Origin of the sequence: Micromonospora psammae (assembly GCF_036902725.1) — a bacterium.
Taxonomy (GTDB): domain Bacteria; phylum Actinomycetota; class Actinomycetes; order Mycobacteriales; family Micromonosporaceae; genus Micromonospora.
Genome location: NZ_JBAKHM010000003.1, coordinates 225,917 through 282,752, shown reverse-complemented (window position 1 = coordinate 282,752; position 56,836 = coordinate 225,917). Strand labels below are relative to the sequence as shown.

Here is a 56,836-nt window from a genome sequence, read left to right as displayed (position 1 = left end):
CACCGGGCCCTGCTGGCCGGCCGGGTCGCCGTCGGGGCGACCGTGGTGGCCGCCCTGCTGCACCTCGCGGCGCTGGTCACGCACGGCATCGCCGCCGACCGGATGCCCTGGGGCAACATGTACGAGTTCGTGCTGACGGTCTCGTTCATCGGCGTCGCCGCCTGGCTGGTGGTGCTGGTGAAGCGGCCGTCGCTGCGCCGCCTCGGGCTCTTCCTGACCCTGGTGATGGTGCTGCTGGTGGCGACCGCCGAGCTGGTGCTCTACGTGCCGATCGTGCCCCTGGTCCCCGCGCTCAACTCGTACTGGTTCATCGTCCACGTCTCGACGATCGTCTTCTCCTCGGGCATCTTCCTGCTCGGCGTGGTGCCGGCGGTGGCGTTCCTGATGCGGGCCGGCTACGAGCAGGGCAAGCGGAGCTTCCCGTACATCCTTGCGAAGCGGATGCCGGCGGCGGCGGCCCTGGAGCGGCTGACCTTCGTGCTGCACGCCTTCTCCTTCCCGATCTTCACCTTCGCGGTGATCGCCGGGGCGATCTGGGCAGAGGCGGCCTGGGGCCGGCCGTGGGGCTGGGACCCGAAGGAGACCTGGGCGTTCATCTCCTGGGTGGTCTACGCCGGCTACCTGCACGCGCGGGCCACGCCGAGCGTGAAGCGGAACGTGGCGACCTGGCTCGCCGTGCTCGGCTTCCTCACCGTGCTGATGAACCTGTTCGGCGTGAACATCTTCTTCGAGGGCCTGCACTCGTACGGCGGCCTCTGACGGAGCTGCTTCCGCCTGCGGGCGGCCAGCCGTCGGCGGTCCGGACGTGATCCTCGTCGATCTGACGCGCCTCCACGCCAGCTCGGCCGGTAGCGGCGACAGCCCGTCCGTGTCGCCGACAACGTACGCGTCCGACATGCGGCAACCCTCGCGCAGCTCGCGGCCCACAACCAGCACCCGAGCCTGCCGCTCATCACAAGATCTTGGACAGTTTCCGTTAGCACCTGACAGGAAGTGTCCAAGATCTAGAAGTTGGGCCGGTCGCGCGTTTGGCGATCAAGGCGGGAGCTGCGGCAGTCGGGGTGCGCGGGGTGCGGTCCGGCCGCGCGTAGCGGGAGAGATTGGTCCGGTCCTGGTCCTGCCCGGTCAGCCCCCGAACCAGCCGGGTACGTCGAGCCGCAACGGGTTGGCCGGCGTTACGGCCCGCAGGTCGTCCTCCATCGCCGCGACCCGGTCCGGGCCGAGGGTGGCGGCCCACCGCTGCCGCAGCCGGTCGAAGACGACCGCCGAACGGCGCAGCCCGTCGAGGCCGCGCGGGGTCATCCGGACCAGCTTCCGCCGCGCGTCGCGCGGGTCGTTGGCGCGTTCCAGGTAGCCGAGGGCGACCAGTCGATCCACCGTCTTGCCGGCGGCCTGCTTGGAGATGCCGAGGTGCTGGCCCAGCTCGGTGGCGGTGGTGCCGTCGGCGCCGACGGCCTGGAGCACGAAGCCGTGCAGCGGCCGCAGCTCCGGGTGCCCCTGCCGGGCCAGCTCCGCGTGCAGGTCGTCGATGAGCGTACGGAAGCCGGCCAGCAGCAGCAGGGGCAGTAGGTAGCCGGGCCGCTCGGGCTCAGTCGTTGCCATGTTCGACAACCGGGTTTACGATTTGGACAACCACGTTGACGACCTTACGTCACGCAGGATGCAGTCGCGTCCCCGCCGTCGCCCGCACCAATCCCGAGAGCAGGCCCACGTGTCCGTCTTCACCACGCACACCCCCGAGACCGCGCCCGCCGCCGCCCGCCCGGCCATCGAGGGGGTACGGCGGAAGTTCGGCTGGCTGCCCGCCCCGGTGGGGCTGATGGCCGAATCCCCGGAGCTGCTCGCCGGCTTCCTCACCGCCAACCGGCACTTCGAGTCCAGCGGGCTCGCCCCGCTGGAGCGCGAAGTGGTGGTGCTGGCCGTCGCCGGTCGCAACGAATGTCACGTCTGCGTCGCGCTGCACACCGCCACCCTGACCCGGCTCGGCGCCGACCCCGAGCTGATCGACGCGCTACGGGCCGGCACGCCGCTGCCCGACGCGCGGCTGGAGGCGCTGCGCCGGTTCACCCTCGCCGTGCTCGACCACCGGGGCGCGGTGCCCGACGACGGGGTGCACGCCTTCCTGGCCGCCGGCTTCGAGCGGCGGCACGCGCTGGACGTGGTGCTCGGCGTCGGCACGTACACCATCTCCACCTTCGCCAACCGGCTCACCGCCGCGCCGCTCGACCCGCCGCTGGCCGCGTACGCCTGGGAGCCGGCCGCCGCCTGAGAGGTCGCGGCGTCCCGGCGGGCTGGGATGCCGTCACGTGCGGGTGTCGGGTGGCGAACGGTTGCGTCGCGTCCGTCGATCCGGATCGAGGCGGCAGAAAGTGGCGTCCCGGATGCGGTCAGCGGGTGGGTGCCGGACCGTCGTGGACGGCCGCGAGGACCGCGTCAGGCGCCGATGCCCCGGCTCACGCCACCCGGAGTCGTCGTCGCCGCACCCGGTGCGGGAGACTGGGCGGCATGGCGGCTCGTGGCTTCCCGTACACCGATCTGAAGGACTTCCTCGCGGCGCTGGAGCGCGCGGGTGAGCTGCGGCGGGTGAGCGTCCCCGTCGACCCCACCCTGGAGATCAGCGAGATCGTCACCCGGACGGTCCGCGCGGGTGGCCCGGCGCTGCTCTTCGAGCATCCCACCCGCGGCGAGATGCCGGTGGCGATCAACCTGTTCGGCACCGAGAAGCGGATGGCGATGGCGCTCGGCGTCGACTCGCTCGACGAGATCGGCGACCGGATCGGCGCGCTGGTCAAGCCCGAGCTGCCGGTCGGCTGGTCCGGCATCCGGGAGGGGCTGGGCAAGGTCATGCAGCTCAAGTCGGTGCCGCCGCGCAAGGTGAAGACCGCCCCCTGCCAGCAGGTGGTCTACCGCGGCGACGACGTCGACCTCAACAAGCTGCCCGGCCTCCAGGTCTGGCCCGGCGACGGCGGGATCTTCCACAACTACGGGCTGACCCACACCAAGCACCCGGAGACCGGCAAGCGGAACCTGGGCCTCTACCGGCTCCAGCAGCACGGCCGCAACACCCTCGGCATGCACTGGCAGATCCACAAGGACTCCACCGCCCACCACGCGGTCGCCGAGCGGCTCGGCCAGCGGCTGCCGGTCGCGGTCGCGATCGGCTGCGACCCCGTCGTCTCGTACGCCGCCTCCGCGCCGCTGCCCGGCGACATCGACGAGTACCTGTTCGCCGGTTTCCTGCGCGGCGAGCGGGTCGAGATGGTCGACTGCCTGACCGTGCCGCTCCAGGTGCCGGCGCACGCCCAGATCGTGCTGGAGGGCTACCTGGAGCCCGGCGAGCGGCTGCCCGAGGGCCCGTTCGGCGACCACACCGGCTACTACACCCCGGTCGAGCCGTTCCCGGTGCTGCACATCGAGGCGATGACCATGCAGCGTGAGCCGGTCTACCACTCGATCGTCACCTCCAAGCCGCCGCAGGAGGACCACGGTCTCGGCAAGGCCACCGAGCGGATCTTCCAGCCGCTGCTCAAGCTGCTGATCCCGGACATCGTCGACTACGACCTGCCGGCCGCCGGGGTGTTCCACAACTGCGCGATCGTGTCGATCCGCAAGCGCTACCCGAAGCACGCGCAGAAGGTGATGAACGCGATCTGGGGCGCGCACCTGATGTCGCTGACCAAGCTGATCGTGATCGTCGACGAGGACTGCGACGTGCACGACTACAACGAGGTGGCCTTCCGCGCCTTCGGCAACGTCGACTACGCCCGGGACCTGCTGCTCACCGAGGGCCCGGTGGACCACCTGGACCACTCGTCGTACCAGCAGTTCTGGGGCGGCAAGGCCGGCGTCGACGCGACCCGCAAGCTGCCCGCCGAGGGCTACACGCGGGGCTGGCCGGAGGAGATGACCATGTCCCCCGAGGTCACCTCCCTGGTCGACAAGCGCTGGAAGGAGTACGGGATCTGATGACCGCCGTGCTGGAGCCCGTCGAACGCCCGGGCCGGGTGAAGTCCTTCCTCAAGCTGGTCGCGATCGAGCACTCGGTGTTCGCGCTGCCCTTCGCGTACCTGTCGGCGCTGACCGCCATGCAGGTCGACGGGGGGCGGGTGCGCTGGCTCGACCTGCTGCTGATCACCGTGGCGATGGTCGGGGCGCGGACGTTCGCGATGGCCGCCAACCGGATCCTGGACCGGCGGATCGACGCGCGGAACCCGCGTACCGCGAACCGGGAACTGGTCACCGGGGCGGTGAGCGTGCGGACGGCCTGGACCGGCGCGGCGGTCGCCCTGGTCGTCTTCCTCGCCGCCGCCGCCCTGCTCAACCCGCTCTGCCTGGTGCTCGCCCCGCTGGCCGTGATCCCGCTGGTCGTCTACCCCTACGGCAAGCGGTTCACCAACTGGCCGCACGCCATCCTGGCCATCGCCCAGGCGGTCGGCCCGGTCGGCGCCTGGCTCGCCGTCACCGGCACCCTCGACGGCTCCTGGCCGGCCTGGCTGCTCGGCGCCGCGGTGGGGCTCTGGATCGGCGGTTTCGACCTGATCTACGCCTGCCAGGACGCCGACGTCGACCGAAAGATCGGCGTGCACAGCGTCCCGGCCCGCTACGGGCTGCGCTTCGCGCTGCACGCCTCCACCGTCGCGCACGTGGTCACCTTCGCGCTCTTCGTCTGGTTCGGCGCGCTGCTCGGCTTCGGCTGGCTCTGGTGGATCGGGCTGGCGCTCACCGCGGTCGCCTTCGGCTACCAGCACCTGGTGGTCAGCCCCACCGACCTGAGCAAGGTCAATCGGGCGTTCTTCACCGCCAACGGGTTCGTCGGCATCGCGCTCTTCGCCTTCGCCCTGCTCGACCTGGTGATCCGGCTCGGCCTGCGCCCCTAACCGGCGGGGTAGCGGGCGGACTCCAGGGTCCAGTCGACGGTGCCGCGGACGGCGTTCGCGACCCCGTCGAGGTGGGTGGCGACCGACTCGTCCAGCGCCGGACCGAACGACGGCACGGTCGCGCGCAGCGCCACGAACCGCGCCATCGACTCCCGCCACCGCTCGGCCACCACCGCCACGGCGGCCTCCACGGGTACGCCCCGCTCGGCGGCGACCGCCAGCACCAGGTTGTGCCCGCCGGAGGTGGACCGGTCCCGGTCCAGCGAGGCCAGGTCGTTGTACCAGGAGAGCAGGTCGTTGCCGAGATCGCCGAGCCGGCGCAGCAGCGGGTGGTGGTAGACCGGGTCCGGGAGCGGCCGGCCGGTGGCGAACTCGATCAGCGGGTACGAGACGTACGCCGCCGAGGTGGCCCGGCGCAGCTCGACGTACTCGGCCACCCCGGGCACCCGACCGGCCCTCCGGGCCACCGACTCCCGCCACGCCCCGTCCAGGTGGTGGGCGACCGCGTCGGCGAACCGCACCCGCCAGCGCGCCGGCATCCGGCGGCGCGGCGCCCGCCACGCCTCCACCAGCAACCGGCGCAGCGGTCCGTCGAGGCCCGGATGCCGCCGGCGCGGGCCCTCGTGCAGCAGGCTCAGCGTCCCGCTCCGCAACGCACGTAACTGCGCCGGGCCGAGCGCGCCGTCGCAGGCGTCGTCGACCAGGAAGAACCAGGTGAACAGGGCGGTCAGGGTCCGCAGGTCCGGCTCGGTGGCGTCCGGGTAGAGCCGGCCCGCGTACCGGGCGAAACCGGCCCGGCGCACGGCGTCGACGTCCACCGGCAGACCCCACCGGGGCAGCCGGTCCATCAGCCACTCCTGCACCGCGTCCGCGTGCGGGGAGAGCCGGGGCGGGATCGGACAGGCGGACCGGAGCGACCAGAGGACGCCTTCGACCATGCCCGATCCTTCCCGTGCCGGCGCGGGTCGCCGACGGCAGCATGTCAGGTCCGTACCGGCGGCGCCGCCCCGGCCGGCGTCCCGGCGGTCACGGTACGGCGGCGACCCGGCGGCACGGGCCGCCCGCCGCCCGGGGGGCCGGCGGGCGGGGCCGGGCGGCCACCAGGCAGGCTGGACGGCATGCGCGAACCATGGGTGGTCGGAGTCTCCGGGGCGTCCGGCACGCCGTACGCGGCGGCCGTCGTCCGTGGGCTGCTCGACGCGAATGAACCGGTGGACCTGATCGTCTCCCGGGCGGCCCGGCTGACCGTCCTCGACGAGACCGGCCGGCCGTTCCGGGACGGCCACTGGGCCGAGGACCTGGCCGCCTGGCTGGGCCGGGACCTCACCGGCGCCGACGTGCGGCACTGGCCGGCCGGCGACCTGGCCGCCGGGCCGAGCAGCGGCTCCTACCGGGTACGGGGGATGGCGGTGGTGCCGGCGAGCACGGCCGCCTGCGCCGGGATCGCGATCGGCCTCTCCAAGGACCTGTTGCAGCGGGCCGCCGAGGTCAACCTGAAGGAGCGGCGGCCGGTGGTGCTGGTGCCCCGGGAGACCCCGGTGACCCGCAGCCACCTGGAACACCTGATCGCGCTGCACGACGCCGGGGCGGTGGTGCTGCCGGCGAGCCCGGGCTTCTACGGCGCCGGGGCGAACGCCACCGCCGGGCAGTTGGTCGACTTCGTGGCCGGCAAGGTGCTCGACGCCCTGGGCGTGCCGCACACGTTGTTCCGGCGCTGGTCGGGGCAGCTCGCCGCCGACCGTTCCTGAGCCCGCTCGCTCCGCTCAGACGGAGGCGGACCGGTCCTGACGGCCGGTCCGCGTACCCGTTCGCACCATTCAGTACATCCCGGCGTTGGCCGGACCCGGCCCGGTCGAGGCGGCCGGGCCCACGTTGCGTGGCTTGCCCATGTCCTCCGCCTCGTCCAGCATGCCCTCCCCTTCCAGCAGGGCCCGCACCTCGGATTCCCGAAACCGGCGATGCCCGCCTGGAGTCCGGATGCTGCCTATCCGGCCAGCCGCCGCCCAGCGCGTCACAGTCTTCGGGTCAACCCGAAACAGCGCGGCGACCTCACCCGGTGTCAGCAGGCGATCTCCAGTGTCCACAGCCCCCTCCTCGCGTCGACGAAGCCCCCGGCTGAACACACTGCCCCCGGCCGGTGCGAGCCCAGAGCCGTCATGAGGGACGTATGGCAATTACAGCACCAGCGACCTGGCCTGTCCGCCAAACGCGAAAAACGCACTGAGTGGGAAGTTAGTAAATGGTACCGGCGCCGGACCCCTTTCACCATCAGTCTGGGAACTGTGACACTGCGTGATGTTCAACGGGTGCCGAGCGTCGGACGTTACGCCCGGCCAGCTAAGGTCACACTCCGTGGACGCCATCGACCTGAGCCTCGTCGAGCTGCTGCGCGGCAACGCCCGCCTGTCGTACGCCGAACTCGCCCGGCAGGTCGGCCTCTCCGCGCCGGCCGTGCACGAGCGGGTCGGCAAGCTCGAATCCAGCGGCGTCATCCGGGCGTACCGGGCGGACGTGGAGCCCGAGGCGATCGGGCTGGGCGTGACCGCGCTGATCGGCATCGTCGAGGACTCCGGCGGGGACACCGACGACGTGCTGGAGGCTTTCCGGGTGATGCCCGAGATCGAGTCCTGCTACTTCATGGCCGGCGTCGAGTCGTTCATGCTCAAGGCGCGGGTCGGCACCATCGCCGAGCTGGAGCAGCTGATCGTCCGCCTCAACCGGACCCCGGGCGTCGCCTCCACCCGCACCGGCATCGCCCTGTCGACCAAGTGGGAGAACCGCCCCCAACCCGCCGAACCACCCGCCTGACCGCAGGCGGGTCACGAGCCCTTCCGCAGCGGCGGGTCGAGGGGCTACCTTGCGGCGGTGACGACGCCAGCGAGCGGGACCGCCGTGGTGACCGGCGCGGGCGGCGGCCTCGGTCGGGCGATCGCCGCCGCGCTGCACGCCGACGGCTGGCCCGTACTCCTGACCGACCTCGACGCCGACGCTGCCGCTGCCGCCGCCGCGCCGCTCGGTGGCTGGTCGCGGGGCCTGGACGTGCGCGACGAGGCGGCCTGCGCCGAGGTGGCCGCCGAGGCGGCCGGCCGGGGTGGCCTCGGGCTCTGGGTGAACAACGCCGGCATCCTGGTCACCGGCCCGTCCTGGACGCACGACGCGGCGACCCGGCGGCGGGTGGTCGAGGTGAACGCCCTCGGCGCGATGACCGGCACCCTGGCCGCCCTGGCGGTGATGCGCGGCCAGGGGCACGGCCACGTGCTCAACGTCGTCTCCCTCGCCGGCCTGATCGCCGCCCCGGGCGAGACCGTCTACTCGGCCAGCAAGCACGCGCTGCTCGCGTTCAGCCTCGGCACCCTCGCCGACCTGCGGATGGCCGGCCTGGCGGACGTACACGTGTCGTGCCTGTGCCCGGACGGGATCTGGACGCCGATGCTGCACGACCGGCTCGACGACCCCGGCGCCCTGGCCTCCTTCACCGGGACGATGCTGACGCCGGAGCGGGTCGCCGCGCGCGCCGCCCGACTGGCCCGCCGGCCCCGGCCGGTGGTCAGCCTGCCGCGCTGGCGCGGCGCCCAGGTACGGCTGCTCGACGCGCTGCCCCGGCTGGCGCTCGCGCTCACCCCGGTGGTCCGGGCCGCCGGCCGGTCCGGGCAGCGCCGCCAGCGCCGCCGGGCCGGCCCGGACCCGAGCTGACCTCGCTTGTAACGTTGCCGGCGTGACTCATCTCGACCGGTGCGACGAGGCCAGCCGGACGTGGGTGACCGAGGCGATCGCCACGGTCGAGGCGGACGCCAACCGCTCCGCCGACACCCACCTGCTGCCCTTCCCGCTGCCCCGGACCTGGGGGATCGACCTCTACCTCAAGGACGAGTCGGTGCACCCCACCGGCTCGCTCAAGCACCGGCTGGCCCGCTCGCTCTTCCTCTACGGGCTCTGCAACGGATGGATCGGCCCGGACACCACGGTGATCGAGGCCTCGTCCGGCTCCACCGCGGTCTCCGAGGCGTACTTCGCGCGGATGCTGGGGCTGCCGTTCATCGCGGTGATGCCCGCGTCGACCTCGCCAGAGAAGATCGCCCAGATCGAGTTCCACGGCGGGCGCTGCCACCTGGTCGACGACCCGGCCAAGGTGGTCATCGAGGCGCGCTGGCTCGCCGAGGACAGCGGCGGGCACTTCATGGACCAGTTCACCTACGCCGAACGGGCCACCGACTGGCGGGGCAACAACAACATCGCCGAGTCGATCTACGCGCAGCTCTCCCTGGAGCGGCACCCGATCCCCGCCTGGGTCGTGGTCGGCGCCGGCACCGGCGGCACCAGCGCCACCATCGGCCGGTACGCCCGCTACCGGCGGCTGCCCACCAAGCTCTGCGTGGTGGACCCGGAGAACTCCGCGTTCTATGCGGCCTGGCTGACCGCCGACTGGACCGCCCGCACCGGCCGGGGCTCCCGGATCGAGGGGATCGGCCGGCCCACCGTCGAGCCGTCCTTCCTGCCCTCGGTGGTGGACCGGATGACGCAGGTCCCCGACGCGGCCTCGCTGGCCGCCATGCGCGCCGGCTCGGCCGTGCTGGGCCGCCGGGTCGGGGGTTCCACCGGCACCAACCTCTGGGGCGCGTTCGGGTTGATCGCCGAGATGCTCGCCGAGGGGCGGACCGGCTCGGTGGTCACCCTGATCTGCGACGCCGGCGACCGGTACGCCGACACCTACTACGACGACGAGTGGGTGGCCCGGCAGGACATGGACCTGGCGCCGCACCTGGACACCGTCGAGCGCTTCCTCGCCACCGGGGCCTGGCCGGCCTGACCACCCGCCGTCGTGGTCGCGCGCCCGGGGATCTCAGCGGGCGTCGACCCGCTCGGCCAGACCCGGGTAGCGCAGCACCAGACCGTCGTCGTCCAGCTCCAACTCGGCGCGGAAGCTGTCGCTGGCGTAGCGGACCCGGTGCGGCCCGAGGGGCGTGTAGACCTGCCGGGCGGGCACGACCTCCAGGCTCGGCACCAGCACCCAGGCCACGGTGACCGTGCGGGGCAGGTCGGCCGGCGCGGCGGCCAGCCCGAGCCGGCGCACCGGCAGGCTGTTGAAGAGCGGGGAACCGCCCAGGTCGACGTCGAGGGCGTCGTGCAACCGGTCCGGGTCCTCGACGCCCGGCAGGCCGGCCGGCGGCTGGCCGGCGGCCCGCAGCGCCGCGTCCAGGTCACCCTGCTCGCCGGTGGTCACCCGCCAGCGGCCCGCGCCGTGCTCCAGGCGGACGCGGCGCGACCAGCCCGCCCCCTCGGCCTCCACCTCCAGCGACGTGACGGCCCCGTCCGGCCCGGTGGCCAACCGGTAGCGGCAGGTGTAGGCAATCGGGTCCACGGCGAGTTGGGTGCCGCGAGCGGCGAATCCGGGGCCGTCGTCGAGGACGGCGTGCTCGGCGCCGGCGGTGTCCGTCCGACTCCAGAAGAGTGACCTCGGCATGGGTCGGACGTTACGCGACCCGACCGACACCGGCAGCGCATGCGGAAACGCCGCCGCGGAGCGTGGGCTCCGCGGCGGCGTTCCGGGTGTCGCGTGGATCAGTGGGTACGCGCCGGCGGCCGGCCGCCGAAGCCACGCCGGTCGTCGCGCGGCCGGTCGTCGCGGACCCGCCCCTCGGGACGGAACCCGCCCCGGCGGTCGGCGCCGCGCTGGTCACCGGCGGCCGCGCCGAAGCGCCGCTCGCCCCGGTCACCGAACGGGCGCTCGCCCTGCGGGCGGTCGCCGAAGGACTGCCCGCCCCGGGCGTCCCGGTCACCGAAGCGGCGCTCGCCGCCCCGGGACGTGTCCCGGTCGCCGAACCGCTCGCCACCCGGACGCTCGGCCCGGTCGGCGAAGCCCCGGTGGCCCCGGTCGCCGAAGCCCCGGTCACCGGTCGGGCGGTCGGCCCGGCCGTCGAAGCGCCGCTCGCCCCGGTCGCCGTAGGTCCGCTCGCCGGTCGGCCGGTCGCCGTAGCGCCGCTCGCCGGTCGGCCGGTCGCCGTAGCGCCGCTCGCCGGTCGGCCGGTCCCCGTAGGTTCGCTCGCCGGTCGGCCGGTCGCCACGGCCGTCGAAGCGCCGCTCGCCGGAACGCCCGTCGCGGGAGTCGCCCTGCGACCGGTCGCCGAAGCTCCGGTCGCCGGTCGGCCGGCTGTCGAAGCGCCGCTCGGGCCGGTCGAAGGACCGCTCGCCGCGCGCGTCACGGTCACCGAAACGACGGTCGCCGTACGACTGCTGGCGGTCGCCGTAGCGGCGCTCGCCGGTGGGCCGGTCGCCGAAGCGACGACCGTCCCGGTCACCGGAGCGGCGCTGGCGCGGCTCCGGCTCCTCCCGCACCGGGACGCCGCTGGGCTCGCGGGCGCCGGTCAGTTCGGTGAGCGCGGCGTCGCCGGCCCGGACCCGGCTCTCGGCCGGCGCGACGCCGGCCTTCTCCAGCATGGCCAGGGTGGTGCGGCGCTGCTTGGGCAGGACCAGCGTGGCCACCGCGCCCGACTCGCCCGCCCGGGCGGTACGACCCGCGCGGTGCAGGTAGTCCTTCGGGTCCTTCGGCGGGTCCACGTGCAGCACCAGGGTGACCCCGTCGACGTGGATGCCCCGGGCGGCCACGTCGGTGGCGACCAGCACGTTCATCCGGCCCTCGCGGAACTCGGCCAGGGTCTTGGTACGCATCCGCTGGGTCTTGCCCCCGTGCAGGCCACCGGCCCGTACGCCGACCGCGGCCAGCTGCTCGACCAGCCGGTCCACGCCGAGCTGGGTGCGGGCGAAGACCATGGTCCGACCGTCCCGCGCCGCGATCGAGGCCGCCACGGCGAACTTCTCGTGCGGCGGGATCAGCAGCATGTGGTGGTCCATGGTGGACACCGAGGCGGTGGAGGGTGCGGTCGAGTGGGTGACCGGGTCGGTCATGAACCGCTTGACCAGCGCGTCCACGTCACCGTCCAGGGTGGCCGAGAAGAGCAGCCGCTGCGAGCCGGCCGGCGTCTTCGCCAGCAGCTCGGTGACCTCGGGCAGGAAGCCCATGTCGGCCATCTGGTCGGCCTCGTCGAGGACGGTCACCTCGACGTCGTCGAGGTTGCACACCCCCCGGGAGATGAGGTCGCCGAGCCGCCCCGGGGTGGCCACGACGATCTCCACGCCGCGGCGCAGCGCGTCGACCTGCCGGTCGTACGGCACGCCGCCGACGGCCGTCTTGAGGAAGATCCCGACGGCCTTGCCGAGCGGCATGAGCGCGTCGTTGACCTGCATGGCGAGTTCCCGGGTGGGGACCAGGACCAGGGCCCGCGGGTGCAGCGGCCGGGCCCGGTTGCGCTCGGCGAGCCGGCCGATCAGCGGCAGGCCGAAGGCGAGGGTCTTGCCGGAGCCGGTCTGGCCCCGGCCGAGCACGTCCCGGCCCGCCAGGGCGTCCGGCACGGTGGCCCGCTGGATCTCGAACGGGGCGGTGATGCCCTGCCGGGCGAGCGCCGCGACCAGCGGCTGGGGCAGACCCAGGTCGGCGAAGCTGACGTCGGCGGTGGGAGCGTCCTCGACCGGCAGGTCGAGGGCGGACGGAATGGTGCCGGGAGCAGTGGAGGTGGTCAAGAAATGCCTTTCGAGCGGGGCGCATCTTCGCGATGGCCCGCCGCAGCTGTACGCCGCCGAATCGCCCGCAAGATCGCCCATGGGCGCGCGCCACGCGCGCCAGGTCAGTGATCAGACCCAGTGTACGGCGCTCCGGCGACGTCGCCAGTCGACCGCGACGGGGTAGTGGGCGGGCTCACCCCGACCCGACGCCGCCCGGTGGCGGCCGCCGGAGGCCGGACCGGCCCCGGCTCAGCTGCTGAGGACGTTGCCCACCAGCCCGTCCATGGCGTCGTTGGCGACCAGCACGACCAGCACGCTGATCGCCACGAGCAGCCCGAGGGACGCGGCCAGCACCAGCACCACCCGGGTGGTGTTGGAGCGCTGGGTGGGCGTGTCGGCCCAGCCCTGGGCGAGGATGTGCCCGGTCAGCGAGCCGGAGTTCTCCAGCGGGTTGCCGGCCGGGAAGGAGACGGTCGAGTAGCCCGGGCCGTCGGTGCCGCCGTACGCGGTGCTGGCCAGGTCCTGGCCACCCCGGTACGGGGTGCCCCGCGGCGGGGCGGGTGCCGCGCCGGCCGTACCGGGAGCGGAGTGGTCGGCCGTGCTGGACGGCGGCCGGGCCGGCAGGGCCGGTGCCGGCACGACCGGCGGGGCGGAGACCGTCGCGGCGGGCCCGACGGGCGGCGGCGGGGTGACGGCCGGGGGCGCCGAGGCTGGTGGGGCCGGTGGGGCCGGTGGGGCGGCGGGCGGGGCGCTCACCGGAGCCGAGGCGCGGAACGGCGGCGTGGCGGCCGGCGGAGCGCTGACCTGGGCCGAGGCCCGGTACGGCGGCGCGGAGGTGGGTGCGGTGCCGGCCGGCGGCGCGGAGGTGGGTGCGGAGAGCTTGGTCCCGGCGGGCATGGCCGGCGGCGGTGGGAATGGCGGCGCCGGCATCGGACCGGGCGGTGGCGGAGGCGGTGGCACCGGCGGGCCGGGCGGTGGCACCGGAGGTCCGGGGACCGGTGGGACCGGGCCGGGCGGCGGGGTGGGTCGGGGACCGGGTGGCGGGCCGGGCAGCGGCGGCACCGGCGCGGGGAACGGGCCGGGTGCCGGGGGTTCCGGCACCGGCGCGGGCGGGACCGGGTGCGGGGCCGGCTCGGGTGCCGGTTCGGGTTCGGGGGTGGGCGGGGTCGGCGGCTTGGCCGGCTCCGGGGGCTGGGCCGGCTCGGGCGGCTCGGGGTTGACCGGCGTCGACCGGTAGACGGTGGCCGCGCCGGCGCCGGCCCGTGCCACCGCGCCCGCCGCGGCTCCGGCGGCCTCCTCGGCGGAGATCCGGCTCAGCCCCGGCACGACGGCGCTGGCCCGGGCCGACGACCGCTGCCCGGGCACGGCCTGGGCGCGCGCCGGGTCGGACTGGGGAACCGGGCCGCCCGGGTCGTCCGTGCCGCCCGCGTCGGCACCGGGGGTGTCGGTGGACGAGGCGCCCGCGCGGTAGGTGGTGGCGGTGGCGGGGATCGCCGGCCGGGCGTCGCCCTCGGGCGGCGCGGTGACCGTGGCGACGCTCGCGCGGGCCCGGGCGAGCAGACCGGCCGACGGCGCGTCGACGGCGGAGGGCGCCGGGTCGGAGGCGGGCGGCGTCTCGGCGGACGACCTGTCGGTGGGCCGGCCCGGGGAGGACCCACCCACGGCGGAGTCGGGCACGGATCCGCCGTCGACCGTCTCCGCCGGAACCTTGTGCTCGGTCATGCTCGCCTCCGCGCCCCCACTCGCCTCCGGGAACCCGTGACGCGGGACCGGAAGTGTCTCGATGTCACGGTGCCACATTCCACCCCGGTGGCACAGCCGGAGCGGGTACGGGCCCCCGGTGCGGACCGCCCGGCTCAGCCGGCGGTGCTCGCCGAGGCCGAGGCCGAGCTGCTCTCCTGCGGGGTCGCGCTGCTGGCCGCGGTGCTCGGCGAGGCGCTGGTGACCACCGGGCTCGGGGTCGCGGAGCTCGACGTGCTCGCAGTCGGCGTCGGGGTGACCGACGGGGTCGGCGAGGGCGGCGTCGGCGTCGGCGTCGGGCTCGCGGGCGGGGTCGTCGGCGGGGTCGTCGGCGGCGTGCTCGGCGGCGGGAGCGTCGGCCGGGTGGGCCTCGGGGTGGGCTTCACCGGCGGCTTCGTGGGCGGCTTCGAGGGGGAGGGCGTGGGCTTGGGAGCCGGCGTGGTCGGGGCCGGTGCCGGGGTGGTGGGCGCGGGGACCGCTCCGACCACCCGGGTGGCGGCGTAGAGCCCGGACCAGCGGACCGTGGAGATCTTGACCACGTCGCCGCTCCGCGGCGCCTGGACCATCTTGCCGCCGCCGAGGTACATCCCGACGTGGTGGATCGTCGTCCAGCTGCTGCCCGAGGCGAAGAAGAGCAGGTCGCCGGGGAGCAGCGCGGCGCGGTCGACGGTCCGTCCCCGGGTGGCGAAGTACTGGTCCCGGGAGACGCGGGGCAGGTCGTAGTAGCCGGCGGACCGGTAGGCCGCCCACATCAGCCCGGAGCAGTCGAACCGGTCCGGGCCCTCGGCGGACCAGAGGTAGGGGTCGCCGAGCTGCGCCAGCGCGTACTTGACGGCGGCCAGGGCCTGCGGGCTGGCGATCAGCCCGGTGCTGCTCTGCCCCTCGACGTAGCCGGCGCCCAGCCGCTGCTCGGCGGCGTCCCGCTGCCGCTCCAGCTCGATCAGGCGGGCCTTGTTCTCCGCGCGGAGACCGATCAGCTTCGTCTCGTTGTCCCGCAGCGACCGCTGCGCCGTGGCGACGGTGGTGTCGAGCCGGCCGACCCGCTCCTCGACGGCGGTCAGCGTCCGGGCGGCCAGCTCCCGGGCCGTCTTCGCCCGGGACAGCTCGCCGGTGGCGGCGGTGGTCGCGGCCTCGGCCTGCTCGCCGCGGGAGAGTCGCTGGAGGACGCTGAGCCCCTGGAGGTCGCGGGCGAGTTCGCCCGGCGGCAGGGCGGCGCCGGCCTTGAAGGCGTCCGTGGCCGTGGCCTCGGCGCGCGCCTGGGCGGTGACCAGCGCCGTCTCGGCGGCGGCCAGCTCACGCTGCGCGGTGGCCAGCTCGGTGCGGGCGTCGGTGAGCTGCTGGTTCAACTCGATCAGCTCGGTGCCGAGCCGACCGTTCTCCGCCTCCAGGGCGTCGATCCGGGCCACCAGCGGGTCGGCGGCGAGCCCGCCCACCGGCAGGGTGGTGGCGCCGGGCAGCACGCCCGGGAAGCCGCCCGCGGCGCCGGTCGGCGGGGCGCCCGGCAGGCCGGAGCCGGCCCCGGGCAGCCGCAGGCCGCCGGCCGCGACGGGCCGCGAGCCGGTGTCCGGCACGACGTTCGGCAGGGCCGGATCGGCGTACGCGGGGGTGGCCATGGCCATCGCCGCGACCGCGCCGAGCAGGGCCGACCAGAGCGCCGGCCGCAGCACCGGCGAGATCACCGGACCGCCGTGTCGTCGCCGCCGCCCGTGCCCGCTGTCGACCATTTGGCTCCCCGTCCGGCGTCGTACCCGTCGCGCGTTGGTGGGCGCGGCGAGCGGGACGCTACCAGTGTGTGTCGTGCCCCACCCTGTCTTACCTCACCGAGGCAGCGATGTCGATGCGTGGCCCGGTCACGGATACCTGAGAGTCCGGTGAGGTAGGTCGCGGCGGGTCCCCGTCCTGCCGACCGGTCGGTGGGCCGACGTAGGCTCGACCGGGACCGCAGGCGGAAGGGACGTGGCTTTCGATGGACGCCGGACTCAAGCGTGAGCTCGAAGCGAAGGTGTACGCCGGGGAGCGGCTGACCCGTGAGGACGGGATCGCCCTCTACGACAGCGACGACCTGTCGTGGCTGGGCCGGCTGGCCCACCACCGGCGCACCGAGCTCAACGGCGACCGGGTCATGTTCAACGTCAACCGGCACCTCAACCTGACCAACGTCTGCTCCGCCTCCTGCGCCTACTGCTCCTTCCAGCGCAAGCCGGGGGAGAAGGACGCGTACACGATGCGCATCGACGAGGCCGTGCGCAAGGCCAAGGAGATGGAGGACGAGCAGCTCACCGAGCTGCACATCGTCAACGGCCTGCACCCGACGCTGCCCTGGCGCTACTACCCGAAGGTGCTGCGCGAGCTGAAGGCGGCGCTGCCGAACGTCAAGCTCAAGTGCTTCACCGCCACCGAGGTGCAGTGGTTCGAGAAGATCAGCGGCCTGAGCGCCGACGAGATCCTCGACGAGCTGATGGACGCCGGCCTGGAGTCGCTCACCGGCGGCGGCGCGGAGATCTTCGACTGGGAGGTCCGGCAGCACATCGTCGACCACGCCTGCCACTGGGAGGACTGGTCGCGGATCCACCGGCTGGCGCACTCCAAGGGCATGAAGACCCCGTCGACGATGCTCTACGGCCACATCGAGGAGCCCCGGCACCGGGTCGACCACGTGCTGCGGCTGCGCGAGCTCCAGGACGAGACCGGCGGCTTCGCGGTCTTCATCCCGCTGCGTTACCAGCACGACTTCGTCGACTCGGCGGACGGCAAGATCCGCAACCGGATTCAGGCCCGGACCACGATGGCCTCGCCGGCCGAGTCGCTGAAGACCTTCGCGGTCTCCCGGCTGCTCTTCGACAACGTTCCGCACGTGAAGTGCTTCTGGGTGATGCACGGCCTCTCGGTCGCCCAGCTGTCGCTCAACTTCGGCGTGGACGACCTGGACGGCTCGGTCGTCGAATACAAGATCACCCACGACGCCGACTCGTACGGCACGCCGAACACGATGCACCGGGACGACCTGCTGCACCTGATCTGGGACGCCGGTTTCCAGCCGGTCGAGCGGGACACCCGCTACAACGTGGTCCGCGAGTACGACAAGGCCCCGTCGCTGGCCGAGCGTCGGGCCGAGCCGCAGCAGGTCTGGGCCTGACCGGCCGTATCCTCGAATGACGATGACCGAGCAGCGGAGCGGGTTTCCCCGACGGGACGCCGAGGGGCGCATCCTCACCCTGGGCGACCTGCTCGGCATCGGTCTGGCCGGGTGGGTCGTCGGCGTGCTCGCGTTGGCGTTGTTCGACTGGGCCTTCGCCCTGATCGGCACGGCCGAGTTCGGGCGTACCAACGGGTGGCTCGCGATGATCCTGCCGGCCTGGCTCTTCTGGGACGACTTCCGCGCCTGGGACTTCGGCGCGGCGCGGGTGGTCGGGGCGCTGCTGGCGGCCGCGCTCGGGGTGGTCGCCGGCCTGGTGGTCGCCGGGCTGGCCGGCGGTCTCGCGCCGCTGTTCACCGGCGGCCTGGCCGCGCTCGCGTTCACCCTGGTGTACGCGGTGGTCTGGTTCCCGAGCGTGCACTGGCTGGCCCGACGGACGGGCTGAACACGGCCCCGGGGTCACCCGGTGCGTGGAGAGGGAGTGGGAACGTGAGCGCGGCGGTCAAGTACACGCTGGGCCGGATCGGGCTGTTCGTCGTGGTGGTGGCGGCGCTCTGGCCGACCGGGATGAACGTCTTCCTGAAGCTGATGCTGGCGTTGGTGTTCTCCGCGGCGGCCTCGTTCTTCCTGCTGCGTACCTGGCGGGACGAGATGGCCGAGGAGATGGCCGCCGCCGCCGAGCGCCGGCGGGCCGACAAGGAGCGGCTCCGGTCCGCGCTCGCCGGCGACGACCAGCCGGACGGAGAGGCGCCCGGCGAGCGCCGTTGACCGGGCCCGACACGCTGCGCACGACCGGCGGATCTTCGCTGGACACGGGGCTGCGGGATGGTCCCTGTTGCCGCTAGGGTCCTCGCTCGTGGGATTCCTTGACAAGATCAACGGGTGGCAGACGAAGGTGTTCGTCTGGATCGGTCTACCCGTCATCGTCGCGATCGGCGTGATGCTCGGCGCCTTCGACCTCGTACCGGCCTGGGAGGCCAAGTCCGGCGGTGGCACGCCGGGCACCTTCACCGCGGTGGAGGAGGACTGCGGCCGGCGTAGCTGCACCTGGCACGGGGACTTCGTGGCCACCGAGGGGGGTGCCCGCCGCGCCGACGTCATCCTCTACGACGCCCCCGACGGGCTCGCCGACGGCGACACCGCTCCGGCTCTCGACAGCGGCGCCCGCAAGGGCGTCTTCTCCACCACCGGCGGCTCCACCTGGCTGCTCGTCACGGGGCTGACCCTGGCCGGCGCGGCAGCCGCGGTGGCCCTGGTGCTGATCATCGTGCGTAAGCTGCGGCGCCGCCGCGAGGCCGACCTGCCCGACCCATTCCCGGTCACCCCGGCGCGGGGCTGAACCGACCGGCGGGCCCGGCACCGAGGTGCCGGGCCCGCCGCCTGTCGGTCACCAGTTGGTGGAGCCGGCGACCACAGGCCAGGGCACCTCGACCGGCTTGATCAGGTAGGCGATGCCGCCCGATCCGCTGCCGACGCCGCCGGAGGCGGTGGTCCGCTTCGTCCGCAGCCAGATCTGCTCGAACTGGGTGCGCGGGTAGACGTGCCGCACCGCGTCGTTGCTCGGCGAGGCGGGGTCGTTGGCGATCACGTCGCCGTCGGCGGTGAAGCCGACCACCACCATCAGGTGTCCCGAGGTGCCGTAGCCGGCCCCGTCCAGCTCGCTGGCGAGGAAGGACTGGCTGGTCACCACCGGGATGCCGGCGGCGATGAAGTGTTCCAGCTCGTCCAGTGAGTGCAGCCGGGTGACCCGCCCCTCCAGCCCGGCGAAGCCGGCCGCGTACGCCGTGTTGAACGGCCAGTTGCCGGCGCCGTCGTACTGGTGGTCGTAGGTGGACCGGGCGGCGTGGTTGACCGTCGGGTCCGGGTAGGACGGGTCCACCCACGACACGTCGGCGGCGGACGGCTTCCGGCCCCAGTATTCGACCACCATCTCGGTCGAGGTGGGCGAGCACCAGGCCTCGCCGCCGCCGTCGTACTCCGGGTAGTGGCCGGTGTGGACGTTCTGCGAGTAGCGGGGGACGGCCAGCTCGGTGCCCCAGGCGATCCCGCCGGCGCTGGGCGGCACGGTGAACCGGTCCGGCACCGTCGAGCCCATCGCACCGACCATCCGCACCGTCGGCGAGGCGCTGCCGGCCGGGTCGCGGTAGAGGGTCAGCCGCAGCTCGTACGCCCGCAGCAGCACCCCGGCGGTGGCGTCGTCGACGGCCAGGGTGTCGGTCCAGACGGTGGTGGTGCCGTCGCCCTGCCGGTCGACGCTGGTCCGCTTGATGTCGGCGTCGCCGGAGGCCCAGCGGCCCAGCACGTACCAGGGGGAGCGGTCGCCGGTGGTGTAGGTGCCGCGCGCCTCGACCTGGATCCAGGTGCCGGCCGGGGTGTCGGCGTTCCAGGACGCGACGAGTTCGGTGGCGGCGAAGCCGAGATCGGTGACCGGGGAGGTCCACGTCCCGTACGCCCAGCTCCGCTTGCTCTTGCCGTGCGGGTCCTTGTAGAGGGTGGTGCCGACGGGCGTGCCGAGGGTCAGCCCGGCGGGGGTGACCCGGGTGCCGGCGGCGGTCCCGGACCGCCAGTCGGTGTCGCCGGCCCAGTCCTGCCAGGTGATCTGCTCGTCGTGGGCCGGGGGGGCCACCGGGTCGGCGGTGGCGGGGACGCCGGCGCCGAGGAGGGTGAGGGCGGTGACGCCGGTGAGGGCCACCGTGCGTAGGGGTGTGCTGGCCATGGCAACTCCGCGAGGTGAGGGCATCGTTGCCGTTCACTGTCGCGCCTGGCGGGAAGTTGCGCCAGAGGTCTACGCGGAGAAAATTTTTGCCGAGATGAGGATCCGGCTGACATGGAGCACGACAACGACAGATGTTGATATGACCATGTGACTGCTGGTGAAGTGTGCGGACAACGGGGATCCCCGTCCTCCGAGGAGGTTGTCCATGGCCTTCCGCACCTCAACCCTCCGACGCCGCCTGGCGCTGGCCGTCGCGGCCGGGCTCGGCGTCGTCGCCGTCGCCACCGGGCCGGTCTCCGCGCGGCCCGCCCCCGACCCCGAGCCAACCGCCACCGGCTACCGGGTGCTCGGCCCGCGCACCTTCGCCGACCGGGACGCCGTCGCCCGCACCGGCGCCGCGATCGACTACTCCGAGCACGGCGTGCTGCACGTCTCCGCCACCCGCGCCGAGGCCGCGGCGATCAGCCGGCTCGGTTTCCGGCTCGAGCGCGAGGCCGTCCCCGACCGGCACGACCACGGCGAGGCCGGCACCCTGGCCTTCCCGCCCGCCGACTCGGCCTACCACGACTACGCCGAACTGACCGCCGTGGTGAACCAGGCCGTCGCGGACCATCCGGCCATCGCCCGCAAGATCAGCATCGGTACGTCGTACGAGGGCCGCGACCTGATGGCGGTGAAGATCTCCGACAACGTCGGCACCGACGAGAACGAGCCGGAGATCCTCTTCAACGCCCAGCAGCACGCGCGCGAGCACCTGACCGTCGAGATGGCGATCTACCTGCTCAACCTCTTCACCGACAGCTACGGCAGCGACTCCCGGATCACCAACGTCGTCAACTCTCGGGAGATCTGGATCGTGCCGACGGTCAACCCCGACGGCAGCGAGTACGACATCGCCACCGGGTCGTACCGGTCCTGGCGGAAGAACCGGCAACCCAACAGCGGCTCCACCGCCGTGGGTACCGACCTGAACCGCAACTGGTCCTACCAGTGGGGCTGCTGCGGCGGCTCGTCCGGCACCCCCTCGTCGGACACCTACCGCGGCCCGTCCGCCTTCTCCGCCCCGGAGACCCAGGCCCTGCGCAACTTCGTCAACAGCCGGGTGGTCGGCGGAAGTCAGCAGATCAAGGCCAACATCGACTTCCACACCTACTCGCAGCTGGTGCTCTGGCCGTTCGGCTACACCACCGCGAACACCCCCACCGGGATGAGCGCCGACCAGTACAACACCTTCGCCACCATCGGCCAGCAGATGGCGAACACCAACGGGTACACCCCGGAACAGTCCAGTGACCTGTACGTCGCCGACGGCACCAGCATCGACTGGATGTGGGGCACGCACGGCATCTGGGCGTACACCTTCGAGATGTACCCGGGCTCGGCCACCGGCGGCGGCTTCTACCCGCCGGACGAGGTGATTCCCGCCCAGACCTCCCGCAACCGGGACGCGGTGCTGCTGCTCTCCGAGTACGCCGACTGCCCGTACCGGGCGATCGGCAAGCAGGCCCAGTACTGCGGCGGCGGGGGCGGCACCACCGTCTGGTCGGACACCTTCGAGACCGCCACCGGCTGGACCGTCAACCCGGCCGGCACCGACACCGCCACCACCGGGGCGTGGGAGCGGGGCGCCGCCCAGGCCACCAACTCCTCCGGGGCCAAGCAACTGGTCCCGTACGCCGGGAGCAACGACCTGGTCACCGGCCGGCTGGCCGGCGCCGCGGCGGGTGACTACGACGTCGACGGCGGGGTGACCAGCGCCCGGTCCCCGGCGGTGACCCTCCCGTCGACCGGCACGCTGACCCTCTCGCTGGCCTGGTACCTGGCCCACGGCTCGAACGCCTCGTCGGCGGACTACCTGAGAGTCAGCGTGGTCCACAACGGCGGCACCACCACCCTGCTCAACCAGGCAGGAGCCGCCACCGACCGGGACGCCGCCTGGGCGGTGGCGAACCTGAACCTCAGCCCGTACGCCGGACAGTCCGTGCGGATCGTGGTGGAGGCCGCCGACGCCCCCGGCGCCAGCCTCGTCGAGGCGGCTGTGGACAACGTCACCATCACCGCCTCGTGAAACCGGGTGGGGCCCCGTTCCGCCCCCGTCGGGGCCCCACCCACCCCCCTCCCGTCGGGACGATCTCCGCTGGTCGTGCGCTACCGTGGCACCGACCACCCCGCAGCGAAGCCGGTGCGAAACCGGCGCTGTCCCGCAACTGTGATGCCCCACCACGGTCCCCGGCCCCGCCGGAGCCACCCCGGCGCCCGGCCCGACAGGCCGGCGCCGTCGTGTGTGGGGACGAGCCAGGTCGCCTGCGGCTGGTCGCGACACGCGCTCTCGAGGAAGGGCGCCTCGCGGACGGGTACGCAAGCGTTCCCTGTCGGCGAAGCACCAGGCTCCTCGACCGACAGGAGGACCGATGTCCCGACGTACCCCCCGGCTCTTCGCCGCGACCCTCGCGGTCGCCGCGCTGGCCCTCGGCGCCTGCGCCGAGAAGACCGCCGACGACACCCCCGCCGCCGGCAGCGGCTCCGCGACCGCCACCTTCCCCGCCACCGTCGGCAAGCTGACGCTGGAGAAGCGCCCCGAAAAGATCGTCTCGCTCTCGCCGAGCGCGACCGAGATGCTCTTCGCCATCGGCGCCGGCAAGCAGGTCACCGCCGTCGACGACAACTCCAACTTCCCGGCGGACGTGCCGAAGAGCGACCTCTCCGGCTTCCAGCCCAACGCGGAGGCGATCGCCGGCAAGAACCCCGACCTGGTGGTGCTCTCCAACGACACCAACAAGATCGTCGACCAGCTCACCACGCTGAAGATCCCGGTGCTGCTCACCCCGGCGGCGGCCACGCTCGACGACACCTACCGGCAGATCACCGACCTGGGCACGCTGACCGGCCACCCCACCGAGGCCGCCGACGTCACCCGGCGGATGAAGGACGACATCGCCAAGCTCACCAAGGACCTGCCGCAGCGGTCGAAGAAGCTGACCTACTACCACGAGCTGGGCCCGGAGCTGTACAGCGCGACCAGCAGGACCTTCATCGGCTCGATCTACACCCTGGCCGGCCTGGAGAACATCGCCGACCCGGCCGACGCCGACGGCGGCAGCGGCGGCTACCCGCAGCTCTCCCAGGAGGTCATCGTCAAGTCGAACCCCGACTTCGTCTTCCTCGCCGACACCAAGTGCTGCCAGCAGAGCCCGGAGACGGTCAAGGCGCGCAGCGGCTGGGCCGGGGTCACCGCGGTGAAGAACAACCAGATCGTGCCGCTCGACGACGACATCGCCTCCCGCTGGGGCCCGCGCGTGGTCGACCTGCTCCGGTCGATCGTCGACGCCACCGCCAAGGTGCCGGCGTGACCCTCACCGACGGGCGTTGACCGAGGCCCACCTGATGCAGAAGGCGTTGACGGACGCCCCCACGCCCACCGGCCGGCCGGCCCGGCTCCGACCCGGTTGGCTGGCCGCGGGCGTCGGCGCGGTGCTGGTCGCGCTGGTCGCCGGGGTCTCCCTCGGGCCGGTCAGCCTCCCCCCGGGCAGCGTCGCCGTGGAGCTGCTCAACCTGCTGCCCGGGGTGCACCTGACCAGCGGGCTCACCGAGCGCGAGATCGCCATCGTCACCGAGCTGCGGCTGCCCCGGGTGGTGCTCGGCCTGCTGGTCGGCGCGCTGCTCGCGCTGGCCGGCGGGGCGTACCAGGGGGTGTTCCGCAACCCGCTGGCCGACCCGTACCTGCTCGGGGCGGCGGCCGGCGCCGGCCTCGCGGTCACCGCGGCGATCGCGCTCGGTATGGGGGCGGGAGGATTCGCCGGGCTGTCGGCCGTTCTGCCGCTGGCCGCGTTCGTCGGCTCGCTCGGCGCGGTGGTGATGACCTACCTGCTCGGGGTCGCCGGGGGGCGGGGACGCTCCCCGGCCACCCTGATCCTGGCCGGGGTGGCGGTGTCCGCGTTCCTCTCCGCCGGGCAGACCTACCTGCTGCAACGCCACTCCGAGAGCATCCAGCAGGTCTACTCCTGGCTGCTCGGCCGGCTCGGCACCGCCGGCTGGCACGACGTGCTGCTGGTCCTGCCGTACTTCCTGCTCACCGCCGTCGTGGTGCTGCTGCACCGGCGCGAGCTGGACGTGCTCTCCGTCGGCGACGACGAGGCCACCAGCCTCGGCCTGCACCCGCAGCGCTCGCGCTACCTGCTGATCGCCGCCGCCTCGCTCGGCACCGCCGCCGCGGTCTCCGCCTCCGGGCTGATCGGGTTCGTCGGCATCATCGTCCCGCACACCGTCCGGCTGCTGGCCGGGTCGAGCTACCGGGTGATCCTGCCGCTCTCCATGCTCTTCGGCGGGGCGTTCCTGGCGCTGACCGACGTGGTGGCCCGCACCGCCGCCGCCCCCGCCGAGATCCCGATCGGGGTGGTCACCGCGCTGCTCGGCGGCCCGTTCTTCGTCCTGGTGCTGCGCACCTCCCGCCGGGTGTTCGCATGACCGCCCCCGCGGTCGAGGTGCGCGACCTGCACGTGCGGCTGGACGGCGTGCCGATCCTGGCCGGGATCGACCTGGCCGTCGCCGCCGGGGAGTGGGTCACCGTGATCGGCCCGAACGGCGCGGGCAAGTCGACCCTGCTGCGCGCCGTCGGCGGCCTGCTCCCCGCGCCGCACGCCGTCTCCCTCTTCGGTACGCCGTACGAGTCGCTGCGCCGTCGCGACCGGGCCCGGGTGGTGGCCACGGTGGCGCAGTCCCCGGTGGTGCCGGCCGGCATGTCGGTGCTCGACTACGTCCTGCTCGGGCGCACCCCGTACATCCCGCCGCTGGGCCGGGAGTCGGCCGCCGACCTGGCCGCCGTGCACGACGTGCTGGACCGGCTGGACCTGGCCGGGTTCCACCGCCGGGAGCTGGCCACCCTCTCCGGTGGGGAGCGGCAGCGGGTCTTCCTGGCCCGGGCGCTCGCCCAGGGCGCCACCCTGCTGCTGCTCGACGAGCCGACCAGCGCGCTCGACATCGGCCACCAGCAGGAGGTGCTGGAGCTGGTCGACCAGCTGCGCCGGACGCACGGCCTCACCGTGCTCGCCACGATGCACGACCTCTCGATCGCCGGCGAGTACGCCGACCGGATGGTGCTGCTCGCCGAGGGGCGGGTGGTCGCCGCGGGCCCACCCCGCGACGTCCTGACCGAGGAGCTCCTGGCCACCCACTACCGTGCCCACGTCCGGATCATCCCCGGCGACCACGGCCCCCTGGTCGTCCCCATCCGCCCCACCGACCAAGGCGTCAGGGCGTGAGGGCGGTGATGGAGAAGAGGGCGCCGTGGGGGTCGCGCAGGGCGGCGGTCCGGCCCGTGGGGATGTCCCGGGGCGGTACGAGGATGGTGCCGCCGAGCTCCGCGGCGCGCGCGGCGGTGGCGTCGGCGTCCGCCACCGCGAAATAGACCGACCAGTACGCCGGCAGGTCCGCCGGATAGCCGTCGCCCAGCGGCGGCATCATGCCGGCCACGATCCGCGCCCCGCACCGCCAACCCGTGTACGTGATGTCGCCCATCGGCTGATCCTCCGGATGCCAGCCGAAGACCAGCTCGTAGAAGACCTTCGCGCCCTCCGGGTCCGGGGAGACCAACTCGTTCCAGGTCATCGCGCCGGGGACGTTGAACAGCTCGGCCCCGGCCATCGCCATCGGCTGCCAGACGCTGAACACGGCGCCGGCCGGGTCCGCCAAGACGGCCATCCGCCCCTGGTCGAAGACGTCGAACGGGGCGACCAGCACGGTCCCGCCCGCCGCCTCGACCCGGGTGGCGGCCAGGTCCGCGTCGTCCGTCGCCACGTACGTGGACCAGATCGGGACCTGGTCCGGCGTGGCGGGCGGGCCCGCGCCGGCCACGGACCGGCCGTCCTTGAGGAAGATGGTGTAGCCACCCGCCTCCGGTTGCGGGGAGACCTGCCCGGTCCAGCCGAACAGCTCCGGATAGAACCGCTTCGCGGCCTCCAGTTCCGGCGTGGCCAGGTCGGTCCAACAGGGTGTGCCCGGCACGGCGGTGCTCACGGTGGCCCCTCTCGACCGGGGCGGCTCCGGTGGCACGCCCTGCCCCGCATCGTGGCCGGTCCCGCAGCCCGCCGGGCCGGAACGGACGAAGGTCAGCCGAACCGGCGACCCCCGACGACCGCCCGTTCCGCCGCCCCCGCGTTGGCTCGGGGGCGGCGGGGCGCGGCGGCGATCGCCTACTGTGTAGCCTCGGCGACCGCTCCGCCCGGCGGAGGGTGCCGAGTGGACACAGGGGAGGTGCCGGTGACCGGTCCGGGCAGGAATCTCGATGTTCAAGCCGAAGCGCTGACCGCGTTCGCCGCCGCCTCCTGGGACCGGGCCGAACACTTCCGCGCGCTGCGCCGGGCGTTCCACGACGGGCAGGTGCCCCGGCACGCGTTCGGTGTCATGCCCGCGTCCTTCGGCCTCGCCACGGCGTACGAGGAGCAGTGTCGGGCCTGGTCCGGGTCACCGCGGCGGCGGACGGGAAGATCCTCTCCTCGGAGGTCAACGCGCGGGCGATGCGGCTCGACTCGTACACGCTGGCGGAGGAGTTCACCGCCGCCGCGAACCGGGCCCAGGAGGCCGCCGCCGCCCGGGTCCGCGAGCTGGTCGGCGAGGTGATCGGGGACGGCGCCGGCGGCGCGCACCGCCCCGGCGGCCACGACGGGTACTGAGCCGGTGGTCGACAAGCGTGAGCGGTACGCGGAAGGCGTCACCCGGCTGCTGCCGGCGGGTGAGCGGCTGCGGGTGGTCGCGGAGGCCAACGTCGGGTTGGGGCTGACCCCGCAGGACCCGCCGCAGCCGGACCGGCCCGAGCCCGGCGGTGGCGGGCCGGGCCTCCTCGGCGGCCTGCTCAACCTGCTCTCCCCCAACATCACTCTCGGCCGCGCGGACGCCTTCGCCCAGTGGCTCTTCTTCGGCGTCGGCGGCCGGGGAGCGCCCGGCACGGAGGCGTCCCTGCTCCACCACGCCCTCGTGACCGGGGTGAAGGGCCCGGGCCTGCGGCGAGCCGTACTGGCGGTCACCGATCAGCGGCTGCTGCTCGGGGCCACCGCCCGGACGGGCCTGACCTCCAGCCTGGCGGAGGACGAGCGGGCCATGGCCGACATCGAGCTGCTCCGCGCGGTGCCGCGCAGCGCGGTCGCCCGAGCCCGGGTCGGGTGGTACCGGCTCAACCCGAAACGGCTGCGGATCGACTTCACCGACGGGTCGTGGCTGGCCCTGACCGTGCCGCTCGCCGAGCCGGGTCGGCCGCTGCGTGAGGTCGCGTCGGCCCTGTCAGGCTGAACCGCCGGCCAGCGGGTCGGGCAGCGGCGCGGTGTGCAGCACCGACAGCCGGGACACCGCCCGGGTCAGCACCACGTAGAGGCGGTGCAGCCCGCGCGGCTCGGCGGCCACGATCGCGGCCGGCTCGACGACCACGACGTGGTCGTACTCCAGGCCCTTGACCAGCGTCGCGGGGACCACGGTGACCCGCGCCGCGGTCTCGACGTCGTCGGCGGTCGCGGTGTCGACGCCGGCGGCGGCCAGCGCCGCGCGGAGCCGGTCGACCGCGTCGTCGGCGGCGATCACCCCGACCGAGCCGTCGTGCGCGAGCGCCGCCCGCACCTCGGCCACGGTCGCCCCGTCCAGGTCGGTCACGGTACGCACGTCCAGCGCGCCGTCGCGGCGCAGCGACTCCGCCGGGGGTACGTCGACGGCGAGCGCCGGCAGCAGCCGGTTGGCGAACGCGACCACCGCGGCGGGCACCCGGAACCCGACGCTCAACGGCACCACCACCGCGTCCGGCTTGCCCAGGTGCGCCAGGGACTCCCGCCAGTCGGTGGCGGCCCACGGGGCGGTGCCCTGGGCCAGGTCGCCGAGGAGGGTGATCGAGCCGTGTTCGCTGCGCCGGGCGATGGCCCGGCACTGCATCGGGGAGAGGTCCTGCGCCTCGTCGACCACGACGTGGCCGAAGCCGCCGGGCCGCTCGATCAGCCCGGCCACCTCGTCGATCAGCACGGCGTCCGCGGCGGTCCACCTCGTCGCCTTGGGGGTACGCCCCAGCTTCGTGCCCGTCGCCGCCCGGTCACCGCTCCGCCGGGCCGGCGTCGTGTCGTCGGTGCCGGCCCGGTCAGGGCCCGCCGGTCCGCCGGGTGCCGCAGCGCCGAGCAGCAACGCCTGCTCCTCGGGGCTGAGCAGGCCGTCGGCCGCCGCGGCGAGGGTGTCCGGTTCGCCGAGCAGCCGGTGCAGCAGCCCTTCCGGGGTGAGTGCCGGCCAGACCGCGTCGAGGAAGGCGGTGACCGGCTTGGCCTTGCCCATCCGGCGCAGCCAGGCGTCGCTCGGCGACTCGGCCCGGCGCGACTCGGACTGGCGTTGCAGCAGCCCCACCACGCGTGCCCGGACACGTTCCCGGCCCGTCGCGTACGGCAGGCCCTCACGGCGGGTCTCCTCGACCACCCGGTGCAGTGGGTCGAGGCCGATCCGCCACCGGAACGAGCCGTCCGAGATCATGATCGGCTCGGTCGGCGCCGCGATGTGCCCGTCGACCGCCCGGCGCAGCACCTCGGCCATCCGGGCGTCGTGCTTGAGGGTGGCGACGGCGGGGTCCTCGACCGCGCGTACCGGCACCCGGGTGACCAGGTCCTCGACGGTGGCCTGCGCGACCTCGACCTCGCCGAGCGCCGGCAGCACCGCCGCGATGTACGACAGGAACGCGCGGTTCGGCCCGACGATCAGCACACCCGCCCGGCGCAGCCGCTCCCGGTGCAGGTAGAGCAGGTACGCGGCCCGGTGCAGCCCGACGGCGGTCTTGCCGGTGCCCGGCGCGCCCTGCACGCAGATCGAGTCGGCCAGGTCGGCCCGGACCAGTTCGTCCTGCTCGGGTTGGATGGTGGCGACGATGTCCCGCATCGGCCCGACGCGGGGCCGTTCGATCTCGGCGGTGAGGATGCGGCTGGCCGTGCCCAGCTCCTCACCCCGGTCCAGGCGTTCGTCCTCGAAGCTGGTCAGCGCGCCGCCGTTGAACCCGAACCGCCGCCGCACCGCGACGCCCTGAGGGTCGCGGGCGCTGGCCCGGTAGAACGAGCGGGAGACCGGCGCCCGCCAGTCCAGCACCAGCGGCTCGCCCTGCTCGTCGGTGACGTGCCGCCGGCCGACGTGGTAGCACCGGTCGGCGTGGTCGGCGTCCTGCGACCCGAAGTCGAGCCGGCCGAAGAAGAGCGGGGTGGTGGGATCGTCGGCCAGTTCGACGACCCGGCGGGCCATGTGCCGCCCGAGCTGCTCGGCGGTGTACGCGTCACCGGCGACCTTGTCGCCGGTCGCGAAGAGCGCCTCGGCGCGTTCCCGCATCCGCCGCAGCGCGGCACGCGAAGCGGCCAGGTGCGCCCGCTCCCCGGCGAGCTCCCCGTCGAGCACCCGCCCGGCGCCCTCCCCGGCGGGCGCGGTGCCGCCGGCGGCTGTGGTGTCGGCGGTGGCTGTGGTGTCGGCGGTGGCTGTGGTGTCGGCGGTGGCTGTGCCGGCGGTGGGGGCGGGGTCGACGGCGGCGGGCGCTGCGTCCATGGCGGGTGCGGTGCCGGTGGTGGGGGCGGCGGCAGGGGTCATCCGAGGCGGCCTTTCGGTGGCGTTCGTATGATCGGTTGGCCCTGGGCCGCCCGGCGCTCCGTCAGACGCGGTGCCGGCTGTGCCCGGTGAGAAGGCGCGGATCCCGCGCGGCGCTCCACGTTACGCCCCGCTGACGCCGCCGGCCACGCATTTGCGCCCCCGGCGCCGGTGCCGTGCCGTGCCGTTGCCATCCCGGCCTGCCCCCTCATGCGCCGCTGCTGTAGGCAGCCCGCCCCGCCCCGCCCCGACGCACTGCTGCTGGAGCGTTTGAGGCTGCGTTCGGAGGCGCCGCTGCCGCGCGCATCCCCACCCGTCCCCCGACGCACAGCTTCCGAGCGCATCCCGACCCGCGCCCTGCACTGGCGGGCATATGCCTTGCCCGTTGCTTTAGAGCTGATGTCGCAAACGATTCACCGCGCCCCGGTCGGGCCTACCCTGCCGGGTCCGGCTCCCCTCGGGTCCGGCTTGCCTCGGGTCCGGCTTGCCCCGGGTCGCCTCCGGTCCGGCTCGGCCCGGTTCGGGGTGACATCGGTCGTGAAGATCGTGCTGCTTCCTGGAAGTAGTGGCCTCCTCGTCGCGCTGACGCCACTACTTCCATGAAGCAGCACGATCTTGGAGACGCGTGGGTGACTGACACCCCAGCGCCCCGGCAAGGTGTGAGTCGTTGGCGTCATCAGCTCTAAAGTGCGAAGTGAGGGGTCCTGTCACCTAGCCGATTCTGAGGCGGTGCGAGGCGGGGCGGTGCGAGGGGAGCGATCCGCAGGTGATGCGGGCGCTGGCCCATCCGGCCCGAATCGCGATCATGGAGCATCTGAGCACCCGGGAGGGCGGCGCCACCGCGTGCGCCGAGATCGTCGGGCTGTCGCCGAGTGCGACCAGCTACCACCTGCGGGCGTCGGTGAAGTTCGGCCTGGTCGAGCAGGCACCCAGCCGGGGCGGACGCGCGGGAGCGTTTGTGGCGCACGTTCCGCCAGAGCTGGATGGCCGACGCGGGGCGCGGTGCGGGGTCGGAGGCGCCCGCGGCCGAGCAGGCGCTGGAGGAGGCGGCTCCGTTCGGGACACCGCGTGGCCGGCCTGCCGGTGGTGCTGGCGTTCGTCCCGGTTGTGGCGCGGGCGGTTCGCCGCGCCGGTGCGGCCCGCCCGACGGCGGACGCGGAGGTCCACGGCGGCGCCGCGCCGAAGGGCGTCCCCGAGGGCCGGGCGCCCCCGGCCCACCCGCTGCCCGACCCGGCGGCGCCCGGTCCGCCACGGCGGCCGCTGCGGAGTTGGCCACTCCCGCGCCGGCCCGCTGAGCCCGGACTGGCCCACGGGGATACCGTCAGGTCATGGCTGAGCGCGTCGAACGCCCCCGGGTCGGGCACATCCAGTTCCTGAACTGTCTGCCGATCTACTGGGGGCTGATGCGTTCCGGCGCGCTGATCGACGTCGACCTGCACAAGGACTCGCCGGACCGGCTCAGCGCCGCCCTGGTCGCCGGCGACCTGGACATCGGGCCGATCTCACACGTCGAGTACCTGCGGCACGCCGACGAGCTGCTGCTCCTGCCGGACCTGGCGGTGGGCAGCGACGGGCCGGTGCTCTCGGTCAACGTGGTCTCCACCAAGCCGCTGGGCGAGCTGGACGGCGGCCGGGTCGCCCTCGGCTCGACCTCGCGGACCGGTGTGCTCCTCGCGCAACTGCTCCTCGGCGAGCGGTACGGGGTCCGCCCCGAATACTTCCGCTGCCCGCCGGACCTGACCCAGATGCTGCTGGAGGCCGACGCCGGGGTGCTCATCGGGGACGTGGCGCTGCGCGCGCTCTACGAGGCGCCCCGCCGCGGGCTGGAGGTCACCGACCTCGGGCAGGCCTGGCGGGAGTGGACCGACCTGCCGATGGTCTTCGCCGTCTGGGCGGTACGCCGTGACTTCGCGGCCGCCCACCCGGGCATGGTCAAGGAAGTGCACGAGGCGTTCCTGCGCTCCCGCGATTTGTGCCTGGCCGAGCTGGACCAGGTGGCGGAGTCGGCCGCCCGCTGGGAGCCGTTCGACGCGGACACCCTCGCCACCTACTTCCGCGCCCTCGACTTCTCCCTCGGTGAGCGGCAGGTCGCCGGCCTGCGGGAGTTCGCCCGGCGGGCCGCGGCGATCGGCGAGGCCCCGCCGCTCCCCGCCGGCGGCCCGGAGTTCTTCACCGGCTGAGCCCGGTCGGGCCGCCCATCGAGCCCGGTCGAACCCAGCTCGGCCGGGCTCAGAGGTCGTCGCGGAGCACCGCCTCGGTGATCTTCTGGCAGTTCTTCATGCCGTACTCGACGCCCAGGCCGATCGGGTAGCGGACCATCACGCCCATCGTCCAGTTGTCGCCGATGGCCAGGCAGTTGATGTGGAACTCCTGCTCCCGGGTCCGGTCCACCCAGCCGTTCTTGATCGCGATGTCCTTCCGCTCGGCGGCCGGGAACGCCTTGCGGATGCCGAAGTCGCCGGCGCCGCGGACCTGCCGCATCTCGCCGAGCAGCCACTTGGTCCACTTCGGTCCGGCCGCGCGACCGTCGGCGATGCAGGCGCCGAGCCGGGCGGTGTCGCGGGGGGAGAGGTTGGTCCGGCTCCAGCCGCCGTCGGCGGCCGGGCTGCTGTCGGTGGTCTTGCAGAGGGAGACCATCCGCTTGATCGAGGCGGACCGGCCGAGGGAGTTGTAGAACTGTTCGGCCCGGATGTTGTCGCTGTCCCGGATGATCCGGGTGGCGTCGGCGAGCTTGGCGTCGCTCGGCGTCTGGCCGGCGTCGTCCGCGCGGCGGAGGTAGTCGGCGACGATCCAGGATTTGATCAGCGACGCGGTGGTGCTGGTCTCGGCCATGTTCTCGGAGCCGATGATCTCGCCGGTCCGGGTGTCCAGGACGCTCCAGGCGTACCAGCCCTTGAGGTCGAGGTCGACCTGCTTCTGCTCGAACGGCAGCGGCTCCAGCGACGGCGACGGGCTGGGCCGGGGCCGGTCGCTGCGGTCGCCGGGCTCACCCGTGGACCGTTTCGGCCCGGCCGGCTCCCCCCACTGCGAGGCGGCGGCGGACTCCAGCGGCGAGCCGGGCAGCAGCCGCAGCGACACCAGCACCAGTCCGATCAGGATCGCGGCGACGGCGCCCAGCTTGAGCATCTGGTTGTCCCGCCGGTCGCCCCGGCGGTCGCCCGCCATCAGAGCTTCCCGGCCGGCTGCTGCGGCACCTTGAGCGCCGCGCCCGGCTGCGGCGCGACCAGCTGGGTGGCGACGCCGGCGCAGACCTTCGCGCCGTACGGCAGGCGGCTGCTGGCGGGGTAGCGCAGCATCACCGCGAGGCTCCACTTGTCGGTGACGGCGAGGCAGCTGACGTGCCAGTTGCCGTCGTAGCCGAGCAGCGTCCAGCCGTTCTTCATGCTCACCGGGCCCTGCGCCTTGATCTCGGCGGGGAGGCCGTCGACGATGCCCCACTTGCCGCCGCCGGACCTGGCCTGCTGCTGGCTCACGCTCCCCCGGACCTTGCTCATCTCGTCGAGCACCCATCCGGTCCACTTCCGGCCGGCCGCCCTGCCGTCGGCGATGCAGTCGCCGAGCCGGGCCGCGTCCCGGGGGGACATCCGGGTGAAGCTCCACCAGCCCTCGTACGGGCGAACGTTGCCGCGCCTGGTGTCGGTGAGGCCGCAGATGCTGATCGCCCGCTTGACCACCGGACCGGGCTGGCCGCCCGCGGGCACCTTGTAGGAGCCACCCGCCGCCGCGTAGACCTTGTTGGCCGCGTCGTCGTTGCTGTCCCGGATGGCCAGGCTGGCGGCCTTCTTCAGCGCCGCAGGCGGCTCCTTGTCGCCGAGCTGGCGCAGGTAGTCGGCGACGATCCAGGCCTTGAGCATCGACTCGGTCGAGCTGGTCGAGGCCATGTTCTTCGACCCCGAGACCGTGCCGGTCTTCCGGTCCAGCAGAGCCCAGCCGAAGAACTCGCCCTTGAAGTCAACCGACACCGGGGCGGCGGTCAGGGTGGGCGGCGGGGGTGCGGTCGGTGCCGGGACGGGGACCTGTTCGGCCGCGCCGCCACCGATGCCGCCGAGGCCCGCGCCGTCGCCGGCGAGCCGCGCGTACGCGGTGGGCACCAGCAGGCCGGCGCCGAGCAGGACCGCCAGGACGGCGAGCACCATGATCACGCGAGATCGCATGAGTGGGTGAGCTCCAGATGTCAGGGCCGGGGGGACCGGCTGTTATCCGATTGGGTCGCCTGACCGCCGAGGCCGGGGGACTGGCCTCTGCTTCGCGGTGATCGTCGGCAGCCGATCGGTGTGACCGGGAAAGTCTACGTCCGGTCCGGCGACGCGCCAGAACCCGACGCTCGCCAACTTGCCGCGAACCCGGGACTAAGGGCCGCTATGCCTCCCTTGGGGGGATTCATCTTTCTTTGGTGAGGCAAGTCACAGCCGCATCGGTGGCCTGGTGGTGACCCAGCGCGGCCGGCCGGTGACGTAGGGGCGCTCGCAAATCCTGTTACACCCTCTGGTGTCACGAGAGGCGAGCTGTAACACTTGGGCCATGTATGGCAACGACTTCGCCGCCGAGGGGGACGCTCCCGGCGGTGGCCTGCTCGATCAGGTCGAGGCGGCCGAGGCGGCGCTGCGCGAGGCGGCCGCCCGGGGCCGGCGCGAGGCGCCCGACCCCGGCGCGGACCTGGCGGCCTACTTCGCCGACGTGATCGACGCCGACCAGAAGATCGAGCCGCGCGACTGGATGCCGGAGGCGTACCGCAGGACGCTGATCCGGCAGATCGCCCAGCACGCGCACTCCGAGATCATCGGCATGCAGCCCGAGGGGAACTGGATCAGCCGGGCCCCCTCGCTCAAGCGCAAGGCGATCCTGCTGGCCAAGGTGCAGGACGAGGCCGGCCACGGGCTCTACCTCTACGCCGCCGCCGAGACCCTGGGCGTCAGCCGGGACGAGCTGGTCCAGCTCCTGCTCGACGGCCGGCAGAAGTACAGCTCGATCTTCAACTACCCGACGCTGACCTGGGCCGACGTCGGCGCGATCGGTTGGCTGGTGGACGGCGCGGCGATCGTCAACCAGGTCCCGCTCTGCCGCTGCTCGTACGGGCCGTACGCGCGGGCGATGATCCGGGTCTGCAAGGAGGAGTCGTTCCACCAGCGGCAGGGCTACGAGATCCTGCACACCCTCGCCCACGGCACCCCCGCCCAGAAGGCGATGGCCCAGGACGCCGTGGACCGCTGGTGGTACCCGTCGCTGGCGATGTTCGGCCCGCCGGACGGCGACTCCACCCACTCCGCCCAGTCGATGGCCTGGAAGATCAAGCGCTTCTCCAACGACGAACTGCGCCAGCGCTTCGTGGACATGTGCGTGCAGCAGGCCGAGATCCTCGGCCTCACCCTGCCCGACCCCGACCTGCGCTGGAACGACGAGCGGCAGGCGCACGACTACACCCAGCCCGACTACGACGAGCTGATGCAGGTGATCAAGGGCAACGGCCCGTGCAACCGGCAGCGGATGGAACACCGGCGGCGCGCGCACACCGAGGGCGCCTGGGTACGCGAGGCCGCCGCGGCGTACGCCGCCAAGCGGGTGGAGCAGCAGAAGGAGAGGGTCGCGGCATGACCGGCCAGGAGCACTCGCCGCTGTGGGAGGTCTTCGTCCGGGCCCGGCGCGGCCTGTCGCACACCCACGTCGGCAGCCTGCACGCCCCTGACGCCGAGCTGGCCCTGCGCCACGCCCGGGACCTCTACACCCGCCGCCAGGAGGGGGTCTCCATCTGGGTGGTGCCGGCGGGCGCGATCACCGCGTCCAGCCCGGACGAGAAGGACGCCTTCTTCGACCCGGCCGCCGACAAGGTCTACCGCCACCCCACCTTCTACGAGGTGCCGGACGGGGTGGCGCACCTGTGAACGACCTCTTCGAGTTCAGCCTCCGGCTCGGCGACGACGCGCTCGTCGCGGCGCAGCGGCTCGGCGAGTGGGCCACCCGCGCGCCGGAGATGGAGGAGGACATCGCGCTGGCCAACATCGCGCTCGACCAGCTCGGCGCGGCCCGCCTGCTGCTGTCGTACGCGGGGGAGGTGGAGGGCGCCGGCCGGGACGAGGACGCGCTGGCGTACCTGCGTGACGACCGGGAGTTCCGCAACTGCCTGCTGGTCGAGCTGCCCAACGGCGACTTCGCGGTGACCATGGCGAAGCTGCTCTTCCTCTCGGCGTACCAGCGGTCGCACTACGACCGGCTGGTCGCCTCCAGCGACGAGCGGATCGCCGCGATCGCGGCGAAGGCCCGCAAGGAGTCCGCCTACCACCTCGACCACTCCTCGCTCTGGGTGCGTCGGCTCGGTGACGGGACCGAGGAGTCGCACCGCCGGATGCAGGACGCGGTGGACGCGGTCTGGCCGTACGCGTACGAGCTCTTCGCCACGGACGGGCTGATCGACCGGCTGGTCGAGCGCGGCGTGGCCCCGGCCCCGGCGACCCTGCGGGACGAGTGGCTCAGCATCGTCACCGCCGTGCTCGACGAGGCCACCCTGACCCGGCCCGACCTTTCCTGGGCGCCGACCGGGGGGCGGGACGGGGTGCACACCGAGCACCTGTCGTACCTGCTGGCGGAGATGCAGGTGCTGCACCGCGCCCATCCCGGGGCGAAGTGGTGAGCGCGAGGAGTGCAGCGGAGCGGAGCCCCGCAGTCGCGAACGGAAGGCGACTCCGGTGACCGACCCCAGGGCGGCCGTGGCGGCGGTGGTGGACCCGGAGATCCGGGTGATCACCATCGACGAGCTCGGCATCCTGCGGGCGGTCGACCAGGATCCGGCCACCGGCCGGGTGGTCGTCACCATCACCCCCACCTACACCGGCTGCCCGGCGATGGACGTGATCCGCGCCGACATCCGCCGCGCGCTGACCGCCGCCGGCCACCCCGACGCCGAGGTCCGCACGGTCTACCGCCCGGCCTGGAGCACCGACTGGATCTCCGACCGGGGGCGGGAGAAGCTGGCCGCCGCCGGCATCGCCCCGCCCGCGCCCGTCCGCGCCGGCGGCGTCGTCCCGCTGACCCTCGCGGTCCGCTGCCCGCGCTGCGGCTCCCCGGAGACCGAACAGATCAGCCGCTTCGGCTCCACCGCCTGCAAGGCGCTCTGGCGTTGCCGCTCCTGCTCCGAACCCTTCGACCACCTGAAGGCGCTGTGACTGTCACCATCACCCGCCCGGTCCGCCGTCGGCCGGCCTTCCACCCGCTGACCGTCGCCGCCGTCGACCGGCTCACCGACGACGCCGTGGCGGTCACCTTCGCCGTGCCCGAGGAGCTGCGGGAGACCTTTGCGTTCTCCGCCGGCCAGCACCTCACGGTACGTCGTCCCGGCGGAGCCGGGCCCACCGGCTCTGCCGGTGCGGACGGGACGGACGTGCGGCGGTCGTACTCCATCTGCTCGACCCCGGACGAGCTGGCCCGGCACGGCCGGCTGCGGATCGGGGTGCGGGAGATTCCCGGCGGCGCGTTCTCCGCGTTCGCCTGTGGCGCGCTGCGCGGCGGCGACACCGTCGAGGTGCTGCCTCCGCTCGGGCACTTCACCACGGCGTTCGCGCCGGACCGGGTCCGCCACTACGGCGCGGTGGTCGCCGGTTCCGGCGTCACCCCGGTGCTCGCGCTGGTCGCGACCGCCCTGGCCGTCGAGCCGGCCAGCACCTTCACCCTGGTGTACGGCAACCGCACGGCCAACACGGTGATGTTCGCCGAGGAGCTGGCCGACCTGAAGGACCGCTACCCGACCCGGCTGCACCTGGTGCACGTGCTCTCCCGGGAGCAGGGCGAGTCGCCGCTGCTGTCCGGGCGGATCGACGCCGACCGGCTGGCCCGGCTGCTGGAGACCATCGTGCCGGGCGACACGATCGAGGAGTGGTTCCTCTGCGGCCCGTACGGGATGGTGGTGGACGCCAAGGCGCTGCTGACCGGGCGGGGCCTGCCCGAGTCGGCGGTGCACACCGAGCTGTTCCACGTCGATGCGCCGCCGGAGCCGGTGCGCCGCCCGGGTGACGAACCCGGCGCCGGCGCCGAGGTGACGATCGTGCTGGACGGTCGCTCGTCGCGCTTCACCATGGGCCGGGACGAGCGGGTGCTGGACGCCGCGCTGAAGGTCCGGGGCGAGCTGCCGTACGCCTGCAAGGGCGGGGTCTGTTCGACCTGCAAGGCGAAGGTGGTCTCCGGCGAGGTGACGATGGCCCGCAACTACGCCCTGGAGCCGGACGAGCTCGCCCGGGGCTACGTCCTCACCTGCCAGTCCAGCCCGGTGACCGACACCCTCACGGTCGACTACGACGCCTGACCGGCACCCGGCCGGACCGACGTCGGTCCCGCCGGCGCGTCACATCGCGGAGCACCCCGAACGGGCCCGGGGCCGCACCGGCGTACCCTCGGAGGCGTGACGGTGAGCCGGGAGATCGACGACATCCTGCAGCGCGGCGCGGACGGCGGGCGGATCACGCCCGAGGAGGCCCTGCTGCTCTACACCGAGGCGCCCTTCCACGCGCTGGGCGAGGCGGCCGACGCGGTGCGGCGGCGGCGCTACCCGGACAACATCGTCACCTACCTGATCGACCGCAACATCAACTACACGAACGTCTGCGTGACGGCGTGCAAGTTCTGCGCGTTCTACCGGGCCCCCAAGCACAAGGAGGGCTGGACCCACCCGACCGAGGAGATCCTGCGCCGCTGCGGCGAGGCGGTCGAGCTGGGCGCCACCCAGGTGATGCTCCAGGGGGGCCACCACCCGGACTACGGCGTGGAGTACTACGAGGAGCTCTTCTCCTCGGTCAAGAAGGCCTACCCGCAGCTCGCGATCCACTCGATCGGCCCGAGCGAGATCCTGCACATGGCGAAGGTCTCCGGGGTGAGCCTGGACGAGGCCATCTCGCGGATCAAGGCAGCTGGGCTGGACTCCATCGCCGGCGCCGGCGCGGAGATGCTGCCCGAGCGGCCGCGCCGGGCGATCGCGCCGCTGAAGGAGTCGGGTGAGCGCTGGCTGGAGGTCATGGAGCTGGCCCACCGGCAGGGCGTCGAGTCGACCGCGACCATGATGATGGGCACCGGCGAGACGCACGCGGAGCGGATCGAGCACCTGCGGATGATCCGCGACGTGCAGGACCGCACCGGCGGCTTCCGGGCGTTCATCCCGTGGACGTACCAGCCGGAGAACAACCACCTCAAGGGGCGGACCCAGGCCACCACGCTGGAGTACCTGCGCCTGGTCGCGGTCGCCCGGCTCTTCTTCGAGACCGTGCCGCACCTGCAGGCGTCCTGGCTGACCACCGGCAAGGACGTCGGCCAGCTCGCGCTGCACATGGGCGTGGACGACCTGGGCTCGATCATGCTGGAGGAGAACGTCATCTCCTCGGCCGGTGCCCGGCACCGCTCCAACCTGCACGAGCTGATCGGGATGATCCGCTCGGCGGACCGGATCCCCGCGCAGCGGGACACCCTCTACCGCCGGCTCGCGGTGCACCACACCCCGGCGGACGACCCGACCGACGAGCGGGTGGTCTCGCACTTCTCCTCGATCGCCATGCCCGGCGGTGGCGCGGGCCGGCAACTGCCCCTGGTCGACGCCCGCTGAGGCGGGCGCGCAAGCGCGGAACGTGGGGTGGGACGGGCGACCGTCCCACCCCACGCCGTTTCCCGGCCGGAGATCGGCGGTGAGCCACCGTACGTGACGGCGGCCGTTCGCCCGGTGACCGGCCGGATCGTCGGGTGCGCATCGACCGGGTCGGTATTCGTCTCGGCCGTTCGGAGGAGCGGCGCGACATTCCGCCCCCACAATGCCCGTCAATTCGGGCGATCCTTAAGTGACACTTAGGTGCGCAGGTCGGAAACGCGGGTGGAGGGGGTGGCGAAGGTGATCGTGGGCCGCTAACGTGCGGCCGGCGTACCTTCCACACTTCCTCGGGGGAACCTTCTGATGATCTTCCGTAACCGACCGCTGGCGCGGCTCGGCGCTGCCGCGCTGCTCGCCTCCGGCGCGTTCACCGCCCTCGGCACCCCGGCCCACGCCGCGGAGACCTCCACCGACCTGGCGCTCGACGTGGTCGGCACCCGGGTCGCCGCCGGCACCCCGGGCAAGCTGGCCTTCGCCAAGATCACCAACACCGGCAAGAACACCCCGAGCGAGCTGGCCGTTCGGATCGACGTCTCCAAGGTGGACTTCACCAAGGTCAGGGTCGTGCCGTTCACGGACGGCTGCGAGCTGGAGGGCACCGAGGAGAAGCCGACGGCGTTCACCTGCTACGCCACCGAGAAGGGCCTGCCGGGGGCCGGCGAGACCACCGACCTGCCGCTGGTGGTGTTCAAGTTCGACGATGAAAACACCTACAAGGCGCCGCTCTCCTTCAAGCTGATCTCCAAGGACGACACCAACCCGGAGAACAACGCGAAGTCCGCCACCCTGGAGTTCTCCGAGCAGAGCGGGCCGGACCTGAACGTGCTCGCCGAGGACGTCAAGCAGGCTGTCAAGATCGTCGATGGCAACCCGTCCTACTCCGGTGACCTGCACCCGGGAGGCCGGTCGGCGCTGACCTACTTCGTCGCCAACCAGGGTGACGTCGCGTCCGCCGGCCTGAAGATCTCGGTCAAGCTGCCCAAGGGCGTGACCCCGGCCGAGACCGAGCAGGGCTGCGAGTACTCGGCGGACAAGCTCACCTTCACCTGCACCTACGAGGACTTCCGCCTCATCCCGGCGATCCAGGACGACAGCAACGACGACAAGCTCTACTCGGCGTACGGCTTCTACCACCTGTTCGACGTGGCGAAGGACGTGAAGCCGGGCGCCCTGAAGGGTGGCATGGTCAGCGTCGAGCCGATCGGCGACCTGCCGACCGCCGCCGAGGCGCGCAAGCCCGTCGCGCTGCCGGCCAACGTCGAGGGCCTCCAGGCCGCCGACGTGGACACCAGCGACAACAGCGACGGCTACGCCGTCATCGTGGCCAAGAAGACCGACGGCGGTGGCGGTGGCGGCGGTCTGCCGGTCACCGGCCCGCAGGCCGGTCTGATCGGTGGCGTCGGCATCGCCGCGGCCGCCGCGGGTGGCGCGCTCTTCCTGATGGCGCGTCGTCGCCGGGTCGTCCTGGTGACCCCGGGCGACGAGAAGCCCACCGCCTGACGATGTCCTCCATCGGCCCATGAGGGCCGTTCACATAACGCACCGCACCGAGGGCGGGATGGGCGACCATCCCGCCCTCGGCGTTCCTCCCCGGGTCCGCCCGCCGAATGGTGGGCCGTTACCGCCCCGCCGGCAGTCCTGGTGACCTTTTGGTGGACGGTCACCTCGCAGCGGCCGTGACATGAGCGTCCAACCCGGGCAATCCGCAACCCTCCCGCAGGGATGCCGCCCGGCCCGGTTCCGCGCGGGGTGGCAGCGGCCATCGACGGCCGCTAACCTGCGGCGGCGTACTTTCCGATCTTCCGCCGGGGGCAGCTACTCATGATCTTTTGTAATCGACCGCTGGCGCGGCTGGGTGCCGCCGCGCTGCTGGCTTCCGGTGTGTTCGCCGGGCTGGGCGCCCCGGCGTACGCCGAGGCCGTCGAGACCGACCTCTCGCTCGACGTCGTCGGCACCAAGGTCGCCGCGGACGCCCAGGGCAAGGTCGCCTTCGCCCGGATCACCAACCGTGGCGAGCACGCCCCGAGCAAGGTCACCGTGACCATCGACGTGTCGAAGGTGGACTTCGACGAGGTCGCCGTGCTGCCGATCGAGGAGGACTGTGACCTCGAGGGCGAGCTGAAGCCGACGCGCTGGACCTGCGTACTGCCGCCGGAGGCGCTGCCCGGCCCGGGCGTGACCGTGGACGTCCCGGTCGTACTCTTCAAGGCGCCCGACCTCGAAGGCCGCTACGCCGCCCCGGTGACCCTCACGATCGTCGCGCCGGAGGATGTCAACACCAACAACGACTCCAGGGCGGCGACCGTCGAGTTCAGCGAGGAGCACGGCCCGGACCTGGTCACCCAGGCCGACGACGTGACCCGCGGCTTCAAGGTCACCGAGGACGAGGCGATCCCGCTCGAGGACCTCCGCGCCGGCGACCAGGCCGAACTGCACTACCTGGTGGCCAACCAGGGCGACCAGATCGCGCTCGGCCTCAAGAGCACCATCAAGCTGCCCGAGGGTGTCACCTTCGGCGCCAAGTACGAGCACTGCGACTACGACGCCGCGATGCGCTCGGTCAGCTGCGTCTGGGAAGACGTCCTGCTGTACGCGGTGCAGGACGACCGCGACGATCGGGATGACCGGTACTCCGTCATCGACGTCCACTTCCCGATCAAGGTGGGCAAGGACGTCAAGCCGGGCACCCTGACCGGCGGCGTCGTCACGACCGCCGCGATCGCCACCGAACACACCACCCCGTACACGGCGAAGGCCGGCCTGCCCTCGTTCATCAAGGGTCTGCCCGCCAATGCGACCGACGTCGATGCCAGTGACAACACCGACCCCTATGCCGTGATCGTGGCAGAGGGCAACCGGGGCGGCTCCGGCGGTGGCGGTGGCGGCGGCGGTCTGCCGGTGACCGGTCCGCAGGCCGGCCTGGTCGGTGGCGTCGGTGCCGCGGTGCTGGCCGCCGGTGGCGCGATGTTCGTGCTGGCGCGGCGGCGGCGGGTGGTCCTGGTGACCCCCGGCGACGAGAAGCCGACCGCCTGACCGGCGGGTCTGGATCGACCGGCCGTGACGAGGCCGGTGGACGCGGGGTGGGACGGGCGGCCGTCCCACCCCGCGCCGCGTCCCGGCTCCGTCCCGCCGCGACCGACCGGAAGTCGTGCCCGCGGCGGCCGGAACGGCATTCATGGCGGCCGTTCGGGCGGCGGTCGGCGGGTGAGATCCGGTGCAAGGCCGGTGATCCGGACAATCGCCTGGTAGCGGCCGGGGCACAGCTCGGAAACGATCGGCGCGCAGGGATGGCGCGGCCCGGCCGGCGATGGCTAACGTGCGGCCGGCACCTGCTCTCGCCGGGAATTCCGGCGGCGGGAAGCGGGCAGCCCGGGGGCACGTCCTCCATCGGTCCATGAGGGCCGTTCACATAACGCACCGCACCGAGGGCGGGATGGGTGACCATCCCGCCCTCGGTGTTCATCCGTTCGGACGCCGACGCCCGGCATCCGTCGTCGACGCTGGCGCACGGCCGTCGATCTCCGATACCTTCCGCTCGGTTCGCAACGACCATCCACCTTCCCTAACCCCCGGGGGATCGATGATTCCGTTCCACCGCTCGGCCCTGGCCCGTGCCGGTGCCGTGGCCCTGCTCGCCGCCGGCGGCCTGGCCACCGTGGCCGCTCCGGCGCACGCCGCCGACCAGGCCGACCTCCAGCTCGTCCCGCTCAGCTACGAGCTGGCCAAGGGCGTCAAGGAGGCCAGGGCCAAGCCGTTCAAGTTCCAGATCGACAACACCCGCGGCGCCGTCGCCGCCAAGGACGTCCGGGTGACCGTGGAGACCAAGGGCCTCAAGGACCGCAAGGTCGGCGTGGTGGTGCCGGACGGGTGCGAGGCCGACGGCACCGTCTTCACCTGCCAGTTCGGTGACGTGCCGGGCGGCACCACCGAGGACTTCGGCATCCCGCTCTTCTCCACCGGCGGTCGCGGCGACGCGGGCACCCTCGTCGTCACCATCACCTCCGCCACCCCCGACCCGAATTCCGACGACAACACCGTCGAGCACGAGATCACCGTCGCCAAGCCCGGCTACGACCTGACCAGCTGGGTGCAGGACGTGTACGCGGACGTCGCCGTCGACGGCGACGAGGCCGGCGAGTCGGACCTCAAGGGCGTCAAGCCGGGCGAGAGCGCCCCGCTGGACTGGGCCATCTACAACGACGGCAGCCGCCGGGCCACCGGCGTGGCGTACGGGATCACGCTGCCGGCCGGCGTCACCTTCGTGGAGGTGCCGGAGGGCTGCGTCGAACAGGAGCTGGGCGGGCTCGCCCAGGCGTACTGCGAGGACTCGGGCGCGGTGCTGCGGCCCGGCCAGTTCTACACCTCGGAGGTGCGGGTGAAGGTCGGCGCGGAGGTCACCACGCCGCTGCTCCGCCCGGGCTTCCTCTTCGCCGCCGGTCTCGACGCCGCCGAGGGTGAGCCGGAGGAGGCCCCCCGGGTCGCCACCGGCACCCAGCGGCGGACCTTCACCGAGACCGACGAGGTCGACAACACCGCGCAGTTCGACGTCTTCGTCGCCCTGACGACCGACCCGACGCCGACTCCGACGGCCACCCCGACCGGGCAGCCCACCCCGACCGGCCAGCCGACCGCGACCCCGTCCAACGGCGGTGGTGGTGGCGGCGACGGCGGGCTTCCGGTCACCGGTGTCCAGGTCGGCCTGATCGGCGGCATCGGCGCCGCCATCCTGCTCGCGGGCGGGGCGCTGCTGGTGCTCTCCCGCCGGCGCAAGGTCGTCCTGGTGGCCCCGACCGACGAGAAGTCCGGGGACTGACCGGTACGGACGCACGACGGGCGGGGTGGGCGACCACCCCGCCCGTTTCGCGTCCGCGCGACAGCGGGCCGGTGCCGGCCGGTCGGGAGCCGGCTGGCAGAGTGGAGGGGTGAGCCGTACCCCGCAGGGCCAGCGCGCCAACCTGGACAAGCAGCCGCACGAGGTCGCCGCGATGTTCGACGGCGTGGCCGCCCGCTACGACCTGACGAACACCGTTCTCTCCTTCGGCCAGGACCGGTTCTGGCGGCGGGCGACCCGGACCGCGCTCGACCTGCGCCCCGGCGACCGGGTGCTGGACGTGGGCGCGGGCACCGGCGTCTCGACCGAGGAGCTGGCCCACTCCGGGGCGTACGCGGTCGGCGCGGACCTGTCGCTGGGGATGCTGCACGCCGGCAAGCGCAGCCGACCGGCGGTGCCGCTGCTGGCCGGGGACGCGCTGCGGCTGCCCTTCGCCGACGGCGCCTTCGACGCGGTGACGATCTCCTTCGCGCTGCGCAACGTCAACGACACCGACGCCGCCCTGCGTGAGCTGGCCCGGGTCACCCGGCCCGGCGGCCGGCTGGTGGTCTGCGAGTTCAGCACCCCGGTGAATCCGGCCTTCCGCACCGTCTACCTGTCGTACCTGATGCGGTCGCTGCCGGCCGTGGCGCGGACGGTGTCCAGCAACCCCGACGCCTACGTCTACCTGGCCGAGTCGATCCGGGCCTGGCCGGACCAGGCGGCGCTGGCCGCGCGGATCGGTGCGGCCGGTTGGTCTCGGGTGGCGTGGCGCAACCTGAGCGGTGGGGTGGTCGCCCTGCACCGCGCGACCCGCGACTGAGCCCCCGGGCTGCCGGTGACCGGCAGCACTGCTCTTTTGTGAATGTCCGCAATTAGTCTACTTTGCCCCGTAGGCTCGGTCCCATGAAGGGACCAGACCGGGCGGACGCCACCCTCGACGACGACGCGGCCGAACTCATCGCGCAGCTCCGGGAGCTGGCCGGCGCGGACCCCGCCGACGTCCGACAGGTGGTCGCCGAGGTGCTGGCCGCCCTGGACCGCGCCGCCGGTGGGGCGCTGCGCGAGCACCTGCCGGAGGCGATCCGGGTCGATGCCGGCCTGGACGCCGGTGGCCCGGTCCGCCGCTGACGCCGAAGTGGACGCCGACCGGCGTGTTTCCGGCGAGTTAGGTACCCCTCAGCGCCCCCGGGTGTAACGCCGGTCATAGACTCCAACCCGATCGGCTTGTGAAGCATTTCACGAGCATGCGGGAGGAGGCGCAGATGACCGCGGTGGAGAACGACGCCGACGTGATCGTCGTGGGCGCCGGTCCCGGAGGATCGGCGACCGCGTACCACCTGGCGCGGCACGGCGTGCGCGTGCTGCTGCTGGAGAAGACCGAGTTCCCCCGGGAGAAGGTCTGCGGGGACGGGCTCACCCCCCGGGCCGTGCGCCAACTGATCCGGATGGGCGTGGACACCTCGCCCGAGGCCGGCTGGCTGCAGAACAAGGGCCTGCGGGTGATCGGCGGCGGGGTACGCCTCGAACTGGACTGGCCCGACCTGGCCAGCTTCCCCAACTACGGGCTGGTCCGCACCCGGCTGGACTTCGACGACCTGCTCGCCCAGCGCGCGGTCTCCGCCGGGGCGAAGCTGCGCACCGGCGTGAACGTCATGGGTCCGGTGCTCGACGCCGACGACCGGGTGATCGGCGTGCAGGCCGAGGTCGGCCCGGAGAAGGAGCCGGCCACCTTCCACGCCCCGCTGGTCGTCGCCGCGGACGGCGTCTCCGGTCGTTTCCCGCTCGCCCTCGGGCTGGCCAAGCGGGAGGACCGCCCGATCGGGGTGGCCGTCCGGCGCTACTACCGCTCGCCGGCCAAGCACGACGACAACTACCTGGAGTCCTGGCTGGAGCTGCGCAGCAAGGACAGCGACGCCCTGCTCCCCGGCTACGGCTGGATCTTCGGGCTCGGCGACGGTCGGGTCAACGTCGGTCTGGGCGTGCTCAACTCCTCCTCCGCCTTCGGTAAAACCAACTACCGGCGGCTGCTCACCGACTGGCTGGCCAACACCCCCGAGGACTGGGGGATGACCGACGAGACGAACGCCGAGGGGCCGATCCTCGGCGCGGCGCTGCCGATGGGCTTCAACCGGGTCCCGCACTACACCCGCGGAGTCCTGCTGGTCGGCGACTCCGGCGGCATGGTCAACCCGTTCAACGGCGAGGGCATCGCGTACGCGATGGAGTCCGGCGAGCTGGCCGCGGAGATCGCGGTCCAGGCGCTGGCCCGACCGGCCGGCGCCGAGCGGGAGCGGGCGCTGATGGCGTACCCGCAGGAGCTCAAGGCGCGCTTCGGCGGCTATTACCGACTCGGCGGGATCTTCGTCAAGCTGATCGGCCGTCCCGAGGTGATGCGGATGGCGACCCGGCACGGCATGCCGCACCCGACCTTGATGCGCTTCGTGCTCAAGCTGCTGGCCAACCTGACCGACCCGCGCGGCGGGGACGCGATGGACCGGGTCATCAACGCCATGACCAAGGCGGCACCCGCCGTGTAGACCACCGCGCCCGGGGCCGGCGACGGCCCCGGGCGAGGACAAAGATCGACCCCCGCTGACGGACGTCACGAGGGACGTGAATAGTGTGATTTTCGTCAAGCACCAGGGGCAGGGGAAGGACGAGCAGGAGAAAAGATGTCGCTCTCGCCTTACGCACCGATCATCGGGCTGTTCGCCCTCGCCGCGGGGTTCGCGCTGTTCTCCGTGGCCGCCGCCCGCTTCGCCGGTCCCCGGCGCTTCAACAAGGCCAAGCTCGAGGCGTACGAGTGCGGCATCGAGCCGAGCCCGCAGCCGGTGGGCGGCGGACGGTTCCCGATCAAGTTCTACCTGACGGCGATGCTCTTCATCGTCTTCGACATCGAGATCATCTTCCTCTACCCCTGGGCGGTCTCCTTCGACGCCCTGCCGATCTTCGGCTTCGTGGAGATGGTCCTGTTCATCGTCGCGGTCTTCGTCGCGTACGCCTACGTGTGGCGGCGCGGCGGCCTGGACTGGGACTGAGGGAGGTACGTCAGATGGGCATCGAGGAGAAGCTCCCCGCCGGCGTCCTGCTCACCTCCGTGGAGAAGCTGGTCAACTGGTCGCGGAAGTCGTCCGTCTGGGGCGCCACCTTCGGCCTGGCCTGCTGCGCCATCGAGATGATGGCCGCCGGTGGTCCGCACTACGACATGGGCCGCTGGGGCATGGAGGTCTTCCGGGCCTCGCCGCGCCAGGCCGACCTGATGATCGTCGCCGGCCGGGTCAGCCAGAAGATGGCCCCGGTGCTGCGCCAGATCTACGACCAGATGGCGGAGCCCCGCTGGGTGCTCTCCATGGGCGTCTGCGCCAGCAGCGGCGGCATGTTCAACAACTACGCGATCGTCCAGGGCGTCGACCACGTGGTCCCGGTGGACATGTACCTCCCGGGCTGCCCGCCCCGGCCGGAGATGCTGATCGACGCGATCCTCAAGCTCCGCGAGAAGATCATGTACGAGCCGCTGGGCGCGAACGGCCGCAAGATGCTCGAGGCCCGCATCGAGCGCGGCGACGTGCCCGTGGTGCCGTACGGCTCGATGCCGTCGTCGTACCGCAACGACAAGGCCCGGCGTGCCGAGTGGACGAAGGCGGTCCGCGAGGGGCGCGAGGAGCAGTTGCGGATCGAGAACTGGATGAACGCTCAGAACCACCTCCAGCCGCAGGGGGGACCCAGGTGAGCGCGAGGAGTGCAGCGGAGCGGAGCCCCGCAGTCGCGAACGGAGGGCCGGCGCGGTGACCGCACCGAAGGACAGGAACGACGACGGCGGGGTGCCGGTACCGGTGACCCCGGCGGGGGCCAGCAGCACCGCCCCGGCCGAGTACCCGCCGTCCAGCCCCGCCGGGCGTGGCATGTTCGGCATCCAGGGCTCCGGCGACGTCTCCGGCTTCGGCGGCCTGGTCCGCCAGCGCCGGCCGATCGAGGAGACCCCGCGCCCGTACGGGAGCTACTTCGACGAGGTGCGGGACGCGCTGGAGGAGGCGTACCCGGGCTTCGGCGAGGCGATCGAGAAGGTCGTGGTCGACCGGGGTGAGTTGACCCTGCACGTCCGGCCGGAGCGGATCGCCGAGGTCTGCCAGGTGATGCGGGACGACCTGGCGCTCCGCTTCGAGCTCTGCTCCTCGGTCTCCGGTGTGGACTACCTGGGCGCCGACGAGCGGCGGCTGCACGTCGTCTACCAGCTCACCTCGATGACCTACCGGCGTCGGGTCCGGCTGGAGGCCGCGGTCCCCGCCGAGCACCCGCACCTGCCGAGCGTCACCGCCGTCTACCCGACCGCCGACTGGCAGGAGCGGGAGGCGTACGACATGTTCGGCATCGTCTTCGACGGCCACCCCAACCTGACCCGGATCCTCATGCCGGACGACTGGGAGGGGCACCCGCAGCGCAAGGACTACCCGCTCGGCGGCGTCCCCGTCGAGTACAAGGGCGCGGAGATTCCCCCGCCGGACCGTAGGAGGTCCTACCAGTGACCACGTCGAACTACGCGACCGAGCGTGAGACCACCGAGGGGAAGGTCTTCACCGTCACCGGTGGGGACTGGGACGAGGTCGTCTCCGGCGCCGACCCGATCAACGACGAGCGGATCGTCGTCAACATGGGTCCGCAGCACCCGTCCACGCACGGTGTGCTCCGGTTGATCCTGGAGCTGGAGGGCGAGACGGTCCGGGAGGCCCGCTCGGTCGTCGGCTACCTGCACACCGGCATCGAGAAGAACCTCGAATACCGCAACTGGGTCCAGGGTTCGACCTTCGTGACCCGGATGGACTACCTCTCGCCGCTGTTCAACGAGACGGCGTACGCGCTGGCGGTGGAGAAGCTGCTCGGCATCACCGACGAGGTGACCGAGCGGGCGAACACCATCCGGGTGCTGATGATGGAGCTGAACCGGATCTCCTCGCACCTGGTCTGGCTGGCCACCACCGGCATGGAGCTGGGCGCCATCTCGATCATGCTGTACGGCTTCCGGGAGCGGGAGTACATCCTCGACATCTTCGAGACCATCACCGGCCTGCGGATGAACCACGCGTACATCCGGCCCGGCGGGGTGGCGCAGGACGTGCCGGACGAGGCGATCGGCAAGATCCGCGACTTCCTCAAGATGATGCCGAAGAAGCTCAAGGAGTACGAGGACCTCCTCTCCGGCCAGCCGATCTGGGTCGAGCGGACGACGAACGTGGCGGTGCTCGACGTGACCGCCTGCCTCGCGCTCGGCGTGACCGGTCCGGTGCTCCGCTCCGCGGGGCTCGCCTGGGACCTGCGCAAGACCATGCCGTACTGCGGCTACGAGACCTACGAGTTCGACGTACCGACCCACCCGGCCGGGGACGTCTGGGGCCGCTACCAGGTCCGGCTCGCCGAGATCCGGGAGTCGCTCAAGCTGGTCGAGCAGGCGCTGGACCGGCTGAAGCCGGGCCCGGTGATGGTCGCCGACCGCAAGATCGCCTGGCCGGCGCAGCTCGCCATCGGCGTGGACGGCATGGGCAACTCGCTGGAGCACGTCGCCAAGATCATGGGTCAGTCGATGGAGTCGCTGATCCACCACTTCAAGCTCGTCACCGAGGGCTTCCGGGTCCCGCCGGGCCAGGTGTACGTCGCCATCGAGTCGCCCCGCGGCGAGCTGGGCGTGCACGCGGTCTCCGACGGCGGCACCCGCCCCTACCGGGTGCACTACCGGGAGCCGAGCTTCGTCAACCTCCAGGCCCTCCCGGCGATGGCCGAGGGCGGCCTGATCGCCGACGTGATCGCCGGCGGCGCCTCGCTGGACCCCGTGATGGGTGGTTGTGACAGGTGAGCGCGAGGAGTGAGCTTGCGAGCCCCGCAGTCGCGAACGGAAGGCGACGCTGATGAGTGTTTTCACTGAGCAGACCCGGGAGCGGGCGCGGGAGATCATCGCCCGGTACCCGGCCGACCGGTCCCGCTCGGCGCTGCTGCCGCTGCTGCACCTGGTGCAGGCCGAGGAGGGCTACGTCTCCCCGGCCGGTGTCGAGTTCTGCGCCGAGGTGCTGGGGCTCAACAAGGCCCAGGTCGGGGCGGTCGCCACCTTCTACACCATGTACAAGCGCAAGCCGACCGGTGACTTCCTGGTCAGCGTCTGCACCAACACCATGTGCAACGTGCTCGGTGGCCAGGAGGTCTACGACACCCTCGCCGAGCACCTCGGCGTCGGGCACGACGAGACCACCGCCGACGGGACCATCACCCTGGAGCACGCCGAGTGCCTGGCGGCGTGCGACTACGGCCCGGTGATGACCGTCAACTACGACTTCTTCGACCGCGTCGACCCGCAGGCCGCGGTCGGGGTCGTCGACGAGCTGCGCGCCGGCGGCCGGCCGATGCCGACCCGGGGCGCGCGGCTCTGCACTCTCAAGGAGATGGCGGTCCAGCTCGCCGGTTTCGCCGACCCGCGCGAGGGCGCGGTCGCCGACGGCGGACCGGGCGAGCCGACCCTGCGCGGCCTGCGGTTGGCCGAGCAGCACGGCATCTCGGTGCCCGGCTTCGACCCGAACACGCCGATCCGCAGCAAGGCGGAGGCCGACCTGGCCGCCGCCGAGGCGAAGGCGAAGACCGAGGCCGCGAAGCCGGCTCCGGCCGCGGTCGCCGCGAAGGGCGGCGACGGCGCGTCGGCCCCGACCGCTCCGGCCGGCAACGCCGGAGCCGGCGAGCCGGCGAAGCCGGAGCAGGCCACCGGCAGCACCGCGCCGGACGTGAAGGCGCCGGACGACAAGTCGCCGCAGGTGCGTACCGCCGAGACCCGGCAGCCCGACGCGGCCACCGCCGTGCCGGACGCCCCGGGCACCAAGCTCCCGTCGGACACCGCGCCGCCGGCGCCGCGCGACGCGCGGGAGGCGGAGGCCGCCGGCGTGGCGGCCAACGAGCCGGCCGGCGACGGCAAGCCCGCCGGTGACTCCACCGGCGCGCAGGAGCGCAACCTCAACGAAGCGTCGGCGGACGCCGGTGGCGCGAGCCCCGCCGTCGCCAGCGAGACGGGGGCCCAGAAGTGACCACTCCCCGGCCGGAGACCCTGGCCAAGCTCACCCCGGTGCTCACCAAGCGCTGGCTCTCGCCGGACGCCTGGCGGATCGGCACCTACGAGCGGCTCGACGGCTACGCCGGGCTGCGCAAGGCGCTCCGGGCGCACCCGGACGACCTGATCCAGCTGATCAAGGATTCCGGGCTGCGCGGTCGTGGCGGCGCCGGCTTCCCCACCGGCCTCAAGTGGGGGTTCATCCCGCAGGGTGACGGCAAGCCGCACTACCTCGTGGTCAACGCCGACGAGGGCGAGCCGGGCACCTGCAAGGACCTGCCGCTGATGACCCACGACCCGCACTCGCTGGTCGAGGGCGTGATCATCGCGTCGTACGCGATCCGGGCCAACCGCGCCTACATCTACATCCGGGGCGAGGCGGTGCACGCCGCGCGGCGGCTGCGCAACGCCATCGAGGAGGCGTACGCCAAGGGCTACCTCGGCCGGAACATCCTCGGCTCGAAGTTCGACCTGGATCTGGTGGTGCACTCCGGGGCCGGGGCGTACATCTGCGGTGAGGAGACCGCGCTGCTGGACTCGCTGGAGGGCTTCCGGGGCCAGCCCCGGCTGCGCCCGCCGTTCCCGGCGACCCACGGCCTGTACGCCAGCCCGACGGTGGTCAACAACGTCGGCACCATCGCCAGCGTCCCGTACATCGTCCTGGGCGGCGCGGACTGGTGGAAGACCATGGGCACGGAGAAGTCCTCCGGGCCGATGATCTACTCGCTCTCCGGCCGGATCGCCAACCCGGGCCAGTTCGAGTGCTCGATGGGGATCACCCTGCGCGAGCTGATCGAGCTGGCCGGCGGGATGCAGCCCGGGCACAACCTGAAGTTCTGGACCCCGGGTGGTTCGTCGACGCCGCTGCTCACCGCCGAGCACCTGGACGTGCCGCTGGACTTCGAGGGGGTGGCGGCGGCCGGGTCGATCCTCGGCACCACGGCCACCCAGATCTTCTCCGACCAGGACTGCCCGGTCTACGCGACCTACCGGTGGCTGGAGTTCTACCACCACGAGTCGTGCGGCAAGTGCACCCCGTGCCGCGAGGGCAACTACTGGATGGTGCGGGTCTACCGGCGGATCCTCGCCGGCCAGGGCACCCACGAGGACCTGGACACCCTGCTCGACACCTGCGACAACATCCTCGGCCGCTCGTTCTGCGGCCTGGGTGACGGTGCGACCAGCTCGGTGACCTCGTCGCTGAAGTACTTCAAGCAGGACTACCTCGACTACATCGAGGGACGTACCGCGCCGAAGCTGTCGGACAAGCAGTTGGTGGGAGCCCACTAATGACCGATGTCGTCAAGGCCCCGGAAACCGTCACGCTCACCATCGACGGCGTCGAGGTCACCGCCCCGAAGGGCGCGCTGCTGATCCGGGTCGCCGAGCAGCTGGGCACCGAGATCCCGCGATTCTGCGACCACCCGCTGCTGGCCCCGGCCGGCGCCTGCCGGCAGTGCCTGGTGGAGGTGGAGGGGCAGCGCAAGCCGGTCGCCTCCTGCACCCAGACCGTCGCCGACGGCATGGTGGTACGGACCCAGCTCACCTCGCCGGTCGCCAAGAAGGCGCAGGAGGGGGTCATGGAGCTGCTGCTGCTCAACCACCCGCTCGACTGCCCGATGTGCGACAAGGGCGGCGAGTGCCCACTGCAGAACCAGGCGATGTCCACCGGCCGGACGGACTCCCGCTTCCACGAGCACAAGCGGGAGTACCCCAAGCCGCTGCCGATCAGCACCCAGGTGCTGCTCGACCGGGAACGCTGCGTGCTCTGCCAGCGCTGCACCCGGTTCTCCGAGGAGATCGCCGGCGACAAGTTCATCGACCTGATGGGCCGCTCCTCCGCCGAGGAGATCAACATCTACCGGGACGAGGAGTACGGCGAGGAGGGCGACGCGGGCGACGTGCCGTTCAACTCCTACTTCTCCGGCAACACCGTGCAGATCTGCCCGGTGGGCGCGCTCACCGGAGCGCAGTACCGGTTCCGCGCCCGCCCGTTCGACCTGGTCTCCAGCCCGAGCGTCTGCGAGCACTGCTCGGCCGGCTGCGCCCAGCGCACCGACTGGCGGCGGGGCAAGGTGCTGCGCCGGCTGGCCGGCGACGACCCGGCGGTCAACGAGGAGTGGAACTGCGACAAGGGGCGGTGGGGCTTCCAGTACACCCGCGCCTTCGACCGGCTCAGCACTCCGCTGGTCCGCGACGAGCGCACCGGTGAGCTGCGCGAGGCGTCCTGGAGCGAGGCGCTGACCCGCGCCGCCGAAGGGCTGCGCGCCGCCCGGGACGGCGGCCGGGGCACCGCGGTGCTGACCGGTGGCCGGCTGACCGTCGAGGACGCCTACGCGTACTCGAAGTTCGCCCGGGTCGCCCTGCAGACCAACGACATCGACTTCCGGGCCCGGCCGGTCTCCCGCGAGGAGGCCGACTTCCTGGCCGCCACCGTCGCCGGGATCACCGACGTGACCTACGCGGACGTCGAGAAGGCGTCCTCGGTGGTGCTCGTCGGCTTGGAGCCGGAGGAGGAGTGCCCGATCCTCTTCCTGCGGCTGCGCAAGGCGTACCTGAAGAAGAAGCTGACGGTCTACGCGATCGCGCCGTTCGCCACCCGCGGCCTGGAGAAGCTCGGGGCCAAGCTGGCCCGGGTGGTGCCGGGCGAGGAGGCGAGCGTGCTCGCCGAGCACGACACGGTGGCCGAGGCGCTCGGCGCTGAGGGGGCGATCCTCTTCGTCGGCGAGCGGCTGGCCAGCGTGCCGGGCGCGCTCTCCGCCGCCGCGGCCGTCGCCCGGCGTACCGGTGCGAAGCTGGCCTGGGTGCCGCGGCGCGCGGGTGACCGGGGCGCGGTCGACACCGGCTGCCTGCCGAACCTGCTGCCCGGCGGACGCCCGGTCACCGAGCCGGCCGCCCGCGCCGAGCTGGGCGAGACCTGGGACATCCCGGCCGGGGTGATCCCCAGCCAGGCCGGCCGGGACACCGACCAGATCCTCGCCGCGGCGGCGAACGGCCAGCTCGGCGCCCTGGTGGTGGCCGGTGTGGACCCGGCGGACCTGGCCGACCCTCGGCTGGCCGAGGCGGCCCTGGACGCGGTGCCGTTCCTGGTCAGCCTGGAGCTGCGCAACTCGGCGGTGGCCCGCCGGGCGGACGTGGTCTTCCCGGTCGCCCCGGTGGTCGAGAAGGCCGGCAGCTTCCTGGACTGGGAGGGCCGGCTGCGCCCCTTCGAGGCGGTGCTCAAGACCGCCGCGATGACCGACGGCCGGGTGCTGGACGCGCTCGCCGCGCAGCTCGACGTCCGGCTCGGCACCGGTGACGTGACCAGCATCCGCCGGGAGCTGGGTGGGCTGCCGCCGACCCGGGTGGATCGACCGGCCGTCCCGACGGTCGAGCCGGCCGCCGTCCGACAGCCCGGGCCCGGCGAGGCCGTGCTGGCCACCTGGCACCAGCTGATCGACCTGGGCAGCCTCACCGACGGCGACGAGCACCTCGCCGGTACCGCCCGCCCGCCGGTGGTCCGGCTGGGCAAGGGCACCGCCGAGGCGATCGGCGTCGCCGACGGCGACCCGGTCACGGTGGGCACCGACCGCGGCGCGGTCACCCTGCCCGCGGCGATCACCGAGATGCCGGACGGTGTCGTCTGGCTGCCGACCAATTCACCCGGCTCGACCGTCCGGCGGAGCCTCGGCGCGACGTCCGGCGCGGTCGTACGGATCTCCGTCCCCGCCACCGGCACGGCCGTCCCGGCCGGTCGGGTCGCGGCCGACGAGGCCGACCGTCCGGGCCCGCTCCTCAACGCTGGGGGTAACCAGTGAGCGCGCTCTACCTCGCGCAGGACCCGACGCTGGCCGACTTCGGCCGGGACCCGTGGTGGCTGGTCCTCGGCAAGATCGTCTTCGCGTTCGTCTTCGGCCTGCTCGCCACGCTGCTCGGCGTCTGGTTCGAGCGGCGGGTCGTCGGCTACATGCAGGTCCGGCCCGGCCCCAACCAGGTCGGCCCGTTCGGTCTGCTGCAGACCCTCGCCGACGGCCTGAAGATGGCCTTCAAGGAGGACATCCTGCCGCGGGCCGCGGACAAGGTCGTCTACTTCTTCGCGCCGACCATCTCGGTGATCTGCGCGGTCACCGCCCTGTCGGTGGTGCCGTTCGGCCCGATGGTGAGCATCTTCGGCCACCAGACGCCGCTCCAGGTCACCGACGTGCCGGTGGCGGTGCTGGTGCTGCTGGCCTGCTCCTCGATGGGCATCTACGGCATCGTGCTGGGCGGCTGGGCCTCCGGCTCGACGTACCCGCTCCTCGGCGGCCTGCGCTCCAGCGCCCAGATGATCTCGTACGAGGTCGCGATGGGCCTGAGCATCGTGGCGGTCTTCATGACCGCCGGCACGATGTCCACCAGCGGGATCGTCGCCGCCCAAGCCGACGGCACCAAACTGGACTTCTTCGGCAGCCAGATCACCGCCCCCGGCTGGTACGCGATCCTGCTGCTGCCCAGCTTCATCATCTTCTTCATCTCCACCGTCGGCGAGACCAACCGGGCGCCGTTCGACCTGCCCGAGGCGGAGTCGGAGCTGGTGGCCGGCTTCATGACCGAGTACAGCTCGCTGAAGTTCGCGCTCTTCATGCTCTCCGAGTACGTCTCGATGGTGACCATGTCCGCGGTCACCACGACGCTCTTCCTCGGCGGCTGGCGGGCCCCGGCGCCGATCACCACCTTCTGGGCCGGCGCCAACTCCGGCTGGTGGCCGCTGCTCTGGTTCTTCGGCAAGGTGCTGATCCTGGTCTTCGTCTTCGTCTGGCTGCGGGGCACCCTGCCCCGGCTGCGCTACGACCAGTTCATGCGCTTCGGTTGGAAGGTCCTGCTCCCGATCAACCTGGTCTGGATCCTGGTCCTCGCCGGCCTGCGCTCGATCGAGGACTGGGAGCGCACCGACAAGCTGGTCGCGGTGGGGATCCCCGCCGGCCTGCTGCTGATCGCCACGCTGTTCTGGCCGAGCCGCAAGCCGCAGCCGAAGCCGAGCCTGCAGGAACAGGCCGACAGCCGGCCGCACGGCAGCTTCCCGCTGCCGCCGATGGATCTTCAGGTGCCACCGAGCCCGCGCACCAAGCGCGTGGTCGCCGAGCGGGAGCCGGCCAACATCGCCGCCGGCTCGGACTCCAGGGAGGTGTGACGTGGGCGCGATCACCGGAACGTTCAAGGGATTCGGTGTCACCTTCTCGCACATGTTCAGGAAGGTCGTCACGACCGACTACCCGTTCAAGCCGCCGGTCTCGGCGCCGCGCTACCACGGGCGGCACATCCTCAACCGGCACCCGGACGGCCTGGAGAAGTGCATCGGCTGCGAGCTGTGCGCCTGGGCCTGCCCGGCGGACGCCATCTACGTCGAGGGCGGCGACAACACCGACGAGCAGCGCTTCTCACCGGGTGAGCGGTACGCCAGCGTCTACCAGATCAACTACGCCCGGTGCATCTTCTGCGGGCTCTGCATCGAGGCCTGCCCGACCCGTTCGCTCACCATGAGCAACGAGTACGAGCTGGCCCGGGACAACCGGCAGGACCTGATCTTCACCAAGGAGCAGCTGCTCGCGCCGCTGCTGCCGGGGATGGAGCAGCCGCCGCACCCGATGCGGCTGGGCGACAGCGAGAAGGACTACTACGTCGGCGCGCTCGACAACCCGGGCACCTCGGCCGGAGCCGAGCGCTCGGTCAACAACCCGGGCCGCTACCAGGTGCAGGAGCACCCCGGGGTGA

General features: G+C 72.9%; 53 protein-coding genes (2 of these 53 cut by a window edge). 41 read left to right on the top strand and 12 right to left on the bottom strand.

Translation table 11 applies throughout. The features are described 5' to 3' along the window. A protein-coding gene (ccsB, locus tag V6U79_RS07470; RefSeq protein WP_334528879.1) for a c-type cytochrome biogenesis protein CcsB crosses the window boundary here: on the top strand, positions 1–759 show its 3' portion. The gene continues 216 nt to the left of window position 1, outside the view; 759 of the gene's 975 nt are visible here — the last part of the coding sequence; the start codon falls outside the window, past its left edge; it ends in the stop codon at positions 757–759. 366 nt (positions 760–1,125) lie between these two features. Here the strand turns inward: ccsB and V6U79_RS07465 are convergent, their stop codons facing one another. Further along, positions 1,126–1,602: a MarR family winged helix-turn-helix transcriptional regulator gene (locus V6U79_RS07465; protein ID WP_334614023.1), complete on the bottom strand. Its 477-nt coding sequence runs from the start codon at positions 1,600–1,602 to the stop codon at positions 1,126–1,128. Between the two features lie 109 nt (positions 1,603–1,711). Here V6U79_RS07465 and V6U79_RS07460 point away from each other — a divergent pair, with 109 nt between their 5' ends. The 3 genes from V6U79_RS07460 to mqnP all read left to right on the top strand — a co-directional run bounded on the left by V6U79_RS07460 (position 1,712) and on the right by mqnP (position 4,877). After that, positions 1,712–2,269 carry a carboxymuconolactone decarboxylase family protein gene (locus V6U79_RS07460; RefSeq protein WP_334614022.1) on the top strand — a complete coding sequence of 186 codons (558 nt, stop codon included), beginning with the start codon at positions 1,712–1,714 and terminating at the stop codon, positions 2,267–2,269. A gap of 236 nt (positions 2,270–2,505) precedes the next feature. Continuing rightward, a complete protein-coding gene (locus V6U79_RS07455) occupies positions 2,506–3,966 on the top strand; it encodes a menaquinone biosynthesis decarboxylase (RefSeq protein WP_334528871.1) in 1,461 nt (486 codons plus the stop codon). Then, on the top strand, positions 3,966–4,877 hold the full coding sequence (mqnP, locus tag V6U79_RS07450) for a menaquinone biosynthesis prenyltransferase MqnP (RefSeq protein ID WP_334528869.1): 912 nt from the start codon (positions 3,966–3,968) through the stop codon (positions 4,875–4,877). Before V6U79_RS07455 ends, mqnP begins: the two co-directional genes overlap by 1 nt. On the opposite strand, the gene V6U79_RS07445 is transcribed toward mqnP, so the two are convergent. Further along, complete coding sequence (locus tag V6U79_RS07445) at positions 4,874–5,815, bottom strand: terpene synthase family protein (protein WP_334528866.1); 942 nt, start codon at positions 5,813–5,815, stop codon at positions 4,874–4,876. The two genes, mqnP and V6U79_RS07445, sit on opposite strands and share 4 nt — an antisense overlap. A gap of 180 nt (positions 5,816–5,995) precedes the next feature. Between V6U79_RS07445 and V6U79_RS07440 the strand changes: the two genes are divergently transcribed. Then, entirely contained in the window at positions 5,996–6,625 is a 630-nt protein-coding gene (locus V6U79_RS07440; RefSeq protein WP_334528862.1) for a UbiX family flavin prenyltransferase, read from the top strand. A 69-nt stretch (positions 6,626–6,694) separates the two neighbouring features. Here V6U79_RS07440 and V6U79_RS07435 read toward each other — a convergent pair whose 3' ends face one another. After that, the gene (locus tag V6U79_RS07435; RefSeq protein WP_334452084.1) at positions 6,695–6,961 is read right to left on the bottom strand and encodes a BldC family transcriptional regulator; all 267 of its coding nucleotides are present in this window, start codon (positions 6,959–6,961) and stop codon (positions 6,695–6,697) included. Positions 6,962–7,229: 268 nt separating this feature from the next. On the opposite strand from V6U79_RS07435, the gene V6U79_RS07430 reads away from it, so the two are divergent. The 3 genes from V6U79_RS07430 to cds1 are packed head-to-tail and all read left to right on the top strand — an operon-like array spanning position 7,230 to position 9,684. Further along, on the top strand, positions 7,230–7,685 hold the full coding sequence (locus V6U79_RS07430) for an Lrp/AsnC family transcriptional regulator (RefSeq protein WP_334528859.1): 456 nt from the start codon (positions 7,230–7,232) through the stop codon (positions 7,683–7,685). Between the two features lie 57 nt (positions 7,686–7,742). Then, positions 7,743–8,570, top strand: coding sequence for an SDR family NAD(P)-dependent oxidoreductase (locus V6U79_RS07425; RefSeq protein WP_334614021.1), 828 nt, complete (start codon positions 7,743–7,745; stop codon positions 8,568–8,570). Positions 8,571–8,592: 22 nt separating this feature from the next. Then, the gene (gene cds1 / locus V6U79_RS07420; RefSeq protein WP_334528852.1) at positions 8,593–9,684 is read left to right on the top strand and encodes an L-cysteine desulfhydrase Cds1; all 1,092 of its coding nucleotides are present in this window, start codon (positions 8,593–8,595) and stop codon (positions 9,682–9,684) included. A 33-nt stretch (positions 9,685–9,717) separates the two neighbouring features. Here the strand turns inward: cds1 and V6U79_RS07415 are convergent, their stop codons facing one another. The 4 genes from V6U79_RS07415 to V6U79_RS07400 all read right to left on the bottom strand — a co-directional run bounded on the left by V6U79_RS07415 (position 9,718) and on the right by V6U79_RS07400 (position 15,898). Next, positions 9,718–10,338: a putative glycolipid-binding domain-containing protein gene (locus V6U79_RS07415; protein ID WP_334528849.1), complete on the bottom strand. Its 621-nt coding sequence runs from the start codon at positions 10,336–10,338 to the stop codon at positions 9,718–9,720. Positions 10,339–10,436: 98 nt separating this feature from the next. Further along, positions 10,437–12,533 carry a DEAD/DEAH box helicase gene (locus tag V6U79_RS07410; RefSeq protein ID WP_334614020.1) on the bottom strand — a complete coding sequence of 699 codons (2,097 nt, stop codon included), beginning with the start codon at positions 12,531–12,533 and terminating at the stop codon, positions 10,437–10,439. Between the two features lie 150 nt (positions 12,534–12,683). Further along, positions 12,684–14,156, bottom strand: a complete 1,473-nt coding sequence (locus tag V6U79_RS07405) for a flagellar biosynthesis protein FlhF (RefSeq protein ID WP_334614019.1) — start codon at positions 14,154–14,156, stop codon at positions 12,684–12,686. 134 nt (positions 14,157–14,290) lie between these two features. Continuing rightward, on the bottom strand, positions 14,291–15,898 hold the full coding sequence (locus V6U79_RS07400) for a C40 family peptidase (protein WP_334530998.1): 1,608 nt from the start codon (positions 15,896–15,898) through the stop codon (positions 14,291–14,293). A 242-nt stretch (positions 15,899–16,140) separates the two neighbouring features. On the opposite strand from V6U79_RS07400, the gene mqnE reads away from it, so the two are divergent. The 4 genes from mqnE to V6U79_RS07380 all read left to right on the top strand — a co-directional run bounded on the left by mqnE (position 16,141) and on the right by V6U79_RS07380 (position 18,649). Continuing rightward, complete coding sequence (gene mqnE / locus V6U79_RS07395; RefSeq protein WP_334531001.1) at positions 16,141–17,310, top strand: aminofutalosine synthase MqnE; 1,170 nt, start codon at positions 16,141–16,143, stop codon at positions 17,308–17,310. A gap of 22 nt (positions 17,311–17,332) precedes the next feature. Continuing rightward, entirely contained in the window at positions 17,333–17,755 is a 423-nt protein-coding gene (locus V6U79_RS07390; protein WP_334531004.1) for a hypothetical protein, read from the top strand. A 44-nt stretch (positions 17,756–17,799) separates the two neighbouring features. After that, positions 17,800–18,078: a DUF4229 domain-containing protein gene (locus V6U79_RS07385; protein ID WP_334531007.1), complete on the top strand. Its 279-nt coding sequence runs from the start codon at positions 17,800–17,802 to the stop codon at positions 18,076–18,078. 88 nt (positions 18,079–18,166) lie between these two features. After that, positions 18,167–18,649, top strand: coding sequence for a hypothetical protein (locus V6U79_RS07380; protein ID WP_334614018.1), 483 nt, complete (start codon positions 18,167–18,169; stop codon positions 18,647–18,649). Between the two features lie 48 nt (positions 18,650–18,697). On the opposite strand, the gene V6U79_RS07375 is transcribed toward V6U79_RS07380, so the two are convergent. Next, positions 18,698–20,026 (bottom strand): C39 family peptidase, encoded by a 1,329-nt coding sequence (locus V6U79_RS07375; RefSeq protein WP_334614017.1) that lies wholly within the window; start codon positions 20,024–20,026, stop codon positions 18,698–18,700. Positions 20,027–20,231: 205 nt separating this feature from the next. On the opposite strand from V6U79_RS07375, the gene V6U79_RS07370 reads away from it, so the two are divergent. From V6U79_RS07370 to V6U79_RS07355, 4 genes are all read left to right on the top strand, one after another. Further along, positions 20,232–22,094 (top strand): M14 family metallopeptidase, encoded by a 1,863-nt coding sequence (locus tag V6U79_RS07370; RefSeq protein WP_334531016.1) that lies wholly within the window; start codon positions 20,232–20,234, stop codon positions 22,092–22,094. 343 nt (positions 22,095–22,437) lie between these two features. Then, positions 22,438–23,376: an ABC transporter substrate-binding protein gene (locus V6U79_RS07365; protein WP_334531019.1), complete on the top strand. Its 939-nt coding sequence runs from the start codon at positions 22,438–22,440 to the stop codon at positions 23,374–23,376. A 34-nt stretch (positions 23,377–23,410) separates the two neighbouring features. Next, positions 23,411–24,490, top strand: coding sequence for a FecCD family ABC transporter permease (locus tag V6U79_RS07360; RefSeq protein ID WP_334614164.1), 1,080 nt, complete (start codon positions 23,411–23,413; stop codon positions 24,488–24,490). After that, positions 24,487–25,284, top strand: coding sequence for an ABC transporter ATP-binding protein (locus V6U79_RS07355; protein ID WP_334614016.1), 798 nt, complete (start codon positions 24,487–24,489; stop codon positions 25,282–25,284). Before V6U79_RS07360 ends, V6U79_RS07355 begins: the two co-directional genes overlap by 4 nt. Here V6U79_RS07355 and V6U79_RS07350 read toward each other — a convergent pair. Beyond that, positions 25,274–26,038: a VOC family protein gene (locus V6U79_RS07350; protein WP_334531027.1), complete on the bottom strand. Its 765-nt coding sequence runs from the start codon at positions 26,036–26,038 to the stop codon at positions 25,274–25,276. The genes V6U79_RS07355 and V6U79_RS07350 overlap by 11 nt on opposite strands. Positions 26,039–26,466: 428 nt before the next feature. Here V6U79_RS07350 and V6U79_RS07345 point away from each other — a divergent pair, with 428 nt between their 5' ends. Beyond that, a complete protein-coding gene (locus V6U79_RS07345; protein WP_334531030.1) occupies positions 26,467–26,694 on the top strand; it encodes a YbaB/EbfC family nucleoid-associated protein in 228 nt (75 codons plus the stop codon). A gap of 4 nt (positions 26,695–26,698) precedes the next feature. Continuing rightward, the gene (locus V6U79_RS07340) at positions 26,699–27,307 is read left to right on the top strand and encodes a hypothetical protein (protein ID WP_334614015.1); all 609 of its coding nucleotides are present in this window, start codon (positions 26,699–26,701) and stop codon (positions 27,305–27,307) included. Here V6U79_RS07340 and V6U79_RS07335 read toward each other — a convergent pair. Continuing rightward, positions 27,299–29,602: a HelD family protein gene (locus V6U79_RS07335; RefSeq protein ID WP_334614014.1), complete on the bottom strand. Its 2,304-nt coding sequence runs from the start codon at positions 29,600–29,602 to the stop codon at positions 27,299–27,301. The genes V6U79_RS07340 and V6U79_RS07335 overlap by 9 nt on opposite strands. A 766-nt stretch (positions 29,603–30,368) precedes the next feature. On the opposite strand from V6U79_RS07335, the gene V6U79_RS29765 reads away from it, so the two are divergent. Beyond that, on the top strand, positions 30,369–30,935 hold the full coding sequence (locus V6U79_RS29765) for an ArsR family transcriptional regulator (RefSeq protein ID WP_442933752.1): 567 nt from the start codon (positions 30,369–30,371) through the stop codon (positions 30,933–30,935). Then, the gene (locus V6U79_RS07325; RefSeq protein ID WP_334614013.1) at positions 30,928–31,779 is read left to right on the top strand and encodes a menaquinone biosynthetic enzyme MqnA/MqnD family protein; all 852 of its coding nucleotides are present in this window, start codon (positions 30,928–30,930) and stop codon (positions 31,777–31,779) included. Before V6U79_RS29765 ends, V6U79_RS07325 begins: the two co-directional genes overlap by 8 nt. Before the next feature lie 49 nt (positions 31,780–31,828). Here the strand turns inward: V6U79_RS07325 and V6U79_RS07320 are convergent, their stop codons facing one another. Further along, on the bottom strand, positions 31,829–32,764 hold the full coding sequence (locus V6U79_RS07320) for a serine hydrolase (protein ID WP_334614012.1): 936 nt from the start codon (positions 32,762–32,764) through the stop codon (positions 31,829–31,831). Next, the gene (locus V6U79_RS07315) at positions 32,764–33,753 is read right to left on the bottom strand and encodes a hypothetical protein (protein ID WP_334614011.1); all 990 of its coding nucleotides are present in this window, start codon (positions 33,751–33,753) and stop codon (positions 32,764–32,766) included. Before V6U79_RS07315 ends, V6U79_RS07320 begins: the two co-directional genes overlap by 1 nt. A 367-nt stretch (positions 33,754–34,120) precedes the next feature. Between V6U79_RS07315 and paaA the strand changes: the two genes are divergently transcribed. The 21 genes from paaA to nuoI form a co-directional block, all read left to right on the top strand. Further along, positions 34,121–35,191: a 1,2-phenylacetyl-CoA epoxidase subunit PaaA gene (paaA, locus tag V6U79_RS07310; protein ID WP_334531049.1), complete on the top strand. Its 1,071-nt coding sequence runs from the start codon at positions 34,121–34,123 to the stop codon at positions 35,189–35,191. Further along, entirely contained in the window at positions 35,188–35,478 is a 291-nt protein-coding gene (gene paaB / locus V6U79_RS07305; protein ID WP_334531052.1) for a 1,2-phenylacetyl-CoA epoxidase subunit PaaB, read from the top strand. Before paaA ends, paaB begins: the two co-directional genes overlap by 4 nt. After that, positions 35,475–36,224, top strand: coding sequence for a 1,2-phenylacetyl-CoA epoxidase subunit PaaC (gene paaC / locus V6U79_RS07300; RefSeq protein WP_334531055.1), 750 nt, complete (start codon positions 35,475–35,477; stop codon positions 36,222–36,224). The genes paaB and paaC overlap by 4 nt, the downstream gene beginning before the upstream one ends. Positions 36,225–36,279: 55 nt before the next feature. Beyond that, entirely contained in the window at positions 36,280–36,756 is a 477-nt protein-coding gene (paaD, locus tag V6U79_RS07295) for a 1,2-phenylacetyl-CoA epoxidase subunit PaaD (RefSeq protein WP_334531058.1), read from the top strand. Then, positions 36,753–37,889, top strand: coding sequence for a 1,2-phenylacetyl-CoA epoxidase subunit PaaE (gene paaE, locus V6U79_RS07290; RefSeq protein WP_334531061.1), 1,137 nt, complete (start codon positions 36,753–36,755; stop codon positions 37,887–37,889). Before paaD ends, paaE begins: the two co-directional genes overlap by 4 nt. 96 nt (positions 37,890–37,985) lie before the next feature. Continuing rightward, entirely contained in the window at positions 37,986–39,176 is a 1,191-nt protein-coding gene (mqnC, locus tag V6U79_RS07285) for a cyclic dehypoxanthinyl futalosine synthase (protein WP_334614010.1), read from the top strand. 342 nt (positions 39,177–39,518) lie between these two features. Continuing rightward, entirely contained in the window at positions 39,519–40,715 is a 1,197-nt protein-coding gene (locus V6U79_RS07280; RefSeq protein WP_334614008.1) for a cell wall anchor protein, read from the top strand. A gap of 321 nt (positions 40,716–41,036) precedes the next feature. After that, positions 41,037–42,248: a hypothetical protein gene (locus V6U79_RS07275; RefSeq protein ID WP_334614007.1), complete on the top strand. Its 1,212-nt coding sequence runs from the start codon at positions 41,037–41,039 to the stop codon at positions 42,246–42,248. A gap of 547 nt (positions 42,249–42,795) precedes the next feature. Next, positions 42,796–44,028: a cell wall anchor protein gene (locus V6U79_RS07270; protein ID WP_334614006.1), complete on the top strand. Its 1,233-nt coding sequence runs from the start codon at positions 42,796–42,798 to the stop codon at positions 44,026–44,028. Between the two features lie 109 nt (positions 44,029–44,137). After that, complete coding sequence (locus tag V6U79_RS07265; RefSeq protein WP_334531073.1) at positions 44,138–44,848, top strand: demethylmenaquinone methyltransferase; 711 nt, start codon at positions 44,138–44,140, stop codon at positions 44,846–44,848. Positions 44,849–44,931: 83 nt separating this feature from the next. Continuing rightward, on the top strand, positions 44,932–45,156 hold the full coding sequence (locus V6U79_RS07260) for a hypothetical protein (protein WP_334531076.1): 225 nt from the start codon (positions 44,932–44,934) through the stop codon (positions 45,154–45,156). A gap of 134 nt (positions 45,157–45,290) precedes the next feature. Beyond that, positions 45,291–46,565, top strand: coding sequence for a geranylgeranyl reductase family protein (locus V6U79_RS07255; RefSeq protein WP_334531078.1), 1,275 nt, complete (start codon positions 45,291–45,293; stop codon positions 46,563–46,565). A gap of 135 nt (positions 46,566–46,700) precedes the next feature. Then, positions 46,701–47,066: an NADH-quinone oxidoreductase subunit A gene (locus V6U79_RS07250; RefSeq protein ID WP_132391534.1), complete on the top strand. Its 366-nt coding sequence runs from the start codon at positions 46,701–46,703 to the stop codon at positions 47,064–47,066. A 14-nt stretch (positions 47,067–47,080) separates the two neighbouring features. Further along, the gene (locus tag V6U79_RS07245) at positions 47,081–47,758 is read left to right on the top strand and encodes a NuoB/complex I 20 kDa subunit family protein (RefSeq protein ID WP_334531084.1); all 678 of its coding nucleotides are present in this window, start codon (positions 47,081–47,083) and stop codon (positions 47,756–47,758) included. Between the two features lie 55 nt (positions 47,759–47,813). Further along, a complete protein-coding gene (locus tag V6U79_RS07240; protein WP_334531087.1) occupies positions 47,814–48,551 on the top strand; it encodes an NADH-quinone oxidoreductase subunit C in 738 nt (245 codons plus the stop codon). After that, a complete protein-coding gene (locus V6U79_RS07235) occupies positions 48,548–49,873 on the top strand; it encodes an NADH-quinone oxidoreductase subunit D (RefSeq protein WP_334531090.1) in 1,326 nt (441 codons plus the stop codon). The genes V6U79_RS07240 and V6U79_RS07235 overlap by 4 nt, the downstream gene beginning before the upstream one ends. A 52-nt stretch (positions 49,874–49,925) precedes the next feature. Beyond that, positions 49,926–51,083 carry an NADH-quinone oxidoreductase subunit NuoE gene (gene nuoE / locus V6U79_RS07230; RefSeq protein WP_334614005.1) on the top strand — a complete coding sequence of 386 codons (1,158 nt, stop codon included), beginning with the start codon at positions 49,926–49,928 and terminating at the stop codon, positions 51,081–51,083. Further along, positions 51,080–52,396, top strand: a complete 1,317-nt coding sequence (gene nuoF, locus V6U79_RS07225) for an NADH-quinone oxidoreductase subunit NuoF (RefSeq protein WP_334531095.1) — start codon at positions 51,080–51,082, stop codon at positions 52,394–52,396. The genes nuoE and nuoF overlap by 4 nt, the downstream gene beginning before the upstream one ends. Further along, a complete protein-coding gene (locus V6U79_RS07220) occupies positions 52,396–54,903 on the top strand; it encodes an NADH-quinone oxidoreductase subunit G (RefSeq protein ID WP_334614004.1) in 2,508 nt (835 codons plus the stop codon). The genes nuoF and V6U79_RS07220 overlap by 1 nt, the downstream gene beginning before the upstream one ends. Continuing rightward, a complete protein-coding gene (gene nuoH, locus V6U79_RS07215; protein ID WP_334531101.1) occupies positions 54,900–56,255 on the top strand; it encodes an NADH-quinone oxidoreductase subunit NuoH in 1,356 nt (451 codons plus the stop codon). The genes V6U79_RS07220 and nuoH overlap by 4 nt, the downstream gene beginning before the upstream one ends. Position 56,256: 1 nt before the next feature. Continuing rightward, positions 56,257–56,836, top strand: partial view of an NADH-quinone oxidoreductase subunit NuoI gene (gene nuoI / locus V6U79_RS07210; RefSeq protein ID WP_334531104.1) — the 5' portion only. Its footprint extends 74 nt past the window's final position; only the first 580 of its 654 coding nucleotides appear in the window; its start codon is at positions 56,257–56,259; its stop codon lies off the right edge, out of view.

What these genes read in the sequence shown, in the direction of transcription:
- V6U79_RS07465 (WP_334614023.1), bottom strand. Translation starts at nt 1,602, where the DNA reads ATGGCAACGACTGAGCCCGAGCGGCCCGGCTACCTACTGCCCCTGCTG.
- V6U79_RS07455 (WP_334528871.1), top strand. Translation starts at nt 2,506, where the DNA reads ATGGCGGCTCGTGGCTTCCCGTACACCGATCTGAAGGACTTCCTCGCG.
- mqnP (WP_334528869.1), top strand. Translation starts at nt 3,966, where the DNA reads ATGACCGCCGTGCTGGAGCCCGTCGAACGCCCGGGCCGGGTGAAGTCC.
- V6U79_RS07445 (WP_334528866.1), bottom strand. Translation starts at nt 5,815, where the DNA reads ATGGTCGAAGGCGTCCTCTGGTCGCTCCGGTCCGCCTGTCCGATCCCG.
- V6U79_RS07440 (WP_334528862.1), top strand. Translation starts at nt 5,996, where the DNA reads ATGCGCGAACCATGGGTGGTCGGAGTCTCCGGGGCGTCCGGCACGCCG.
- V6U79_RS07415 (WP_334528849.1), bottom strand. Translation starts at nt 10,338, where the DNA reads ATGCCGAGGTCACTCTTCTGGAGTCGGACGGACACCGCCGGCGCCGAG.
- V6U79_RS07410 (WP_334614020.1), bottom strand. Translation starts at nt 12,533, where the DNA reads ATGGGCGATCTTGCGGGCGATTCGGCGGCGTACAGCTGCGGCGGGCCA.
- V6U79_RS07405 (WP_334614019.1), bottom strand. Translation starts at nt 14,156, where the DNA reads ATGACCGAGCACAAGGTTCCGGCGGAGACGGTCGACGGCGGATCCGTG.
- V6U79_RS07400 (WP_334530998.1), bottom strand. Translation starts at nt 15,898, where the DNA reads ATGGTCGACAGCGGGCACGGGCGGCGGCGACGACACGGCGGTCCGGTG.
- mqnE (WP_334531001.1), top strand. Translation starts at nt 16,141, where the DNA reads ATGGACGCCGGACTCAAGCGTGAGCTCGAAGCGAAGGTGTACGCCGGG.
- V6U79_RS07390 (WP_334531004.1), top strand. Translation starts at nt 17,333, where the DNA reads ATGACCGAGCAGCGGAGCGGGTTTCCCCGACGGGACGCCGAGGGGCGC.
- V6U79_RS07375 (WP_334614017.1), bottom strand. Translation starts at nt 20,026, where the DNA reads ATGGCCAGCACACCCCTACGCACGGTGGCCCTCACCGGCGTCACCGCC.
- V6U79_RS07370 (WP_334531016.1), top strand. Translation starts at nt 20,232, where the DNA reads ATGGCCTTCCGCACCTCAACCCTCCGACGCCGCCTGGCGCTGGCCGTC.
- V6U79_RS07365 (WP_334531019.1), top strand. Translation starts at nt 22,438, where the DNA reads ATGTCCCGACGTACCCCCCGGCTCTTCGCCGCGACCCTCGCGGTCGCC.
- V6U79_RS07360 (WP_334614164.1), top strand. Translation starts at nt 23,411, where the DNA reads ATGCAGAAGGCGTTGACGGACGCCCCCACGCCCACCGGCCGGCCGGCC.
- V6U79_RS07355 (WP_334614016.1), top strand. Translation starts at nt 24,487, where the DNA reads ATGACCGCCCCCGCGGTCGAGGTGCGCGACCTGCACGTGCGGCTGGAC.
- V6U79_RS07335 (WP_334614014.1), bottom strand. Translation starts at nt 29,602, where the DNA reads ATGACCCCTGCCGCCGCCCCCACCACCGGCACCGCACCCGCCATGGAC.
- V6U79_RS29765 (WP_442933752.1), top strand. Translation starts at nt 30,369, where the DNA reads ATGCGGGCGCTGGCCCATCCGGCCCGAATCGCGATCATGGAGCATCTG.
- V6U79_RS07325 (WP_334614013.1), top strand. Translation starts at nt 30,928, where the DNA reads ATGGCTGAGCGCGTCGAACGCCCCCGGGTCGGGCACATCCAGTTCCTG.
- V6U79_RS07320 (WP_334614012.1), bottom strand. Translation starts at nt 32,764, where the DNA reads ATGGCGGGCGACCGCCGGGGCGACCGGCGGGACAACCAGATGCTCAAG.
- V6U79_RS07315 (WP_334614011.1), bottom strand. Translation starts at nt 33,753, where the DNA reads ATGCGATCTCGCGTGATCATGGTGCTCGCCGTCCTGGCGGTCCTGCTC.
- paaA (WP_334531049.1), top strand. Translation starts at nt 34,121, where the DNA reads ATGTATGGCAACGACTTCGCCGCCGAGGGGGACGCTCCCGGCGGTGGC.
- paaB (WP_334531052.1), top strand. Translation starts at nt 35,188, where the DNA reads ATGACCGGCCAGGAGCACTCGCCGCTGTGGGAGGTCTTCGTCCGGGCC.
- V6U79_RS07280 (WP_334614008.1), top strand. Translation starts at nt 39,519, where the DNA reads ATGATCTTCCGTAACCGACCGCTGGCGCGGCTCGGCGCTGCCGCGCTG.
- V6U79_RS07275 (WP_334614007.1), top strand. Translation starts at nt 41,037, where the DNA reads ATGATCTTTTGTAATCGACCGCTGGCGCGGCTGGGTGCCGCCGCGCTG.
- V6U79_RS07270 (WP_334614006.1), top strand. Translation starts at nt 42,796, where the DNA reads ATGATTCCGTTCCACCGCTCGGCCCTGGCCCGTGCCGGTGCCGTGGCC.
- V6U79_RS07260 (WP_334531076.1), top strand. Translation starts at nt 44,932, where the DNA reads ATGAAGGGACCAGACCGGGCGGACGCCACCCTCGACGACGACGCGGCC.
- V6U79_RS07255 (WP_334531078.1), top strand. Translation starts at nt 45,291, where the DNA reads ATGACCGCGGTGGAGAACGACGCCGACGTGATCGTCGTGGGCGCCGGT.
- V6U79_RS07250 (WP_132391534.1), top strand. Translation starts at nt 46,701, where the DNA reads ATGTCGCTCTCGCCTTACGCACCGATCATCGGGCTGTTCGCCCTCGCC.
- V6U79_RS07245 (WP_334531084.1), top strand. Translation starts at nt 47,081, where the DNA reads ATGGGCATCGAGGAGAAGCTCCCCGCCGGCGTCCTGCTCACCTCCGTG.
- nuoE (WP_334614005.1), top strand. Translation starts at nt 49,926, where the DNA reads ATGAGTGTTTTCACTGAGCAGACCCGGGAGCGGGCGCGGGAGATCATC.
- V6U79_RS07220 (WP_334614004.1), top strand. Translation starts at nt 52,396, where the DNA reads ATGACCGATGTCGTCAAGGCCCCGGAAACCGTCACGCTCACCATCGAC.